Annotated in this window: 48 protein-coding genes and 1 tRNA gene (2 of these 49 only partly in view); 26 read left to right on the forward strand and 23 right to left on the reverse strand. The window is 63.5% G+C overall.

Translation table 11 applies throughout. The annotated features are described in order from the left end of the window. A protein-coding gene (locus ABWW33_RS09645; RefSeq protein ID WP_176652343.1) for a MoaD/ThiS family protein crosses the window boundary here: on the reverse strand, nt 1-71 show its beginning. The gene continues 316 nt to the left of window position 1, outside the view; only the first 71 of its 387 coding nucleotides appear in the window; it begins with the start codon at nt 69-71; its stop codon lies off the left edge, out of view. Nucleotides 72-494: 423 nt separating this feature from the next. On the opposite strand from ABWW33_RS09645, the gene ABWW33_RS09650 reads away from it, so the two are divergent. After that, nucleotides 495-2,396: an AAA family ATPase gene (locus tag ABWW33_RS09650; protein ID WP_353401114.1), complete on the forward strand. Its 1,902-nt coding sequence runs from the start codon at nt 495-497 to the stop codon at nt 2,394-2,396. A gap of 298 nt (nt 2,397-2,694) precedes the next feature. Here ABWW33_RS09650 and ABWW33_RS09655 read toward each other — a convergent pair whose 3' ends face one another. Beyond that, nucleotides 2,695-4,656, reverse strand: coding sequence for an amino acid permease (locus ABWW33_RS09655; protein WP_176652341.1), 1,962 nt, complete (start codon nt 4,654-4,656; stop codon nt 2,695-2,697). 148 nt (nt 4,657-4,804) lie between these two features. Between ABWW33_RS09655 and ABWW33_RS09660 the strand changes: the two genes are divergently transcribed. The 5 genes from ABWW33_RS09660 (at nt 4,805) to ABWW33_RS09680 (ending at nt 11,477) form a co-directional block, all read left to right on the forward strand. Then, nucleotides 4,805-4,889, forward strand: a tRNA-Leu gene (locus tag ABWW33_RS09660). A 178-nt stretch (nt 4,890-5,067) separates the two neighbouring features. Continuing rightward, nucleotides 5,068-6,264 carry a tyrosine-type recombinase/integrase gene (locus ABWW33_RS09665; RefSeq protein ID WP_353401117.1) on the forward strand — a complete coding sequence of 399 codons (1,197 nt, stop codon included), beginning with the start codon at nt 5,068-5,070 and terminating at the stop codon, nt 6,262-6,264. A 208-nt stretch (nt 6,265-6,472) separates the two neighbouring features. Next, nucleotides 6,473-8,353 carry an ATP-dependent nuclease gene (locus tag ABWW33_RS09670; RefSeq protein ID WP_353401119.1) on the forward strand — a complete coding sequence of 627 codons (1,881 nt, stop codon included), beginning with the start codon at nt 6,473-6,475 and terminating at the stop codon, nt 8,351-8,353. Nucleotides 8,354-8,435: 82 nt separating this feature from the next. Next, nucleotides 8,436-9,623 carry an Ea47 family protein gene (locus ABWW33_RS09675; protein WP_510182389.1) on the forward strand — a complete coding sequence of 396 codons (1,188 nt, stop codon included), beginning with the start codon at nt 8,436-8,438 and terminating at the stop codon, nt 9,621-9,623. 207 nt (nt 9,624-9,830) lie between these two features. Next, entirely contained in the window at nt 9,831-11,477 is a 1,647-nt protein-coding gene (locus ABWW33_RS09680) for a DUF4435 domain-containing protein (RefSeq protein WP_353401123.1), read from the forward strand. A gap of 132 nt (nt 11,478-11,609) precedes the next feature. Here the strand turns inward: ABWW33_RS09680 and ABWW33_RS09685 are convergent, their stop codons facing one another. After that, entirely contained in the window at nt 11,610-12,185 is a 576-nt protein-coding gene (locus ABWW33_RS09685; protein WP_353401427.1) for a DNA-primase RepB domain-containing protein, read from the reverse strand. A 5-nt stretch (nt 12,186-12,190) separates the two neighbouring features. Beyond that, entirely contained in the window at nt 12,191-12,628 is a 438-nt protein-coding gene (locus tag ABWW33_RS09690) for an IncQ-type mobilization protein MobB (RefSeq protein WP_353401125.1), read from the reverse strand. 92 nt (nt 12,629-12,720) lie between these two features. On the opposite strand from ABWW33_RS09690, the gene istA reads away from it, so the two are divergent. Beyond that, on the forward strand, nt 12,721-14,061 hold the full coding sequence (gene istA, locus ABWW33_RS09695; RefSeq protein WP_353401127.1) for an IS21 family transposase: 1,341 nt from the start codon (nt 12,721-12,723) through the stop codon (nt 14,059-14,061). Further along, entirely contained in the window at nt 14,058-14,834 is a 777-nt protein-coding gene (gene istB / locus ABWW33_RS09700; RefSeq protein WP_353401129.1) for an IS21-like element helper ATPase IstB, read from the forward strand. The genes istA and istB overlap by 4 nt, the downstream gene beginning before the upstream one ends. On the opposite strand, the gene ABWW33_RS09705 is transcribed toward istB, so the two are convergent. Both ABWW33_RS09705 and ABWW33_RS09710 read right to left on the reverse strand, forming a co-directional pair. Beyond that, the gene (locus ABWW33_RS09705) at nt 14,749-15,681 is read right to left on the reverse strand and encodes a relaxase/mobilization nuclease domain-containing protein (protein WP_353401131.1); all 933 of its coding nucleotides are present in this window, start codon (nt 15,679-15,681) and stop codon (nt 14,749-14,751) included. The two genes, istB and ABWW33_RS09705, sit on opposite strands and share 86 nt — an antisense overlap. After that, nucleotides 15,671-16,063 (reverse strand): plasmid mobilization protein, encoded by a 393-nt coding sequence (locus ABWW33_RS09710; RefSeq protein ID WP_353401133.1) that lies wholly within the window; start codon nt 16,061-16,063, stop codon nt 15,671-15,673. The genes ABWW33_RS09705 and ABWW33_RS09710 overlap by 11 nt, the downstream gene beginning before the upstream one ends. Before the next feature lie 528 nt (nt 16,064-16,591). On the opposite strand from ABWW33_RS09710, the gene ABWW33_RS09715 reads away from it, so the two are divergent. After that, nucleotides 16,592-16,816 carry a helix-turn-helix transcriptional regulator gene (locus tag ABWW33_RS09715; protein ID WP_353401135.1) on the forward strand — a complete coding sequence of 75 codons (225 nt, stop codon included), beginning with the start codon at nt 16,592-16,594 and terminating at the stop codon, nt 16,814-16,816. A 389-nt stretch (nt 16,817-17,205) separates the two neighbouring features. Further along, nucleotides 17,206-18,996 (forward strand): tetratricopeptide repeat protein, encoded by a 1,791-nt coding sequence (locus tag ABWW33_RS09720; protein ID WP_353401137.1) that lies wholly within the window; start codon nt 17,206-17,208, stop codon nt 18,994-18,996. Nucleotides 18,997-19,008: 12 nt separating this feature from the next. Here the strand turns inward: ABWW33_RS09720 and ABWW33_RS09725 are convergent, their stop codons facing one another. After that, entirely contained in the window at nt 19,009-21,966 is a 2,958-nt protein-coding gene (locus ABWW33_RS09725) for a sensor histidine kinase (protein ID WP_353401139.1), read from the reverse strand. Nucleotides 21,967-22,013: 47 nt separating this feature from the next. Here ABWW33_RS09725 and ABWW33_RS09730 point away from each other — a divergent pair, with 47 nt between their 5' ends. The 3 genes from ABWW33_RS09730 to ABWW33_RS09740 all read left to right on the forward strand — a co-directional run bounded on the left by ABWW33_RS09730 (nt 22,014) and on the right by ABWW33_RS09740 (nt 23,462). Continuing rightward, nucleotides 22,014-22,331: a hypothetical protein gene (locus ABWW33_RS09730; RefSeq protein ID WP_353401141.1), complete on the forward strand. Its 318-nt coding sequence runs from the start codon at nt 22,014-22,016 to the stop codon at nt 22,329-22,331. A 99-nt stretch (nt 22,332-22,430) separates the two neighbouring features. Continuing rightward, entirely contained in the window at nt 22,431-22,910 is a 480-nt protein-coding gene (locus ABWW33_RS09735) for a glycine zipper 2TM domain-containing protein (RefSeq protein WP_353401143.1), read from the forward strand. Nucleotides 22,911-22,988: 78 nt separating this feature from the next. Further along, a complete protein-coding gene (locus ABWW33_RS09740) occupies nt 22,989-23,462 on the forward strand; it encodes a hypothetical protein (RefSeq protein WP_353401144.1) in 474 nt (157 codons plus the stop codon). Nucleotide 23,463: 1 nt separating this feature from the next. Here the strand turns inward: ABWW33_RS09740 and ABWW33_RS09745 are convergent, their stop codons facing one another. Genes ABWW33_RS09745 through ABWW33_RS09755 form a run of 3 tightly spaced genes read right to left on the reverse strand, consistent with a single transcriptional unit; the run spans nt 23,464 to nt 26,716 of the window. Next, nucleotides 23,464-24,648, reverse strand: a complete 1,185-nt coding sequence (locus ABWW33_RS09745) for an ABC transporter permease (protein ID WP_176652336.1) — start codon at nt 24,646-24,648, stop codon at nt 23,464-23,466. 44 nt (nt 24,649-24,692) lie between these two features. Beyond that, nucleotides 24,693-25,433: an ABC transporter ATP-binding protein gene (locus tag ABWW33_RS09750; RefSeq protein WP_176652335.1), complete on the reverse strand. Its 741-nt coding sequence runs from the start codon at nt 25,431-25,433 to the stop codon at nt 24,693-24,695. Between the two features lie 11 nt (nt 25,434-25,444). Then, complete coding sequence (locus ABWW33_RS09755) at nt 25,445-26,716, reverse strand: efflux RND transporter periplasmic adaptor subunit (protein WP_353401146.1); 1,272 nt, start codon at nt 26,714-26,716, stop codon at nt 25,445-25,447. Nucleotides 26,717-26,901: 185 nt separating this feature from the next. Here ABWW33_RS09755 and ABWW33_RS09760 point away from each other — a divergent pair, with 185 nt between their 5' ends. From ABWW33_RS09760 to ABWW33_RS09770, 3 genes are all read left to right on the forward strand, one after another. After that, nucleotides 26,902-27,885 carry an alpha/beta fold hydrolase gene (locus ABWW33_RS09760; protein WP_176652334.1) on the forward strand — a complete coding sequence of 328 codons (984 nt, stop codon included), beginning with the start codon at nt 26,902-26,904 and terminating at the stop codon, nt 27,883-27,885. A 103-nt stretch (nt 27,886-27,988) separates the two neighbouring features. Next, nucleotides 27,989-31,408, forward strand: a complete 3,420-nt coding sequence (locus ABWW33_RS09765) for an MHYT domain-containing protein (protein ID WP_353401148.1) — start codon at nt 27,989-27,991, stop codon at nt 31,406-31,408. Next, nucleotides 31,405-32,424 carry an HD domain-containing phosphohydrolase gene (locus ABWW33_RS09770; protein ID WP_353401150.1) on the forward strand — a complete coding sequence of 340 codons (1,020 nt, stop codon included), beginning with the start codon at nt 31,405-31,407 and terminating at the stop codon, nt 32,422-32,424. Before ABWW33_RS09765 ends, ABWW33_RS09770 begins: the two co-directional genes overlap by 4 nt. 3 nt (nt 32,425-32,427) lie before the next feature. Here ABWW33_RS09770 and ABWW33_RS09775 read toward each other — a convergent pair whose 3' ends face one another. From ABWW33_RS09775 to ABWW33_RS09810, 8 genes are all read right to left on the reverse strand, one after another. Further along, nucleotides 32,428-33,648, reverse strand: coding sequence for an aminotransferase class I/II-fold pyridoxal phosphate-dependent enzyme (locus ABWW33_RS09775; protein ID WP_176652331.1), 1,221 nt, complete (start codon nt 33,646-33,648; stop codon nt 32,428-32,430). 94 nt (nt 33,649-33,742) lie between these two features. Continuing rightward, a complete protein-coding gene (locus ABWW33_RS09780; protein ID WP_353401152.1) occupies nt 33,743-35,131 on the reverse strand; it encodes a sensor histidine kinase in 1,389 nt (462 codons plus the stop codon). Next, entirely contained in the window at nt 35,124-35,834 is a 711-nt protein-coding gene (locus tag ABWW33_RS09785; protein WP_176652330.1) for a winged helix-turn-helix domain-containing protein, read from the reverse strand. The genes ABWW33_RS09780 and ABWW33_RS09785 overlap by 8 nt, the downstream gene beginning before the upstream one ends. 207 nt (nt 35,835-36,041) lie before the next feature. After that, a complete protein-coding gene (locus ABWW33_RS09790; RefSeq protein WP_353401154.1) occupies nt 36,042-37,181 on the reverse strand; it encodes a glycosyltransferase family 4 protein in 1,140 nt (379 codons plus the stop codon). Between the two features lie 7 nt (nt 37,182-37,188). Continuing rightward, a complete protein-coding gene (locus tag ABWW33_RS09795) occupies nt 37,189-38,364 on the reverse strand; it encodes a glycosyltransferase family 4 protein (RefSeq protein WP_353401155.1) in 1,176 nt (391 codons plus the stop codon). Continuing rightward, on the reverse strand, nt 38,361-39,269 hold the full coding sequence (locus ABWW33_RS09800; protein WP_353401157.1) for a GDP-mannose 4,6-dehydratase: 909 nt from the start codon (nt 39,267-39,269) through the stop codon (nt 38,361-38,363). The genes ABWW33_RS09795 and ABWW33_RS09800 overlap by 4 nt, the downstream gene beginning before the upstream one ends. A 10-nt stretch (nt 39,270-39,279) precedes the next feature. Continuing rightward, nucleotides 39,280-40,323: a GDP-mannose 4,6-dehydratase gene (gene gmd, locus ABWW33_RS09805; protein ID WP_176652326.1), complete on the reverse strand. Its 1,044-nt coding sequence runs from the start codon at nt 40,321-40,323 to the stop codon at nt 39,280-39,282. 177 nt (nt 40,324-40,500) lie between these two features. Beyond that, a complete protein-coding gene (locus ABWW33_RS09810) occupies nt 40,501-42,819 on the reverse strand; it encodes an NADP-dependent malic enzyme (RefSeq protein ID WP_353401159.1) in 2,319 nt (772 codons plus the stop codon). Between the two features lie 292 nt (nt 42,820-43,111). Here ABWW33_RS09810 and thiL point away from each other — a divergent pair, with 292 nt between their 5' ends. Further along, entirely contained in the window at nt 43,112-44,086 is a 975-nt protein-coding gene (gene thiL / locus ABWW33_RS09815; protein WP_353401161.1) for a thiamine-phosphate kinase, read from the forward strand. On the opposite strand, the gene ABWW33_RS09820 is transcribed toward thiL, so the two are convergent. Next, nucleotides 44,071-46,689 carry an EAL domain-containing protein gene (locus tag ABWW33_RS09820; protein ID WP_353401163.1) on the reverse strand — a complete coding sequence of 873 codons (2,619 nt, stop codon included), beginning with the start codon at nt 46,687-46,689 and terminating at the stop codon, nt 44,071-44,073. The two genes, thiL and ABWW33_RS09820, sit on opposite strands and share 16 nt — an antisense overlap. Before the next feature lie 225 nt (nt 46,690-46,914). Here ABWW33_RS09820 and ABWW33_RS09825 point away from each other — a divergent pair, with 225 nt between their 5' ends. The 4 genes from ABWW33_RS09825 to ABWW33_RS09840 all read left to right on the forward strand — a co-directional run bounded on the left by ABWW33_RS09825 (nt 46,915) and on the right by ABWW33_RS09840 (nt 49,484). Further along, nucleotides 46,915-47,403: a CinA family protein gene (locus ABWW33_RS09825; RefSeq protein WP_176652322.1), complete on the forward strand. Its 489-nt coding sequence runs from the start codon at nt 46,915-46,917 to the stop codon at nt 47,401-47,403. 80 nt (nt 47,404-47,483) lie between these two features. Further along, nucleotides 47,484-48,224, forward strand: coding sequence for a P-loop NTPase family protein (locus tag ABWW33_RS09830; protein WP_176652321.1), 741 nt, complete (start codon nt 47,484-47,486; stop codon nt 48,222-48,224). 6 nt (nt 48,225-48,230) lie between these two features. Beyond that, nucleotides 48,231-48,815: a hypothetical protein gene (locus tag ABWW33_RS09835; protein ID WP_353401166.1), complete on the forward strand. Its 585-nt coding sequence runs from the start codon at nt 48,231-48,233 to the stop codon at nt 48,813-48,815. Between the two features lie 9 nt (nt 48,816-48,824). Then, nucleotides 48,825-49,484, forward strand: coding sequence for a hypothetical protein (locus tag ABWW33_RS09840; protein WP_353401167.1), 660 nt, complete (start codon nt 48,825-48,827; stop codon nt 49,482-49,484). Between the two features lie 12 nt (nt 49,485-49,496). On the opposite strand, the gene ABWW33_RS09845 is transcribed toward ABWW33_RS09840, so the two are convergent. Next, entirely contained in the window at nt 49,497-50,390 is an 894-nt protein-coding gene (locus tag ABWW33_RS09845) for a LysR family transcriptional regulator (RefSeq protein ID WP_353401169.1), read from the reverse strand. 89 nt (nt 50,391-50,479) lie between these two features. Between ABWW33_RS09845 and ABWW33_RS09850 the strand changes: the two genes are divergently transcribed. The 3 genes from ABWW33_RS09850 to ABWW33_RS09860 are packed head-to-tail and all read left to right on the forward strand — an operon-like array spanning nt 50,480 to nt 52,843. After that, nucleotides 50,480-51,466 (forward strand): zinc-binding dehydrogenase, encoded by a 987-nt coding sequence (locus ABWW33_RS09850; RefSeq protein ID WP_353401171.1) that lies wholly within the window; start codon nt 50,480-50,482, stop codon nt 51,464-51,466. Between the two features lie 49 nt (nt 51,467-51,515). After that, the gene (locus tag ABWW33_RS09855) at nt 51,516-51,842 is read left to right on the forward strand and encodes an ArsR/SmtB family transcription factor (RefSeq protein WP_176652316.1); all 327 of its coding nucleotides are present in this window, start codon (nt 51,516-51,518) and stop codon (nt 51,840-51,842) included. After that, nucleotides 51,839-52,843: a cation diffusion facilitator family transporter gene (locus ABWW33_RS09860; protein ID WP_353401173.1), complete on the forward strand. Its 1,005-nt coding sequence runs from the start codon at nt 51,839-51,841 to the stop codon at nt 52,841-52,843. The genes ABWW33_RS09855 and ABWW33_RS09860 overlap by 4 nt, the downstream gene beginning before the upstream one ends. 9 nt (nt 52,844-52,852) lie before the next feature. Here the strand turns inward: ABWW33_RS09860 and cysK are convergent, their stop codons facing one another. The 3 genes from cysK to tcdA form a co-directional block, all read right to left on the reverse strand. Continuing rightward, on the reverse strand, nt 52,853-53,785 hold the full coding sequence (cysK, locus tag ABWW33_RS09865) for a cysteine synthase A (protein ID WP_353401175.1): 933 nt from the start codon (nt 53,783-53,785) through the stop codon (nt 52,853-52,855). 40 nt (nt 53,786-53,825) lie between these two features. Next, nucleotides 53,826-54,320, reverse strand: coding sequence for an FKBP-type peptidyl-prolyl cis-trans isomerase (locus tag ABWW33_RS09870; RefSeq protein WP_176652313.1), 495 nt, complete (start codon nt 54,318-54,320; stop codon nt 53,826-53,828). 70 nt (nt 54,321-54,390) lie between these two features. Beyond that, on the reverse strand, nt 54,391-55,233 hold the full coding sequence (tcdA, locus tag ABWW33_RS09875; RefSeq protein ID WP_353401177.1) for a tRNA cyclic N6-threonylcarbamoyladenosine(37) synthase TcdA: 843 nt from the start codon (nt 55,231-55,233) through the stop codon (nt 54,391-54,393). A gap of 75 nt (nt 55,234-55,308) precedes the next feature. On the opposite strand from tcdA, the gene pdxH reads away from it, so the two are divergent. Continuing rightward, complete coding sequence (gene pdxH / locus ABWW33_RS09880; protein ID WP_353401179.1) at nt 55,309-56,541, forward strand: pyridoxamine 5'-phosphate oxidase; 1,233 nt, start codon at nt 55,309-55,311, stop codon at nt 56,539-56,541. Between the two features lie 72 nt (nt 56,542-56,613). Next, a protein-coding gene (locus tag ABWW33_RS09885) for a class I SAM-dependent methyltransferase (RefSeq protein ID WP_353401181.1) crosses the window boundary here: on the forward strand, nt 56,614-57,671 show its 5' portion. The gene runs 292 nt beyond the window's last position; 1,058 of the gene's 1,350 nt are visible here — the first part of the coding sequence; its start codon is at nt 56,614-56,616; its stop codon lies off the right edge, out of view.

The raw sequence follows: 57,671 nt of genomic DNA on the forward strand, positions 1-57,671 counted from the left end.
TCGGCGGCGTGGGCAAGCGACATCGAGCTCAGGACAAGGGCGGCGGCGATGCTGGACAGGGTGGTTTTCATGGTGTGCTCCGTAAGATTGTGAAGTGATAAATACTGCCGGGGAGCCACCGCTGTATTCATGGATCAGCGGTAGACAGGTGCAGATTAACAAACACCCTCGCGCCGGATCGGGCGTATGCGACGGGCGGTCGAACCGCGTGCGCCAATGGCAAAAAAGCGCGACAAGCGGTGCGCGCGGCAAGCAGAAAACAGCAGTCCCTGTTGCGCCGCGAAGTTTTTTTTCGGCAGGGCCGTCACAAACTCCCGCAGGCCAGCTATAGTCCCTATATGAGTTGCCTTACAGCATGTTTGTTTCGCAATATTGATTGCAACACCCCGGCAGCGCCCCACCTCGCGCGCCGGCCATAGCGGCCTCGGCTGCTGCGCCCCATCCCCGCGCTTCAGCCCGACATCAGCCGCACAGCCTCAGGTTGGACAGCGTCTATGTTTACTCTTCACAAACTTCAATCCGCGTTGCGTAACAATTACGTGCGCGCCGGACTGGCCGTGCTGGCCGTCGCGATCGCCGTGCTGCTCAGCTGGCGCATCGAGGTGCCGCAGGACGCCAGCCCGATGCTGCGCTCGCAGGACATCTCGCAGATCACCGCGCTGCCGGCCGAGCGCGAGCGCCTGGAATACCTGATGATCGCGGCGCCGCTGTCGGAAGCGCCGCGCTACGTGTTCAAGCTGCGCGACGATCCGCTGCTGTACGTGGTCAAGGTGCCGGCCAACACGCACCAGAGCCTGGAACGCGAAGTCCTGCTGCGCAACAACATCCCCTACGCCATCGCGCGCGACGACTACCTGGCGTCGCACAAGGCGGTGCTGCAGGACGAGGACGACAGCACGCTGTCGCGCGTGGGCGTATTCCTGCGCCGCCACGCGGTCGACATCCTGCTGGTCGGCCTGGCGCTGTTCGTGGTGCGCCACGGCTTGCCCGGCATGGGCGTGTCGGCCACCGTGCTCAACCCCCAGCAGCTGGCCGGCAGCATGGACGACCTGATCGGCATGGAAGACATCAAGCAGGAAGTGCTGCACCTGGAAGACATGATCCGCAACCGCGCGGTGTACCGCGAACACGATATCGACAAGCCGTTCAACGTCATGCTGACCGGCCCGGCCGGCACCGGCAAGACCAAGCTGGCCGGCTACCTGGCCAAGCGCCTGAACGTGCCGCTGATCCAGGCCTCGGCCTCGGCGCTGGAGTCGGGCTATATCGGCGGCGGCTCCAAGGCGCTGCACGCGCTGCACCGCAAGGCTTGCGCGCGCGGCAGCTGCATCATCTTCCTTGACGAGGCGCAGACGCTGTTCGCGCCGCGCGGCCGCGGCGAAAAGAAATGGGAGGACGACACCGCCAACACACTGCTGGGCCTGCTCGACGGCGTGCGCAGCGACAAGGGCGCCGGCGTCATCTGGATAGTCGCCTCCAACTTCGACGACGCCTCGTCGCAGATGGACGAGGCGATGCTGCGCCGTTTCTCGGTCAAGATCAATTTCCGCCTGCCGAACAAGAGCGAGCGGCGCGAGCTGCTGCGCAGCTTCCTGTCGCGCAAGGCCGACGGCTGCGTGGCCTGGGACCGGCTCAACCTCGACCACGTGGCCGAGATCACCGCCAACCTCAGCCCGGCGGTGCTGCAGACGGTGGTCGAGCGCGCCAGCATGATCGCGATCCAGGAGCACACGGTCATCGACACCGACCTGATGTTCCGCGCCTTCGAGCGCGCCACCATCGGCCTGACCGACCGCGCCACCACCGCCGAGAAGACCCGCCAGCGCGAGCGCGTGGCCCTGCACGAGCTGGGCCACTTCTTCATGCAGATCGACCCGTGGCTGCGCCAGGGCATGCCGCTGGCGCAGGTCAAGGAACGCTCGCCGCTGCTGAAGATCAGCACCGAGTCGGTGTCCAAGCTGGGCGCGCTGGGCTACGTGCTGTCGGCGTCGGACGACGTCGCGCTGCGCACGCTGGAGGAGCTGGAGCGCGACGTCATCCAGCTGTATGGCGGCGTGGCGGCGGAGGAACTGTTCTACGGCGCGCGCGGCATCTCGGTCGGCAGCCAGAACGATATCCAGAAGGCCACCTCGATGCTGGACATGATGGTCAACCAGCTGTCGATGTATTCGCGTTCGAAACTGGATTACCGTCAGTTCAAGAACCAGGAGCGCGACCTCGACCAGGTGCAGGCCAAGGCCGATGAGCTGTACACCTACACGCTGCAGGCTATCGCCGACTACCGCGTGCAGATCGGCGAGCTGAAGGAGGTGCTGATGGAGCAGTACGTTCTATCGAAAGACGCCATCTTCGCGCTGCTGGAACGGCAGAACCTGGACCTCGCACACCCTGCCTAGAAGCCGGGGCAGCCTGCGTGCAAGCGCAATGTCGGCGGATGCACCGGCGGATGCGCCGGCGCGATTGCAGCTGCGGCTTCAAGGCGGCTAGCCGCAGTTCCAGCGCGTCCAGCCGCTGCTGCACGGCGTCGAGCCGTTGCTCCAAGGCGCAGAGCTGACGCTCAACAACGTCGAGACGTGCAGCACAGCCAACCAGTTCGATGCGCATTTCCATGCCGCCTCCCCGACCATCAGGAAGCAATTATCTGTCCGCGGCAGGCAGGCGCCGATTGATCTGCATCCAGGTGCGCTCAAAAACCTAGACCTTCATCGGCAGGATCACCATCTGCAAACCTTCCAGGTGTAGCCGGCGCTGGGCGGCCAGCGCCGCCTGGTTGTGCAGCAGCCGCGTGAACCAGTTGTCCGACGAGAAGATCAGCTTGCTGGTAAAGAAGATCGCATGCGGGAACTCGCGGCTGATTTCCTCGCACATGCGGGTCACCTCGTCGACCGCGTCGGTGCCGAAGCCCAGATAGGACGAGGCCGCCATACCGTGGCTGTGGCAGAAGTCGACGAAGAACTCCAGCGTCTCGGCCGCCTCCTCGCGCATCTGCTCCAGCGCGCCCTCGCCGCCGTAGGCATGCGAATCGACGGTGCGCGCATTGACGAACAGGAAATTCTTGAAGTGGTTGGGGAACATGCGCTGCACCCACAGCAGCGCGTGCAGGCCGCCGCCGCGCGAGGTGCCGACGATGAACACGGCGGTCTGCGCCTCCGGATCCGGTTCGATCTCTTCCGTGTTGGGACCGAACGGCTGGCTGGCGAACACCTCATCGACAGAGTGGATCGCCTGCTTGGTGGCGCGGTAATGCTTGCGGATCAACACGCACAGGCCGGCGATGGCGCCGATGATCAGCGCGGTCGCCCAGCCGCCCTCGGTAAAGCGCTTGACCAGCAGGATGGCCAGGATGCCGGCGCAGATGACGAAGCCGATGGCCGACAGCAGCAGCCGGCGCTTCCACTGCGTACCCTTGCTGCGGTTGCGCGACCAGTACAGCACCAGGCCGAACAGCGAGATGGCGAAGGTCAGGAACACGGAAATCGAATACAGCACCACCAGCAAGGTCACGCTGCCGCCGGTGCCCCACAGCACGGCCAGCGCCGCGATGCCCATCACCAGGATGCCGTTCTGCGTCACCAGCCGCGTCGACAGGTAGCGGAACTTGTGCGGCACCCACGAATCGGCCGCCATGTTCGACAGCACCGACGGCCCGCCGAGGAAGCCGGTATTGGCCGCCACGAACAGCAGGCCGGCCTCGAACGCCAGCACGATCACCAGCAGCATCTGGTTGACCACCTCGCCGCCCAGTCCCATGCTGGCGATGATGGTCTTGAAGGTGGACGCGTTGAGCGTCTCGCCGGGCATCGGATGGGCATCCCACAGCAGGTACAGCAGGATGATGCCGCCGGCCGTGAACGCCAGCGACAGCGCCATGTACAGCATCGTCATCTTGCCGGTGCGCACGCGCGGCTCGGCCAGCAGGTTGACGTTGTTCGACACCGCCTCCAGGCCGGTGTAGGTGCCGCCGCCCTGCGAGTACGCCAGCAGCAACATGCCGGCCACGCCGACCCAGCCGATCTCGCCGGCCAGCTTGCCGGTGTCGGCCATGGTGTTCGGTATCAGCGCCGGCAGGTGGGACGCATGGGCGAAAATGCCGTAGACGATTAACACCAGATGGGTGGCGACGAAGCCGAGGAAGATCGGCAGCAGGATCTGGATCGCCTCCTTCAGGCCGCGCAGGTTCATCACGATCAGCAGGCCGATGAAGAACACCTCGGCCCACAGCTTGTAGGGCTGGAATCCCAGCGGCAGGAACGACGCCAGCGCGTCGACGCCGGAGGCGATCGAGATGGCGATGGTCAGCACGTAGTCGAGTATCAGCGCGCAGCCGGAGATCAGGCCCAGGTAGGGGCCGACCAGCTTGGTGGCGACGCGGTAGCCGCCGCCGCCGGTGGGAAACAGTTCGATCACCTGGTTGTAGGCCAGCGCGATGATGAAGACGGTCACGGCGGTGGCGATGGCCATGTAGAGGCCGAGATGGGTGTGCGTGCCCAGCGCGCGGAAGGTTTCCTCGGGGCCGTAGGCGGAGGAGGACAGGCCGTCGGCGCCCAGTCCGACCCAGGCCAGGAAGGCCACCAGCGCCATCGAGTGGCGGGTTTCGCTCTTCATCGGATCGAGCGGTTTCCCCAGGATAATCTCGCGTATCTTATTGTTTTTCATGCATCTGCTGCCGGCGCGGAACCGGCGAAAGCTGGTGGTAGCCGAGATGATACTCGCTTCGCGGCGGCAGAAATACTTATCGAAATATAAAAATTCCGTAGCATGGGTTGCGGCGGGGGGGCAAATCGGGGATAATGCGGGTCGCGTTGCCTCGGTGGTGGAACTGGTAGACGCAGCGGACTCAAAATCCGCCGCCGCAAGGCGTGCCGGTTCGATTCCGGCCCGAGGCACCAATCGTTACAATCCATGTAACCCAGTATCAGTCAAGAACCCGCCCCTCTCCTATGACGGCGGGTTTTTTATTGGCTAAGCCCGTCTCTCCCTGAATCCCACAAACTTTGATTTTTGACGGTATTTCTTACGGTAGGTTTGCTAGGCTAAATCCGTATACCGTCACAGAGCGAGGCAGCGATGGCTTTGACAGACACATTCGTGAAAACGGTCAAACCGACCAAGGCGACCGGAGAGAAATACACTGACGGCGAAGGCATGTACCTCCTCGTCACGCCGGCCGGGAAATACTGGCGGCTGGACTACCGGTACCTCGGCAAGCGCAAGACATTGGCCTTGGGCGTCTATCCCACAACCACTCTCACCAAGGCGCGCCTCAAGCGCGCCAACGCCAAAACCCAGCTTGCAGATGGCATCGACCCCGGCATAGCCAGGCGCGAGGACAAGCTCAGGCGCAGCGAAATCGCCAACCAGACGTTCGGCAAGGTAGCGCTCTCCTGGCTCAGCAAAACGGAAGCTGACCGCGCGGCCAGTACACAAGAGAAAATCAGCGGCTGGATACACAAGAACCTGCTGCCCTATCTCGGCGCGTTGCCAATTTCGTCTCTCAGACCCCGCGATATCCTCGTCACCGTCCAGCGCATGGAAGCGCGCGGTGCGGTCGAATCTGCCCATCGGGTTCGGCAGGTATGCGGACAGATCTTTCGATTCGCCGTCGCTAGCGGCATCGTCGAGCGCGACGTTAGCGCGGATCTCAAGGGAGCCCTTGCCGCCCCCAAGAAGACCAACTACGCAGCAATCACCGATCCGAAGCGCGCAGGTGATCTTATGCGCGCGATTTACGGCTATCGGGGGCATCCCTATGCCGTGGCAGCGCTGAAGCTATCAGCGCTGCTCTTTGTCAGGCCAGGTGAATTGCGTACAGCAGAATGGGATGAGATCGATTTCGACGCTGCTGAGTGGCGCATTCCGGCCTCCAAGATGAAAATGAAAGCCGAGCACATCGTTCCGCTGTCAACACAGGCCCTCCAGATCCTGCAGGAACTGGAACCGATGACCGGACACGCGCAATACGTCCTACCGAGCATCCGCACGGACGACCGCTGCATGAGCGAGAACACTGTCAATGCAGCGCTGCGCAGCATGGGCTACTCCAAAGACGATATGACCGCACATGGGTTCCGGGCAATGGCGCGGACTATTCTTGACGAGGTGCTGGGAGAACGGGTTGACCTGATCGAGCATCAACTCGCTCACGCCGTCATCGATCCGAATGGCCGAGCGTACAACCGCACGGCTCACCTACCGGCTAGAAAGCAAATGATGCAACGCTGGGCCGATTATCTAGACAACATCCGCCTTTCCAAGAAAGAGTGAGATTGTGCGCATCTTTCGTTTAGACAAGATGCTATGCTGCCACCAAAGGCCGGATACGGCCAGGAACCGACGTTCAGCAATGTCTCTCCTTCATGTTGAAAAGGCAGCGGCTGATGAAATCAATAAAGTTGTAGGTGTTAAAGATCTTTTCGGTATCGCCGGTTTTTTATTAAAAAAATAAAGCAAGAAACTAGGGAGGAGCGCTGAGATGAGGATTAATTCAGTTCAAATCAAGAATTTCAGGACATTGAAAGATGTAACGATTAGCTTTGAGTCCGTTACGACCTTTATTGGCCCAAACGGTGCCGGGAAATCTACGGTTCTTCGAGCATTGGATTGGTTCTTTAACGGCAAACCTGGATCATTGACAGAGAAGGATTGCTCGTTTGGTGCAAATACTGAAAACATAGAAATTCAAGTCACGTTCAGTGACCTCACAGATAAGGATAAGGAAGCGCTTGGCAAGTACGCTCCTGAAGGCGCTGCTACCTTTACTGCTTGGAAGCGCCGAGCTCCCGATGGATCAGAGATCCTGTCCGCGAATGCAAAGAGCTTCGCGAGCTTTAATGCAATTAAAGCTGCTGGAACTGCGGGTGAGAAGAGGGAACTGTATTCGAGCCTGCGAAACGAAAAGCAGGAATTGGATCTTCCGAGCGCCTCGACGGCAGCGGCGATTGAGCAGGCAATGACGGCCTGGGAGGCTGCGCACACAGATCAACTAACGGATGCGCCTGAAGCACTTCAGACAAATTTCTTTGGGTTCAACAGTAGTGGGAAGATGAGTGGACTCTTCGACTTTGTTTTAGTCACCGCTGATCTTCGTGCAAGTGAAGAATCCACTGATGGCAAGTCGAGTATCATAGGGCGAATTTTGGAGCGCTCAGTAGATCGCACTGCGGCAGATGAAGAGATTGCCAAAATTGTCGAAGAATCGCGGGCACTACAGCAAAAAGTGTATGAGGATAAGTTTAAGTCCCAGCTCGAGACTATGACGACGAAGCTGAATGCAGTCGTCAATTCTTATTCCCCAGGTCGGGCGGTCGCTGTGTCACCAGCTAATATCGAACTTAAAGCAGCTAAGACGACGTTTGAAGTTGCGGTTTTGGATGGTTCCACACAAACATCTGTTGAGCGCCAAGGACATGGTTTTCAGCGCACGCTATTGATCTCGGCCCTGCAATTGCTTGCGCAAGCAGGTGCAGCTTCAGAGGTCGGGGTGATCTGCCTAGCGATTGAAGAGCCTGAACTCTTCCAGCATCCTATTCAAGCACAGACTTTTGCGAAAGTTTTGCGATCGCTTGCCGAGGACGCTGGCAAGCGCATTCAGGTGACCTATGCGACGCATAGCCCTTACTTCCTCGAAGCGCGACATTTTAACCAGGTTAGAAGACTGACTAGGTCGACAGAAGATATGCCTGTTGTTTCAATTCACTCGGCCACTGTCGAGCACGTGAAGGAAAAATTAGATGGGGTTGTCAGTGCTGAGACTGTCGAACGTCAGCTTGACGGCATCATCGCTAGTCAATTGTCTGTAGCGCTATTTGCGCACCGTGCTTTGCTTGTCGAAGGAACGACCGAAGCCTCGATCTTCCACGGTATCGGTGATAAATCGGCTACTGGCGCGTTAGAAGCTGCTGGCATCGCAATCGTTCCAGTTGGGGGGAAGACTTCGATTCCTTTGGCGCACGCGATACTAACTTCGATCGGAATCCCTTCGTATGCACTTTTCGATGCTGATGCTGGGTTCGAGGCTCGAGCTAAAGAAAAAGGCAAGAAGCAGGAAAAAATAGACGAAGAACGCAACAACAATGCAAAACAGAACCGTGCAATCCTGAGATATTTTGGTCTGGAGGAAGCCGATTTCCCTCCTGCGATTGTTTCTGATCAAGTTGCGAACTTTGAAGACCATCTTGAGGATTTTCTCATAACGAATTGGCCAGAATGGGATAGCGCCTGCAAGGAGGTCGAAGCTGCTGCGGGTATTACCTTGGCGAAGAATCAACTTGCTTATCGGACTGCGACGCTGAAAGCGGCAGGTAATGTGCCGCTTATGCTTGCACAAATAATGTCGAAAGCAATGGGCAGCTAGTAGATGGGGATATTCGTTACAAGCCGGTGGCCACTACCAGCATCGGCTTACTTTAAAAGCTAAACTTAAGATTGGTTTCACCATGCATAGATGGGAACGTCGCCTTGAGGACGCCGCGCACGCGCTAGAGAATTGTAGGAAGACTTACTTCGAACCAGAATTGTTTCGCCGAAATGTGAATCACTTTTTAACCCTAATTCGCACGGTTACATTTCTGATCGCAAAAGATAAGGCAAGCATACCGAACTATGACCAATGGCTCTCAAAGTCAATAGGGAAATATTGGTCCGGGGACGAGGTCATGCTTTGGGCAAAAGAGTCTCGGAACGTCATCGAAAAGGAAGGCGACCTTGCAATGTTCAGCTCGCTTTCAGTCGCTTTGGTTTATTCCTATTTCGCCAACAATGATGTGTTAGTTCAAATAACTCGGGAAGAATTACTTGGCGCGGGCATCGCGAAGCTCATGGTTCTGGCAGGAGAAATGCTGCCCCGCGGCGTGAGAGCCGCAGCCGCAGTTAAGATAGAACGGCGTTGGGTAGCGAACACCTTGCCGAATCACGAGCTGCTACAGAGCATGATTTACGTTTATAGCCGTTACCGCCAAGCCTGCATCGACCTCGCCCAATATTTGGGAGCTACACCCTCTCCAACCGTCCCTTCAGCTGAAGACATTGGAGAGGGGGAGGTCCATGAGCGAAGGGTGAGCTATGTCAAATTTAGCGATAAGGAATCCTATTCGACGTCGACCAAGCGCGTTAATTATGATCGCACCATTACTCCGCCCGCTTGGCTGAAGAACATTGATAGAACTCGACCGGCATTTGAGCTTTATTGCGAGCTTGCGGAACGAACATTCCTTCAGTTCGGAGATCACTTGGCGATGGTTTTCCTATTTGCGAAAGATGGAACGGTTATTCAACACTTGGCCTTTACTCCGTTCGACCAAGTAGATAAATTTATTTTTTGGCGAGACTTATCTGAGCGAATTGTGTACATGCGGGCAGAGTCACTTATATTTATCTCGGAGTCCTGGACACGACGAAATCCAGGTTTATCGACTCCAATCGCAGAGGCCGAAATTATCGGGGAGCGCCTGCACGTTCATGAGATTAGACGCACTGGAGAAACACGAATCAGGTCTTGGGATATCAAGCGCGCCGGCGAGAAGGTCAGCTTGGTGATTGATAGGAAAGATACTTCCGATAACGACACTATCCCCAATTTCCTAGTCCCTGTCCAAGATGCGTTTGCTCGCATACATGCTCTGTAACAGAATCGATATTGTTTCACTAAACCCCGTAATCAGACCTGTATCATCACTCCCAAGGGCCGAATCTTGCGAATCAGCTCAGCGCATTTCGGTGAACAGAAAAACCTGTTCCACAGTGTCGTGTTTAAGCATATGGTCGCTATCGGCCAGAAGCTGACGTAGAAAAGCGTAAAGAATTTATAATTTCACGAGTAAAAACACATCCCTATGACTATTAATTTTGAAGATCAATCAATAGTTTTCCCTCAGTCCAATATTGATACTGAAGCCGATTGCAATATCACCTACCAAAAAAGCATCACAATTATTGGAGCAAATGGTGCGGGAAAAAGTCGTCTGGGTACTTGGCTGGAAAACGAAGGACCTCAGAAAGATAAAGTTCATCGCGTTAATGCGCAAAGAATGATATTTTTTCCAAATAACACCGGGCCCATTGCTTTGGAAACTGCTCGTCAGGAACTAAGATGGGGAGAGCGCCCTGTTGGGTGGAATGATAAGATTTGGGAAAGCAATAAGGAAGATCGACGCATGCAGTCTCGTTACGGCAATGATCTAACGCATTGGGAAAACAGACCTCTTAATGATTTCGATAAAATATTGAAATTCTTGCTATCGGAAAATTATGCAAAATTATTAGAGCATGATGCAGCTCAACGCCAAAGTTCAGTACTTCTCCCGATGCCAGACTCGGTATTAAGAAAAGTGAAAAGCCTTTGGGAATCTTTGCTTCCTCATCGAAATTTAGACTTAACCGGAGGAGATGTTCAAGTTCGAGTTACCGGTCAGGATGAAGAAAAATATCATGCGGCGGCCTTAAGTGACGGTGAACGAGTAATTTTTTATTTGATATCTCAATGTTTAAGCGCTCAAGAAAATTCCATAATAGTAATTGACGAACCCGAGCTCCATTTGCATAAGGCAATTCAATCCGATCTATGGAATACTCTGGAAGAAGCTAGATCGGATTGTGTTTTCATATATCTTACTCATGATTTGGACTTTGCCGCTGACAGGCCCGAGACAGTAAAAATTTGGTTGCGGGAATTTACAAAAACGGGGTTTTCATGGAGCCGAATACCCAACCAACAGGATATCCCGGAAGACACTTACCTTGAAATATTGGGGAGCCGTAAGCCTGTAATTTTTGTTGAGGGCTCTGTGGGCTCTTTGGATTTAGCTATTTATCAAATTGCTTACCCTGGTTTTACTATAAAGCCTATGGGGGGCTGTAATTCGGTTGCCCAAGCGACCAAAGGATTCCGAGAAGCGAATGCATTTCATCATCTTAAATGTACGGGCATAGTTGATCGCGATTATTTAGAGGCGGGCCAAATCCAATCGCTTGAAAAATCAGGAGTATATGCAATAAAAGTGGCCGAAGTGGAAAATATACTGCTTTTGCCAGAAGTTTTAATAGCAATGGCAGATCAATTGCTACTAAATTCCAGTGATGTTTTGAAGAATGTCAAAAAATGGATTATTGATGAATTTTCCAGAAATAAAGAATCTTACGCGCTTGAATTTACCCAGTATCAAGTTAACTTAATGTTAGGGAGATTTGGACCGGCAGCGTCAACTGCTTCTGATTATAAAAATCTCTTTAAATCGCATGTTGAAAATATTGACCCAGAGAAAATTTATTCTGATGCGCTATCTGCTGCTAATTTGCTTGTAGATGAAGAAAATTACATGGGAATCCTTGAGGTTTTTAACAAAAAAAACTTAGTGAATACAATAGACAGATTTTTTGACATAAAGAAACCATCTACATATGTTCACCGAGTTAAACAAATGTGCCAGAATAATACTGGTGGTATTGTGGACGTAATCCGGGCTGCGTTACCGAATTTGTGAGGTGGCTACGAATACGTCGTACGCAAGTCTGCAATGGAGCGGGCTCAATAATAAACGCGAATGTCCGATGGGGCGGAACCCGCCAGTCTCGATATGAGTCTCAGAAAAATTCTGCTACGACGTAAGAATTTTTTACCGTTGAGGGCCACGCGATTGTCTATGCTGTTTATCGCGATGGAGTTCCTGAACCTTGGTCCGTTCGCGCTGAAAGCACGCTAGGTAAGCTGGGGCAGCTGGCGCCAGCTTACCTTCGTCATCCGTCAACAGCACATAAGGGTGCCGCCCATCTGTCCGCAGCACTTGCTGGTTAGTGAAGCCTGCCAGTCGACCGTCGGCACGACTGATAGCATTGGCCCCTGAGAACCCAAGCCCCTTTACAAGTCCGGCCGTTGCCTGACTTCGCAACGACTCGTCCAGGCCCATCGCCGACAATTTCACCCACGCCTGGTACTGCTCTCGACCAGTCTCTACTACCACTGCCGGCGTAAATCCCCGCTCACGCAACGTATGCAGGTCGCGCTTCCTCAACCCGCCAAGCAGCGCCATGCCATGCTCACCATCCGGCCGTATCCAGACGTCGTATCCACGCGCGTTCATACGTTTGAGCCATGCCATGCTTTGGGATACGTCGGCTTTGCCCCAACGGCGCTCCTCCTGCCTACCCTGCTTCGTATCCACCAGCGTCACCACGAAACGATCAACGCCCATCGCATTCACTTGCCTCTGTGCGGCTTCTGCGCTGCGATCTCGGGCCGCAGCAGTTCTGCTACCGCCTTCGCGTCGAGCACGTTCTGGACCGTCGGCGCTGGCGCCAGCCAAAGCCAGAATGCGCTCGCGAGCAGCCCCGTCATCACTCCGGTCAGAATGGTCAGCAGGTATTGGCTCAACTCCACTCTCCGCCCTGCTTCGTCCAGCCGCTCGGCCGCTTGCTGCGCCGCTTTCGCCGCCTGGTTCCACGATACGATCGCCGTCTCCGTCTGGCTCCGCAACTGCTCGCCCTGCTCCCGGCTGCGCTGTTCGATCTGCTCCAGGCTCGTGCGCGTCTCGTCCGTCAGCGCGGCCATCGCCTGCGCCAGCGGTTCCAGTACTGACGCCAGTTCCTCCGCGCTCGTCAGCTTCGCCTGGCGCAAGCCCTCGATCTGCCGGTTCAACGCCTCTACCCGCGCTGCGTGTCAGTGGGAACCCAATAATCCCCACCTGTGGGAATTGAATTTTCCCCACCCATTTTTGAAGGAGCGCAAAAATGGAAGGGTTGGATCTGAAAGGAAGTAAGGCAATCGAGCCGGTGGCCGCCAGCGGCTGCGCTAACTTATCCGTGTCGAGGACTGACACGGAGGCTCAAGTGCTTAACAAGGAGCGGTGGGAGGAAATTCGCCGTCTGCACGCCGGCGGCAGTACGGTATCGGCGATGGCGCGACTGCTGGAGTTGGATCGCAAGACGGTCCGGTACTGGATGCGGCAGGAGACATGGGTGCCGTACCAGCGTCCAGCGGCCGCCAACACCGTTCTCGACGCGCACCACGACTGGCTGGTGACGCGTGCCGGGCAGGTCAATTTTTCGGCCCGCATCCTGTTTCAGGAACTCAAGGCCACGCGTGGCTACCAAGGCGGCTATGACACCGTGAAGTTGGCCGTGCGGCCGCTGCGCGCCGAGGCTTCCTTGGCCGCGTTGACACAGCGCCGGTTCGAAACCGCGCCTGGACAGCAGGCGCAAATTGACTGGGGCCAGACCAAGGTGAAGCTGGGCGACGCCGCAACGACGATCCACTTCTTCGTCATGACTCTGGGCTACTCGCGGCGCGCCTATGTGGAAGCATTCGCCGACGAACAACTGGCGTCGCTGCTGGCGGCCCATGAGCACGCCTTTGCCCATTTCGGTGGCCACTGCGCCGAGCTGCTGTACGACCGCATGCGCACGGTGGTGCTGGGAACCGAGGATGGCAAGCCGAAGTGGAATGCCAAGTTCGACGCGTTCGCTAAATACTGGGGCTTCGAGCCGCGTCTGTGCAAACCCTACCGCGCACAAACCAAGGGCAAGGTCGAATCTGGCGTGAAGTACGTCAAGCGCAACTTCATGCCCGGCCGCGTCTTTCGCGATCTGGCCGACGTCAACGATCAGCTGCTGAGCTGGAGCGTCGAGGTGGCCGACCTGCGCACGCATGGAACGACCCACCAGCGGCCTATCGATCGCTTCGCGGACGAAGCGCCATGTCTGGTACCAACGACCCGCCAGGCCAGCTTTCTCGACGCCGTGGTGCGCGAACGGGTCGTCGCCGAGGACTGGCTGGTGACCATCGACACCAACCGTTATTCGGTGCCGTGCCGGCTGGTCGGCAGAACGGTGCAGATCGTGCGTGTCGGCGGTGTTTGGCAAGTTCAGCACGGCGGCAAGGTCGTGGCCGAGCACGCCATCCTGAACGGCAGGGATCAACTCAGCGTTCAGTCCGAACATGGGCCTGGCGCAGCGGCCCGCAATGCCCGCCAGCGTTATCCGGAACCAAGTGCGGCGTCCACGGCGCCGGTTGTTGAGCAAGTGGAAGTGCGCGATCTGCAAGTCTATGAACAGTTGCTGGAGGTCGTATGAATCCCGCGCAACTTGAACGTCTCGCCGAGTACCTGCACAAGCTGCGTCTGTTCAAGAGTCGCGAGCGGCTGGAAGCCTTGCTGCAACAGGCGGCATCCCAGGAACTGGCCTATGCCGATTTCCTCGAACTGGTGCTGGCGGAGGAAGTGGCGGCCAAGACGAGCAAGAACGTCGCCATGCGCACGGCCATGGCGCGCTTCCCTTTCGTCAAGCCGATCGAGACCTTCGACTTCACCTATCAGCCATCGATCGACAAGAAACAGGTTCAGACGCTGACGAGCTGTCATTACATCGAACACGGCGACAACGTGCTGGTGCTCGGTCCGCCGGGCGTTGGCAAAACCCATCTTGCCGTGGCGCTTGGGCTGAAGGCAATCGAGGCCGGCTACCGCGTCTTGTTCACAACGGCGGCCAATCTGATCGCGGCGCTCAGCCGCGCGCATGGCGAGGGGCGCCTCGACGAGAAGCTGAAGGTCTACACCACGCCGCGTTTGCTGATCATTGACGAGATTGGATATTTACCGATCGACAGGTTGGGCGCCAACTTGTTTTTCCAGCTGATTAGCAAACGCTACGAGCGCGGTCCCATGGTCCTCACCAGCAACCAGAGCTTTGCGGCATGGGGAGAGGTCTTCGGCGACCGCGTGATAGCGACTGCAATCCTCGACCGCTTATTGCACCACGCTGTCACATTGAATATCCGGGGTAATTCGTATCGCCTGAAGGAGAAGCTAAAGGCTGGCCTCGTTCGTCCGGAAGAGGCTGAAGCATGAACGGGGTGGGGAATTTTCGATTCCCACAACTGGGGAAAATTGGGTTCCCCTTGACACTGCGTTCGAGGCAGCGGCCAACTGCCGCATAGTCTCTGTCTTTTTCATAGCCCACCCCGCGTTTCGCCAGCCCCATCGGGCTGTATCCCCTACCCAGGTCGCTGCCCTTCATCATCACGCCGTCCAGCCGGTAGGACAGGCCGGACATCTTCGTTCCATCCAGCTGTATCACCGGCACCAGCTCGACGCCAATCGCCTCCAGGCGCTCCGCGTACTCGGTAAAGCTCACGCAACGTTCGGCCGCGCCATCGCACAACTGCTGCAGGCGTTGGCGCGTCGAGGGGATTCCAGTGCGCAGTCCCTCCTCAATCTCACCTTTGGTCGGCGCATGGCGCTCCACGTCGATCGAGGAGCGAACGCGCTGCAGGTCGAAGTCACGCTCGATCTCGCGCATCAACACCTCGTGGCGCCGGTAGTCATGGCTGTCCGATGTGACGCTGCCGTCGAAGCGGATGCGGTTCACCAGCAGGTGCACGTGTTCGTGTTCGGTGTCCATGTGGCGCGTCACCAGGTACTGGTTGTTCTCCAGCCCCATGCCGTGCAGGTAGCGCTCGGCGATCCGCTTCCACTGCTCGTCGCTCAGATGCTCGCCTGGCGCTGCCGACAGCGAGGCATGCAGCACGGCCCTGCCCAGCTTGGGGCGCAGCTTGCGGATCTCGCCGAATTCCTTCGCCAGTTCGCGTACCGTGGTCCCGCTCATGTTGGTGTCGATGACGCGGCCCTTTTCCTTGTCCAGGTCATAGGCCAGCGCACCGCGGAAGCCGCGCCCCTTGATGGCCTTAGCGATCATCGTCGTCCCCTCTTACGCCAAGGAGGGCCTGGCGCAGGCGCTGCGTCTCGGCCAGCAGGCGCGCCAGCAAGGCATCGGCGACAGTCACCTTGCGGCCCTCATTGGCCAGGCGCGTGAGCTGGTTCAGGTTCGCAGCCAGGCGGGCCAGTTCGACATACTGCTCGCGGTTGATCGCGGCCACTGGCGGCGATGGGAGGCGTCGCGATAGCGCGGCCTCACGTAGCCATTGGGCGGGTTTCATCTGCATGTAGGCGGCACGCTGGCACAGCAGCGCGTCCTCGGCCGGCGATACGCGCACGCCGATGGTGATCGTGCGCACGTCGGCGGGATCGCCCTTCGGACGGCCACCTTTGGATTTGCGAGCAGTGAGATCGGCATTCATCACGCGGCCCCGGACGGGTTTTGGCGAGCGTAGCGAGCGCCATTGGGCGAGCGCAGCGAGATCGGCCCCGCAGGGCAAGCCACGTTTGAGCGAAGCGAAAACATGGCTTGCTCCTAACCGACGGCACTTCGTCTACCACTGTAATCAGACTGTGCCGACACGCGCTGTGCTGCGTCAAGCGGCGCCGATATTCCACTTGAGCACGCTCACCACGGACAACGGTGATACGCCGTCGTCGCGGTCCGCTAGCCGGAGGCGTCAATGCGAACACAGCCGCTGAAGCGTGCTCAGAGATGACACGCTCCACACTCGGCCAGCGACCTGGCCGAGCATTCTTTCCTACTAATGCTTCACTGACTCGCCGTGCACAGCACCGAATACGATTGCGCGGCAATGATCACGCGCAGAAAATAATGACGTACTGCGGCTAGATCACGCGGAGACTGCTTTCCCTCAATTCGCGATCAAATGGGCAGATCAAAATGACAAGATCACAGCAGAACAACATTCATTTCCCCGGAGCCAGAAATGACGAACTCTCCGAAAAAACCAACCCCCATCCCCAGGCAAGAACGCACACCCATGTTGTACAAGATCAGCAGTGTGATGGCGTTGCTGGAAGTTTCCCATGCAACCGTCTATCGCATGGTCGCTAGCGGCCAGCTAGAGTTAATCAAACTCAGCGCCAGAGCGAGCAGAATCACGTCCGCCAGCGTCGCGCGATTTCTTGAAGATCGAGCGCACAAGGACTAAACTTCCTAGCTGGAGCAACGGATTCTCGACCTGGAAAAGGATTGGGATTAAGCACAAAAAAGACGTGACGGTATTTTTCACGGCATTTTTGACGGTATGCCATAGGGATCCAGTAACGGCGGGCGCGGTTTCAAAATGCGCTTCCGGCCCGAGCACCATGAATACGCGTGACACAGTGTTACCCAACATCAAACCCGCTTCTCTCATCGAGATCGCGGGTTTTTTTGTTGCCCTCTGTTTCAGGGCGCGTTACCGGGCTGATCTTATGTTTTTTAACAAACCCATCAGAATAATGCGCAAACTCCCTGGGAAGCTTGACACGAATAAAGATGCAAAATAGTCTACTTATTTAGAGCATCGCCCTGGCGATCATAATTTAAGAGACGGCAATGAGAAACAGCTTCCAAAAGAAGACGCTGCTTGCGGCGGCTTTGTTCTATTCCACCCTCAGCGCCCACGCTCAGCAAACCACGGCACCGGAGACAGCACAGCGCGTGGTCGTCACCGGCCAGAAAAACGCATCCGGTTGGTTCAAGGCCGTCAGCCAGCACTTCATTGTTTTCTCCAACACCAGCAACGACGACGTCCGGCAGCTGCTGGACAATATGGAAAAGCTGGACTACGTGCTGCGGATTTATACCCACGACTTCATCAGCGCCAGCCCCTCGCGGCAAAAAATGACGCTGTATTACCACGACGGCATGGTGGGCTTCAACGCGGCCGTCCGCGACGAGCCGGAAGAGGCCGTCGGCCTCTACAACAGCTGCGGCGGGGGCGTACAGGGCTACGGCGTCCAGCTGGAGCGCGTGGCGAGTTTGAGCAATCAGCAACTGGCGAAGCATGCGCTCAACAACACCCTGTCCTACGCTTTCGAGGCGTATGCGCGCCACTTCCTTTATCGCTATACCGATATCCGCTCGCCGTCCTCTTACATTGATGGCTTTGCCCAATACTTTTCGGCGCTGCGCTTCACCGACAATCAAATGTCACTCGGCCGGGTGCCGCGCGGCGTGTCGCGCTATATCTATTTCATCGACAGCGGCCACAGCTACCGCCTGAAATATCAGGACATACTCGACCAGGCCGAGACCAAGGACCCGCTGCCGGCCGAGCGCCTCGAATTCCTGGCCAAGTCCTGGGTGCTGACCCATTACATGATGTCGTCCATCGACAACCAGTCGAAGCGGAACAAGTACCTCAACCTCGTGCACCAGGACGTCCCCGCCGGCAAAGCCTTCGAGGAGGCCTTCGGTGTGAAGGTGACCGACCTTGACACCGCGATGTGGCGTTACCGGCTCAAGGGGGTGGAGGTGAATCAGGTGGAGATACCCGAACTTCCGGTCGCCTCGATCGAGTTCACCAGCCTGCCTGAAGCGGTCACCGACTTCGTGCTGGCCGAGGCCGCCCTGGCGTCGTGCCCGGATAAAAAAGCCGGCCTGGCCTTGCTGCGGACAGTGACCCAGCATCCGGGCGGCATACCGAATAACGACGCGGCCAGGCTTACCGTGAGCCGGGCGCAGATCAACTGGGGCAATGCCGGGGACGCGCTGCCCTATCTGACCGAAGCCACGCGCAAGGACGCCGGCAATGCCGAGGCGCTTACGTTGCTCGGCCTGGCGAATCTGCGACTGGCCGAGCAGCACAAGGATGCTGAGCGCGCAGCGTATCTTCAAGCCGCGGGCGCACATCTGTCGCGCGCCCGCAGCCTGGCCCCAAAATCGGCCGAGGCGGCGTTCGCGTTTTACCAGGTGCAGATGCGCGCGGACGCTCAACCGAGCCAGCAGGCATTGGACGCGGCGATCTCCGCCTGGCACAACGCGCACGAGGTCAACCAGTATGCGCGCTCGGCTGCGCTGGCGCTGGCCTATCTTGGACGTGGGCCCGAAGCGGACAACGCCTTGACGCTGCTGGCGCACAATGCGCGCGATCCCGACATGGCCGGTTGGGCGAAAACCTGGCAAGCCAGGCTGTCCACCAGCGTCGCCCGCGCCGATCTGGTGGCGGAAATGCGCAACGAAACCTCCGGCGCGTTCAAGGAATGGACCGTCGCCAGCGAAGACCTGATGCGGATTGTGGAATACAACGCGGGGATTGAAGACAGCCGCAAATATCTCGACGCGCTGCGCATGTCCAGCCCGATATCGGAGAAAAGCCAGCTTATTACTCCGAACAGGAGATAGCAGGCTCCACAATCAATCCGCCGCGTAAGCCAGCTTGGCCGGCAGCACCAGGTGCCATTGGGTGCCGTCGGCGCCACTGGTCAAGGTCAGCGCGGCGCCGATACGTGCAGCGCGTTCGCGCATGCCTATCATGCCGAAGTGGCCGCTCAGGTGGCCAGCTTGCTGCACTTCCGCGGCGATGCCATGGCCGTTGTCGCAGATCGTCATCGTGAATTCATCCTTGCCATAAGCGACGCCGAACGTGACTTCCGTCGCGCCGGCATGGCGCGCCGCGTTCAGCAAGGCTTCGCGCGCGATCGCGAACAGCTCTTCAAACACCACCGGATGGAAGCGCAGCGCCTTGCCGCCGCATTGCGTCACCAGCATCGTGCCCTCGCCGTACTCGCCGCGCACGGCCACGCTCACCGCCGCCACCAGCTCGGGCTGGCGCAACGTGCTCAGGCGTAGCCCCTGCACGCGGTCGCGCCCCTCGGCCAGCGCCTGTTCCGCCAGTTGCAGGGAGCGCTCCATCTCTTCCTTGGCCGGCTCGTCCGCGGGCAGGCGCTGGAACGCCATGTGGATTTTCAGGATCAAGCCGTGCACCGTCTGCAGGAAGGTGTCGTGCAGCTCGCGCGAGATGCGTTCGCGTTCGTCGAGCCGCTCCTCGAAGCGCGCGCGGATCTGCCGGTCCACCTGCGCCAGCCGCAGTTTGTACAGTCCCCACAGCGCCATGCCGAACAAGGTGACGCACAGCGCGCGGAACCATTCGGTCTGGTACGGCGCCGGCTCGACGACGAATTGCGCCGTCGTCTCGCCAGTGCTCCACACGCCGTCGTTATTGGCGGCGCGCACCTTGAAGCGGTACTCGCCCGGCGGCAGGTCGGTGTAGGTGGTGCTGCGGCTGGTGCCGGCCTCCTGCCAGTCGCCGTCGACGCCGTCGAGCCGATAGCGGAACCGCATCCGCTCCGGCATCGTCAGGCTCAGCGCGGTGTAGTCGATCTGCACGCGCGACGGATGGGGCGGCAGCCTGGCGATCGCGCCATCGTCCAGCGGGTAGACCACGCCGCCCGACGTGATGCGGCGTATGAGCACCGGTGGCGGCAAGGTGTTCTTGTGCGCCCGGGCCGGGTCCAGCCAGAACACGCCGGCGGTGGTGGTGAACCACAGCCTGGCGTCGCTGCCGGCCACGGCGGACGGCAGCGGCGCGCTTTGCGTGGCCGCGCCGCGCAGGCCGTCCTTGTGATCGAGGCGCTGGAAGCGCACGCGATAGCCGGGATCGCGCGCCGCACGCTCCAGTTCCGCGTCGTCGATGGCGGTAATGCCGGCGATGCCGTTCATCCACAGCGTGCCCCGCGCATGGAACATGCCGGATACGCCGTACAAGCCATCCCCGCCCACGCCGGTCACGCGCTGGAACTTCGCGCCGTCGAAGCGGAACAAGCCGTTCTCGCCGCTGACCAGCATGTCCTTGCCGACTTGCAGCATCTGCAGCGCGACGCCAACCTGCAGGCCGTCTGCCTCGCCGAACACGCGCAGCCTGCCCTGGTCCAGCACCGCAACGCCCTTTGTGCCCAGGCCCAGCCACATGCGTCCCTCATTGTCGCGGTACAGCAGGTTGGCGAGAGTCGGCTCGGGCACGCCGGCGGGCCGCAGCCACGCGCCGTCGTGCAACTGGTAGACGCCGCGGCTGCGCACCGCGACCCACACATCGCCGGCGCGGTCGCGCGCGATGCTGTAGATATTCAGTCGCGGCGGCAGATTGTCCGGCAAGGGCAGGCGCTCGCGCTTGCCGTCCTGTTCATGCCACAGGCCGCTGCGCGTCGCGGTCCACAGGCTGTCCGGCGTTTCGCGCCACAGCACGGTCACCTCGTCCAGGTCGGATTCGCTTTCCGGCGGCAGCGTGGCGAAAGCGGCGCGCTGCGGCGCGGCCAGCAGCGTCTTGCCGACCCACAGTCCGCCGTCCGGGGCCGAGGCGATGGCGGCGCTGTCGCCATGCACCTGCGGCAGCGCGACGCCCGACAACAGCTGCGGCCGGAAGCGGTCCAGTCCGTTCTCGGTGCCGATCCAGACATTGCCCTCGCGGTCCTGCAGGATGAAGTTGGGCATTGCGCCGCTCAGGCCCTGCGCCATACCGAAGTTTGCGCTGGCGCCTTCCGGGCCGACCCGCGCCACGCCGCTGTCGCCGACCACCCACAGATGCCGGCCATCGCGTTCGAACAACATGGTGCCGCCGGCGTAGCGCGGCGCCGGCCAGCCGGGCGCTGGCCGGCCCACGCCGGGCCCGGCCAGCGCCGTGACCTCGGCCTTGGGCCCGCCCACGCTCCACACGGTGCCGTCCGGTCCCTGCGTCAGCCGGCCTATGCCGGCAGGACCGGCGAGCTTGGCGAATCCGGATGCCCCCGCCGCCAGCTCGTAGGCGCCGCTCTCGCACTGCGCCCACAGGTTGCGCTGGCGGTCGCGCAACAGGGTGCACATGGTTTCCGGCGCCTTGAACTGCGGCCCGGCCTTTGCCCAGCGCTTGCCATCGAACAGCCACAAGCCGCGCGCCGTGGCCAGCCACAGGCGACCGGCGGCGTCCTCCTCGAAATCCACCGAGCTGCTGGGCGGCAAACCGTCTTCCTGGCCGTAGTTGCGGACCTTGCCGTTCTGCCAGACGCTGGCGCCGCCGTGCCGGTAGCCTATCCACAGAGCGCCGGATTCGAGCAGACGCATGCCCCATAAATTGTTGGAACGGAAGCGCTCGCCCTTGCCTTCGAAGCGCTCGAAGGTCACGCCGTCAAAACGGTACAGGCCGCTCGACGCGGCCAGCCACAGCCAGCCGTCCGGCGTCTGCGTCATCGCGATGATGTAGGGCGGCGCGCCGTCCTTGGCGGTCCAGCTGGTATGGTGGGCGTCGATGGGCAGCGCCGGCGTTGCCAGCGCGTGGGCCTGCATGCAGCAGGCCAGCAGCAGCGCGCAGGCCGCGCGGAATATGACAGTCGGTGGTTTCATGGCGCCATTCTATCTGTGAGACATCCGCGCTCGGCTAGAATAGAGCGATGCCTCCAGCCAAACTTCCCAAATTCCCCGGCCCGCTGACCGCGCGCGGCGCCGTACTGGCCATACTGATTTCCGATGAAGACCAGACCGGCGCGCCGCCGCTGCAAGGCCGCACGTCGCTGGCCGCCATCGTCAAGACGCTGAAACGCAAATACAACTGGCCGATCGAGATCAGCAGCTTCCCCTCCAACAGCGGCGACGGCCGCGCCACCTGGGCCACCGTCTACAGCCTGCCGCCGGCCGTGATCGCCAAAGCACTCGACAGCGGCGGGCGCGAATGGCTGGAACGGCGCGATGCGGCCAGGGCCGCGCCGTAACAATTGCTTACTCTGGAAACACTTTCTGCGTCACCGCCGGTTCTCCCCGGCTCGTTATAGGAGCAAGCGCCACCGAGGCGTATCACAGGAGAGAACAACATGACCACCACCACCACCCGTATCCACCCAATGATGGCTGTTGCCGCCGTCTCGCTGACCCTGGTCAGCCTGGTCGGCGCCGCTTCGATCGCCGGCCTGCTGCCGAATTCGCACGCATCGGTCGACACCGCCCCGACGGCCGCGACCACCATGCCGCCAGCCACGCAGCAACTGGCCGCCCAGCCTGCGGCTCCGGCAGCTCCGGCGGTGGTGCAGCATCGCACCGTGGTGCATCACACCTACGCCCCCAAGCCTGTCAGCCAGAACGACGGCTATGCCCAATCGTCGCCAGCCCCGGCTCCGGCACCAGCTCCGGCGCCGGCCGCCCAGAACAGCCCGCTCGGCATGGGTCTCGGCGCGGTGGTCGGCGGCTTGATCGGCAACCAGGTCGGCGGCGGCAAGGGCCGTACCGTGGCGACCATCGCCGGTGCAGTCGGCGGCGCCTACGTCGGCAACGAAATCGCCAAGAAAAACCCGTAACAGTCCGGCGGATCCGCTCCGGCCTTGAGCAGGTTCAAGGCCGGAATTTATTTCCCGGTGGAAAATATGACATAATATATGCCGCATCATCCACCGGACAATATTGTCGTCATGACCACGCCCATCGAACAACACGAAGACCCCCGGCAATTTTGGGAGCAGCGCGTCAAGGCCAGCCGCTGGCTGATCATGAAGACGTCCATGCTGGGCGCGCTGGCGGCCGTCCTCGGCGTGCTGGGCCAGGGCTGGCTGGAAGACGCCAGTCCGATCTTCCCCTTCATCAGCCAGAACTACGGCATCTGGCAGGGCGGCTACCTGCTGGCCCTGCTGGTGATCTTCCTGATCTGGGCGGCGGCCATGCTGCAAAAGATGAGCCTGCTGCAGAACAGCAAGCAGGGCCGCGCCATGCAGCAGCGCATCGACGAACAGAACGAGCGCATCGCGCAAAAGAAGCTGGAAGCGAAAGAACGCCGTGAACAGGAACTGAAGGAAAGGGAAACCTCCCCTTCCTTCTTCAAGAGTTCCGCCCGCAGCACCAAGTTCGACTACTAACTCACTCGTAGCGCAGGCAGTCCACCGGCAGCAGCTTCGACGCCCGGCGCGCCGGATAGAAGCCGAAGAACACCCCCACCAGGCTGGAAAATCCGCAAGCCACCACCACCGCCTGCAGCGTGATGAAGACGTCGAACTTGCCGGTCGACGTGATCGCCGCCGCCGCGCCGGTGGCCAGCAGTATGCCGAAGATGCCGCCCACCAGGCAGATCACCACCGCCTCCGTCAGGAACTGCAGCAGCACGTCGCGCGGCTTGGCGCCGATCGCCATGCGGATGCCGATCTCGCGCGTGCGCTCCGTCACCGACACCAGCATGATGTTCATGATGCCGATGCCGCCGACGATCAGCGAGATGGCGCCGATCAATCCCAGCAGGGCCGCCAGGCCGGCGCTGATCTTCTGCGCCGTCTCGGCGAACGAGGCCAGGTTGTCGATGCGGAAGTCGTCCGGCTGCTCGTACTTGATGTGGTGGCGGTCGCGCAGCGTTTCGTTGATGTCCTGGATCGCATCCTGCAGATTGCCGCCGGACTTGCCCTGCGCGACCACGTAGTGCACGTTGCCGGGGAACGGCAGCCGCACCAGGTTGGCCGCCGACGCCGTGATCGGCACCAGCACGTAGTCGGACAGGTCGCCGCCGTCCACCTGCTTGCCCTCCCCGTACAGCACGCCCACCACCTGGAACGACACGTTCTCGATGCGGATGTACTTGCCCAGCGGGTCGACCTTGTAGAAGAACTGGTCGGCGATCTTTTTGCCGATGACCACCATGCGCGAGGCCGCGCGCACATCGGCCTCGCTGAAGGCGCTGCCCTTGTCGACTTTCCAGCCGCGTATCTTGAACATGGCCGGCGTCACGCCATGCACCGTCTTCGACGCGTTCTCGTTGCCCACCGCGAGGTTGAAGCCGCCCTGCAGCACCGGAGCCGCGCCGGCCAGCGACGGCAGCGCGTTCAATGCCGCCGCATCGGCCATCGTCAACGCAGGCGCAGCGCCGCTGCGCATGCGCTGCTGCTGCGCGCGGTCGCCGCCCGGCGAGACGAACAGCATGTTGGTGCCCAGCTGCTCCAGCTCCTTGGCGATGAAACGCTTCATGCTGTCGCCCACCGCCAGCAGCAGCACCACCGACGTGATGCCGATGATGATGCCCAGCATGGTCAGCAGCGTACGCAGGCGGTTCGCCATCATCGAGCGAAACGCCTCCACCACTATCTGTAAAGGATTCATATGATTTATATAGTTATCGGTTCGTGGCGGGTCACCGACTCCGCCCCCAGCAGTTTCAAGCCTTCGGCGGCGGGACCGTCGTACAGCACATGGCCGTCCTTGAGCCGCATCAGCCGCTTGGCGTAGGCCGCGATATCCGGTTCGTGCGTCACCAGCAGGATGGTGATGCCGCGTTCCTCGTTCAGCTGCTGGAACGAGCGCATGATCTCCTCGCTGGTCTGCGTATCGAGGTTGCCGGTCGGTTCGTCGGCCAGGATCAGCGGCGGATCGCCGACCAGCGCGCGGGCGATCGCCACGCGCTGCTGCTGGCCGCCGGACAGCTGGTTCGGCGTGCGCTTCGCATACTCCTTCAGGCCCACGCGTTCCAGCTCCACCAGCGCCTTGGCGTGCGCCTTCGAGCGCGACACGCCGGCATAGATCAGCGGCAGCGCCACGTTCTCCGCCACGCTCATGCGCTTGATCAGGTTAAAGCTCTGGAACACGAAGCCGATGGTGCGGTTGCGGATGGTGGCCAGTTCGGCGCGCGACAGGGTCAGCGTGTCGACACCGTTCAGATGGTAGCTGCCGCCGGTAGCCTGGTCCAGGCAGCCGAAGATGTTCATCAGCGTCGACTTGCCCGAGCCGGACTGCCCCATCACGGCGAGGAAGTCGCCGCGCGGCACGGCCAGGTCGATGCCGAACAGCACCTGCGTTTCCACGTTGCCGGAGAAGTAGCTCTTGGTGACCTTGCGGATATCGATCAGCATTTCCGGCGCCGTCACATGTCACCCTGCTTGTCGTTGATCGCGCGGGTGATGACCTTGTCGCCCTTTTTCAATTCGCCGCCCAGCACCTCGGTGTAGCGGAAATTCGACAGGCCGATACGGATGTCCCGGGACACCGGCTGGTTCTTGGCGTCCAGCGTGTAGATCTTGAACGAGCGCGCCAGCTCGCTCTTGCTGCGGAAGGCGGCGTCGTCCTCCGGCGGCTGCGCTTCGGCGACGGCGGCGGCCGATGCGGAGGCGCTGGCCGAAGCCGAAGCCGATCCTCCTGCGGATCCTGCGGCGGCCTTGGCCAGCTTGGCCTGCTTCTCCACTTCCTCGTCGCTGAGGCGGAAGCGCAGCGCGGCCGTCGGGATGCGCAGCACCTGCTGGCGGTTGCCGACCAGCAGCCGCACCTGCGCCGTCATGCCCGGCTTGAGCAGCTCTTCCTTGTTGTCCACGTCCAGCACCACGTTGTAGGTGACCACGTTCTGCACCACGTTGGCGGCGAGGCGGAACTGGCGCATGCGCGCGGAAAATTCCTTGTCAGGATAGGCGTCGACGACAAAGCGCGCCTCCTGCCCTTCCTTCAGCGAACCGACATCCGCCTCCGACACGCTGGTGTCGATCTGCATCTTGGTCAGGTCGCGCGCGATCTGGAACAGGGTCGGCGTGGTGAACGAGGCCGCCACCGTCTGCCCCAGGTCCACCGTGCGCTTGATGATGACGCCGTCGATCGGCGAGCGGATCACGCTGTTGTCGAGGTCCGCCTGCGCGCGCGCCAGCTGCGCCTGCGCCAGCTGGATGTTGGCCTGCGCCACGTCGACTTCGCGCTTGGACTGGTCCAGCGCCAGCGGCGAGATGAAGCTCTGCGTCACCAGCGTCTGGTTGCGCTGGTGCGTGGCCTGCGCCAGCCGCAGGTTGGCCCGCGCCGACGCCAGTTGCGCCTCGCCCTGGCGGATCTGCGCGTTGAAGATGGTCGGGTCGAGCTTGAGCAGCACCTGGCCCTTTTTCACGTGATCGTTGAAATCCGCCTTCAATTCGCTCACCGTGCCCGACACCTGCGAGCCGATGTTGATCAGCGCGACCGGGTTGATGGTGCCGGTGGCCGTCACCGTCTGCGTGATGTTGCCGGTATCGGCGGCGGCGACGCGGAAGCGCGGCGGCTCGACCACCGGAGTCTTGCTTTTGGAATACCAGGCGGCGCTGGCGCCGCAGATGATGAGCAGGCCGACGGCCAGCACGATTTTCTTCTTGGTCAGGAAAGCCATCGTTTCTGTAAGTCCCATAGGTGAAATCCGGCGATATGCGGATCAGCACGGCAAGTATTATTGAGTTTTGCAAAATATGCAATCAGGCCGGCGCAAGGCCATCCCTCCCTCAGGGGAGAGGCAACCACTACCAATGGGCGTACCCGCGGCCGCGATTCGATCCTACGATGGTTCACCTCTTCCACTTCAAAAGGCAGGACATCATGAACAATAACGATAAAGAGCAGGTCAATCCATCGCGCCGCTCCGCCATGGTCGGCAGCGCGGTTGCCGCAGCCGCCGCAGTCGCCACCGCGCTGCCGCTGGCGGCTGTCAGCACCGACAGCCAGGCCGCCACCGGCAAAGTGGCCAAGACCGCCAGCACCATCACCACCCGCGACGGCGTCGAGATCTATTACAAGGACTGGGGTCCGAAGACCGGCCAGCCGGTGGTGCTGAGCCACGGCTGGCCGCTGAACGCCGATAGCTGGGAATCGGCGGCCTTCCATCTGGCCAACAACGGCTTCCGCGTCGTCACCCATGACCGCCGCGGCCATGGCCGCTCCAGCCAGCCCTGGGACGGCAACGACATGGACCACTACGCCGACGACCTGGCGCAGCTGATCGAGGCGCTGGACCTGAAGAACATCATCCTGGCCGGCTTCTCCACCGGCGGCGGCGAGGTGGCGCGCTACGTGGGCCGCCACGGCACCAAGCGCATCGCCAAGCTGGGCCTGATCTCGGCCGTGCCGCCGCTGATGCTGAAAACCGCGACCAACCCGGGCGGCCTGCCGATCGAAGTGTTCGACGGCATCCGCGCCGCCTCGGTCGCCAACCGCGGGCAGCTGTACCTGGACCTGGCGTCCGGCCCGTTCTACAACTACAACCGCCCGGGCGCCAAGCCGTCGCAGGGCATCATCCAGGCGTGGTACGCGCAGGGCATGCAGGCCGGCCACAAGAACACCTACGACTCGATCAAGGCGTTCTCGGAAACCGACTTCCGCGACGACCTGAAAAAATTCGACAAGCCGACGCTGATCATCCACGGCGAGGACGACCAGATCGTGCCGATCGACGCCGCAGGCCGCGCCTCGGCCGCCATCGTCAAGCATGCCAAGTTGATCACCTACCCGGGCGCGCCGCACGGCCTGACCGACACCCACAAGGACAAGTTCAACGCCGACTTCCTGGCCTTCGCCAAGTCCTGATTTGGCGCCATAACCACACTCTCCCAAAAACCCGCCGGCACTGAACGCGATCTTGAATGCGTTCGGGCCGGCGGGTTTTTTTTGTGCTATGGTTTCTTCTACCATGATGCAACTGTTCTCTCCTCCCGACAACTCGGCGCTGATCCACTACGGAACCTACACGCCATCGCTGGTGCTGCTGTCGATAATGGTTGCCATCTTCTCATCATGGATGGGATTACAAGTCGCCGCGCAGGCGCAATCGGCCGGCACGCGCGGACTGCGCACCATCATGCTGTGCACCGGCAGCCTGGCGCTCGGCTGCGGCGTGTGGTCGATGCACTTCATCGGCATGCTGGCCTTCGACCTGTGCACCGCCGTCGACTACGACCAGGGCGTGACCATGCTGTCGGTACTGCCCAGCCTTGGCGCGTCCTACATCGCACTTTCCATCATCAGCCGCCAGCGCATCAACGCCGCGTCGCTGATCGTCGGCGGCATCCTGGTGGGCGCGGGCATCGGCGCCATGCACTACACCGGCATGGCCGCCATGCGCACGGCGCTGGACCTGCGCTACGATCCGCTGATGTTCGGCCTGTCCATCGTGGTGGCCGTGGTGCTGGCCACGCTGGCCCTGTGGATACGCTTCGGCCTGCGCACGCTGCGCGCCCGTGTGAGCGGCAGGACGCTGGGTCTGATCAGCGCCAGCGTCATGGGCTGCGCCATCGCCGGCATGCACTACACCGGCATGGCGGCGGCACGCTTCGTCGGCCAGCTGCCGCCCGGCAGCGCCGCACCCCAGCATGGCAGCACCTTCCTGGCGCTGGCGATCACCCTGATCACGGTCGCCATCACCATCTTCATCATGTCGGCCAACGGCTTGCTGCGCTACCGTGAACTGTTCCGCCAAAAAAGCGAGAGCGAAAGCTGGATGCGCGCCCTGCTCACCACCACCGTCGACGGCGTGGTGACGGTCGACCGCGACGGCGTGATCCATGAGTTCAACGCGTCGGCCGAGCGCATCTTCGGCTGGACGCGCGGCGAAATCGTAGGCCGCAATATCCGCATACTGATGGCCGACGTCCAGCGCTCCGAACACGACGGCCTGCTCAACTACCTGCGCACCGGCGAGGCCGGCGCGCCGGGCAAAGGCAGCGAAGTGATCGCCCTGCGCAAGGACGGCAGCACGCTGCCTATCCGCCGCGCGCTGGGCCATGCCCGGCTGGCCCAGCGCGACCTGTTCGTCCTCTTCATCACCGACATCAGCGAGCGGCGCGCCATCATGCAGGCGCTGCGCGACAGCGAGCTGCAATTCCGCTCGCTGATCAGCAACATCCCCGGCATTTCCTTCCGCAGCAGCATGCGCTTCGACGCGCCGCCCGTGTTCGTCAGCGACGGCATCGAGCGCGTGGCCGGCTATCCCGCCAGCGATTTCGTCGGTGAGCATCGCACCCGCACCCTCGGCTCGCTGATCTGCGAGGAAGACCGCGCGCGCGTGGCCGAGGAGATCGCCCGCAGCGTGGCCGCGCTGTCGCCCTACCAGGTCGAGTACCGCCTGCGGCACGCCGACGGCAGCGTGCGCGCGATGTGGGAGCACGGCGCCGTCACCCAGGACGAGAGCGATCCGACGATACGCTGGATCGACGGCGTGATCCTCGACATCAGCGAGCGGCGCGAGATGGAGCAGCAACTGCGCAAGGCCAAGGAGACGGCCGAACAGGCGGCGGCGGCCCGCGCCAGCTTTGTCGCCAACATGAGCCATGAAATCCGCACGCCGATGAACGCTATCCTCGGCTTCACCGACGTGCTGCTCGACACCGAACTCGATGACAGCCAGCGCCGCCACCTCGACACCGTGCGCAAGGAAGGCCGTTCGCTGCTACGCCTGCTCAACGAGATCCTCGACACCGCCAAGCTGGACAAGGGCGCGATGGAACTGGAGCCGGACGACTACAGCCTGCTCGGGCTGATCGACGAACTGGCCTCCACCTTCGGCAGCAACGCCCGCGGCAAGGGTCTGACGATCGACATCGTCTACGATCCTGCGCTGCCGGCCTGGCTGCACGGCGACGAGCTGCGCATGCGCCAGATCCTGGGCAACCTGCTGGACAACGCCATCAAGTTCACCGCGGCCGGCAAGGTCGGCCTGCACGCCGGCGTGCGGCAGGGGCAGCTGCACATCGCCGTGCAGGACACCGGCATCGGCATCGCGCCGGAGCGGCTCGATGCGATCTTCGATCCGTTCACCCAGGCCGACGTCTCGATGACGCGGCGCTTCGGCGGCACCGGCCTGGGCACCACCATCAGCCGCCAGCTGGTGGCGCTCATGGGCGGCAAGATCTGGGCCGAGAGCGCGCCCGGCGAGGGCACCACCTTCCACGTCACGCTGCCGCTGGAGCCGGCCCGCAACGATGTGGCGCAAGGCGGCGAACGCGTCGACTATCCGCTGCCGCCGCTGCACATCCTGGCGGCCGACGACGTGCCGCAGAACCTGGAGCTGCTGTCGCTGCTGCTGGCCAAACGTGGCCACACGCTCGATACCGCCTGCGACGGCGCCCAGGCGGTGCGCCTGACGGCCGAACGGCGCTACGACGTGGTGCTGATGGACGTGCAGATGCCGCAGATGGACGGCCTGGCCGCGACCCGCGCGATCCGCGAGCGCGAACGCGCAACGCAGGCGCCGGCACTGCCAGTCGTGGCGATGACGGCCAGCGTGCTGGCGGCGCACCGCGAAGCGAGCAGCGCGGCGGGCATGCAGGGTTTCGCGTCCAAGCCGGTGGACTGGCACGCGCTGTCGCACGAGATCGCGCGGGTGATGAAGCTGCCGGCGCTGGAGCCGGCCGCGCCCGCGCCCGATGCGCCGGTGCGCCAGCGGGTATTGAACCAGAAGGCAGGCCTGCAGCGGTGGTCCGGTCAGCTGCCGGTGTACCAGCAGGCGCTGAAACGCTTTGCCGCCGACTACACCAGCGCCGCCACCACGCTGGGCAAGCTGCTCGCATCCACCAGCGATGTGCGCCTGGACGACGCGCAGGCGTGGTGCCACAAGATACGCGGCGTGGCCGCCAACCTGGGCCTGGAGCAGCTGACCGCCACCCTGGGACAGATTGAAAAACTATGCGGCTCGCCGCACGACGGCGGCACCCTGAACACCGAACTGACGCGGGCCCAGCGCACGCTGACGGCACAGCTGGACGCCGCGCTCAGCGCCATCCACGCCGCCGTGGCGGCGGGCGGCACGGCCGCCGCAGATGCTGGCGCTGGGGCCGGTGTGAGCGCAGGCGCCGGCGGCGCGGCGGTTGGCGACGTCAAGACTTACGACCCTGCAGCCACGCGCCAGAAAGCGTCGGCCCTGCTGCCGTCGCTGCAACGCGGCGCGCTCGATGACTCCAAGCTGACGGAACTCGCATCCAGCCTGGCCGGAGCGCCCGCCACGCAAACGCAGCAGCTGGCCGAGCTGCAAAACGCCCTGAACGATTTCGACTTTCCGCTGGCGCAAGGCGCGCTGCAGGAGTTGCTGGCCAGCCTGGCCACGGAGAACCCATGATCACCATCCACCAACCCAACCAGCCACTGATCCTCGCGGTCGACGACGAAGCCAGCAACCTGCAACTGCTGCGCCACATCCTGCAAGACCAATACCGCCTGCTGTTCGCCAAGGACGGCCCACGCGCGCTGGAGCTGGCGCGTCAGGAAAAGCCGCAACTGATTCTGCTCGACGTGATGATGCCGGGGATGACCGGCTACGAAGCTTGCGTCAAAATGAAGGCCGATCCGGCCACCGCCGCCATCCCCGTCATCTTCGTCACCGCCCTCAGCGACCCCGACGACGAAGTGGTCGGCTTCGAGGCCGGCGCGGTCGACTACATCACCAAGCCGGTCAGCCCGCCCATCGTGCGTGCGCGCGTGCGCACCCACCTGTCGCTGGTGCACACCGACGAACTGAAACAGACGCGGCTCGAAATCGTCCAGCGCCTGGGCCTGGCCGCCGAGTACAAGGACAACGAAACGGGCCTGCACGTGATCCGCATGAGCCACTACTCGCGCATTCTCGGCCGCGCGGCCGGCATGAGCGAGGCCGAGGCCGACGACCTGCTGCACGCGGCGCCGATGCACGATGTCGGCAAGATCGGCATCCCGGACAGCATCCTGCGCAAGCCCGGCGCGCTCGATCCGGACGAATGGAAGGTGATGCAATCGCACGCCACCATCGGCGGCGACATCATCGGCCGGCACGCGCAGGGCATGCTGGCTATGGCGCACGCGGTCGCCATGACGCACCATGAAAAGTGGGACGGCAGCGGCTATCCGAACGGCCTGGCGGGCGAACAGATACCGCTGGTGGGGCGCATCGTCGCCATCGCCGACGTGTTCGACGCGCTGACCTCGGCCCGCCCCTACAAGCCGGAGTGGCCGCTGGAAAAGGCTGTCGAGTATCTGGAACAGCAGCGCGGCAAGCACTTCGACGCACAGCTGGTCGACCTGTTCCTGGCGCAGATGCCGGCGCTGCTCGAAGTCAAGCAGCGCTGGGCGGAACAGACCGTCGCTCCGGCCCCGGCCTGAACTTCAGGCCACCAGTCGCGGTTGGCGCCCCGCCAGCTGGGCCATCACGCTGACCAGGTGGTCGATCTGCGCCCTGGTATGGCCGGCGTTCATCATGAAGCGCAGGCGCGCCTGGCCGACCGGCGCCGCCGGGAACTGGATCGCATCGACATGGATGCCTTCCTTGCGCAGCGCGATCGCATAGCGCTGGCAGGTTTCCGCATCGCCGATCAGCACCGGCACGATAGGCGTGGCGGTGGACATGATGGTGTAGCCCAGCGGCGCCATCCGTTCGATGAAGTAGCGCTGGTTGTCCCACAGGCGCTGGCGGCGCTGCGGTTCTTCCTCCAGCAGATCCAGCGCCGCCAGCAGCGCGGCCGCCTGGTCCGGCGGCGGCGGGCAGGTGAAGCCGTAGGCGGAGCTGGTCAGCCGGATCACGTCCGCCACGTCGCGCTCGACGGCGACGAAACCGCCGATCGAACCGAGCGCCTTGCTCAAGGTCCCCATCTGCATGATGCACGGGCTGTAGCAATTGAAGTGCTCCGACGTGCCGCCGCCGTTGGCGCCCAGGATGCCGGTGGCGTGGGCGTCGTCGATGTACAGCAGCGCGCCGTAGCGCTCGGCCAGCGCCACCAGCTCCGGCAGCGGCGCGATGGTGCCTTCCATGCTGAACACGCCGTCGCTGACGATGATGGGCGTGGTGCCCTCGCCTGCGCCGGCCTGCAGCAGCGACTCCAGGTGGTTCATGTCGCAGTGGCGGTAGTTGTAGCGCAGCGCGCCGGACATCTGTATCCCCTCGCGGATGCTGATGTGATTGAACTCGTCCGAATAGTAGGCGTACTTGTGGCGCCGCTTCGCGCGGAAGCCGTGCAGGCGCGCCAGCGTGGCTGCCTTGACGATCGACGACAGCACGCCGATGTTGGCCATGTAGCCGGTCACGAACAGCACCGCGTCGCTCTTGTGCTTCAAGGCGCCGAGCCGCGCTTCCAGCGTGCGGTACACCTCCAGGTCACCGCCCAGCAGGCGCGATTCGCAATTGCCCACGCCGTAGCGGTCCAGGCCCTGCTTGGCCGCATCCACCAGGCGCGGATGATTGGCCAGCGCCAGGTAGTTGTTGGTGCTGAAGGACACCACGCTCTCGCCGCGCGTGACGAAGACGGGGTCGGGCAAGGTGCTGTGCACCGACGAGTTGTGATAGATGGGATGATGCTGCAGCCAGTCGGCGATATCGCTTAAATCGTGCATGATGGGATGATCCTGTGAAGATCGCCCCATGTTAGCTGCCCCCGGCTTGCCGCAAGATTGCAGCCGCATTACCGATAGGAGAGCTACAGGAAAACTACAGCGCGACCGGCAGCAGGATGCGCGCCACCAGTCCCGGCGCGCCGTCCTCCAGCACCAGCGAGCCGCCGTGCGACATGGCGGTGGCGCTGACGATGGCCAGTCCCAGGCCGTTGCCGGGCATATGCCGGCTGTCGTCGAGGCGGTAGAAGCGCTGCGTGACCTTGCCGCGCTCCGTCTCCGGGATGCCGGGGCCGTTGTCGTGCACGGCGATCGAGGCCTGGCCGTGATACAGGCCGGCGCGCACGCGGATCGCGGCACCCTGCCCCGCATACTTGATGGCGTTGTCCAGCAGGCTGGCGACGGCGCTGGCCAGCAGGTTGCGGTCGCCGTCGACATACAGGTGCTCGGGCGCATCCACCGTCAGCGTCACGCCGCTGTCCTCGGCGCTGGCTTCGTACATCTCGCCGATGTCGGCGGCGATGTGGCCAAGGTCGAGCCGCTCGAACAGGCGCGCGCGCATGCCCGATTCAGCCTCGGCGATCTGCAGCAGGCGCTCGAACAGGCGTATCAGGTCGTCGATATCGTCGATGGCGGCGTGCGCGGCGCCGCTCAGGCCCGGCACCGTGGCCTGGTGGCGCAAGGCGTCATCGAGCTTGCTGCGCACGCGGCTCAGCGGCGTGCGCAGGTCGTGGGCGATGGCGTTCGACACGTGGCGCACGCCTTCCATCAGCAGTTCGATCCGGTCCAGCATGCGGTTGATGTCGCGGTTGAGCAGCGCGAATTCGTCGTTGCCGCTGACCGGCACGCGCGGACTGAGGTCGCCCGTCTCGATCTGCGCCGCCGTGCGGCGGATCGCCCCCAGGCGGCTCTCGATGGTGCGCCGGAACAGCAGGGCGCCGGCCACCGTCAGCAGCAGCGACACGCCGGCGCCGGCCAGCAGCGCGCGCCAGATCACGTCGCGCACTTCCTCCTGTTCGCTCAGGTCGCGGCCGACGATCAGCACGCCGCCGCCGTCCAGCGGCCGCAGGTACAGGCGCGCCGTGGTGGGACGACCGTTGCGCGTGACCACGGCGCTGACCAGCGGCGGAGTGTCCGCATCGGCGGCGGCGACGGCGTCGACCGCAGGCCACGTGCCCAGGTTGCCGGCCACCGGCGCGCCGGCGGCGTCCAGCAGCTGGAAGATTTCACGGTCGCTGTCGATGCCGTCGTCCAGCTGGCGCCGCACTTCGGCCAGCAGCACGCCGCGATGGCGCCTGCCCGCATGTTCGATCAGGCGGTCCGATTGGGCGACGATCTTGCCGTCGATGTCGCGATCGAGCACGCCGACGGTGCCGGTGTAGAACACCGCCGACACCAGCACGATGGAGGCCGTGCCCAGCAGTCCGTAGCCCAGCACCAGCTTGGCCGCGATCGATGATGCAGGCAACGATGGCAGCTTAAGCAAGCCCGCGCTCCGTGCCGTCTTCCGGCGGCGCCGCCCCCATGCGGTAGCCGACACCGCGCAGCGTATGGATCAGCATGACGGGGAAATCCTTGTCGACCTTGGCCCGCAGGCGGCTGATCTGCACGTCGATGACATTGGTCTGCGGGTCGAAGTGATAGTCCCACACCGATTCCAGCAGCATGGTGCGGGTCACCACCTGGTTTACATTGCGCATCAGGTATTCGAGCAGCCGGTATTCGCGCGGCTGCAGCGTGATGACCTTGCTGCCGCGGGTGACGCGCAAGGTGCGCAAGTCCAGCTTCAGGTCCGCCACCTGCAGCTGCGAGCTGTCGGCGCCGGGGGCGCTGCGGCGCAGCAGCGCCTCCACCCGCGCCAGCAGCTCGGAGAAGGCGAAAGGCTTGGACAGGTAGTCGTCGGCGCCGCCGCGCAGGCCGGAGACGCGGGCGTCGATGGTGGTCATGGCGCTGACGATGATGACGGGCGTGGCCTTGCCCAGCGCGCGCAGCTTGTCGACGATGGTCAGGCCGTCCACGCGGCCGGGCAGCATGCGGTCGAGGATGATGACGTCCCAGTCGTCGCCGACGGCCAGGTCCAGTCCTTCGGGCCCGTTGTCGCGGGACGTAACCAGATAGCCCGCCTCGCGCAGTCCCTTGCAGATGTAATTGGAGGTTTCGGCTTCGTCTTCGATGACCAGGCAGCGCACGCGGTACTCCGTAATTCAGGATGGTGGCAGGTATTGTAACCTGCGTATAACCCGCGGAGCACGGTGGTGAACTCCCGCCCGGACGACGTCGTTGCGTCGCACAGCGGTTGGCGCCATCATGGTAGCGTCATCTCTGGGGACCGTGGCCAGAGCGCGGAGTTCGACTGCCATGGTAGCCGCGCGTGCCTGTTCAACCCTTGCGCCAGATCAAACAGCGCGCTTGCGGCCCGCTTCCCGGCCATCGGCCAGCTCATGGTACAGCGCGGCATAGCTCTCGGCCATTTTCCGCGCCGTGAACAGCTCCCAGTAGCGCGCTTCGGCGCGGCGCCCCATTTCGGCGGCGCGTTCGGGCTGCTCCCACAGGGTGCGCATCGCCTCGCCGAAGGCTTGCGGATCGTCCGGCGGCACCACCAGCCCGGTCTCGTTGTCGATGTTGATGTAGGTGGTGCCGGTGCCGATCTCGCTGGAGATCATCGGCTTGCCGTACATCGCGCCTTCCAGCAGCGAGATGCCGAACGCCTCCGAGCGCAGGTGCGACGGGAAAGCCAACGCGTAGCACAGCTCCAGCAGCGCGACCTTGTCTTCCTCCTCCACCGCGCCGACGAACATCACGTGCGCCAGGCCCAGGCGCTGCGCATGCTCCTTCAGCTCCTGCTCGATCGGGCCGGCGCCGACGATCACCACCGGATAGTCGAGGTTGGCCATCGCGTCGAGCAGGATGTGCAGGCCCTTGTAGTAGCGCAGCACGCCGACGAACAGGAAGAAGCGCTCGCCGCAGAGGGCGCGCCATTTGTCCTTGACCGCCTCGGAAGGCTTGGGATAAATGGTCTTGTCCAGGCCATAGGTGATGGTGCGGGTCTTGTGTTCGAAGCGCTTGAGCACCGGCGACGAGGCCAGGTAGTTGGGCGAGGTGGCGACGATGGTGCCGACGCTGCGCAGGAACTGCCGCTTGAGCGGGCCATATACGCGCAGCAGGTTCTTCTGCCGCACGATGTCCGAGTGGTAGGTGACCACGCTCGGCTTGTCGATGCGCGCCATGAAGTGCGCCAGGTCCATGAACGGCCACGGGAAGTGATAGTGGATCACGTCCGCCTCGCGCGCCAGGCGCGCCAGCTTGCGGATGGCCGCGAACGAAAAACCGGTCGAGGCGATTTCGAAATCCAGCGGCGCGCGGTGCACGGTGTGGCCTTCGAACTCGATCTGCGCCGGACCGCTGTCGCGCGTCAGCGTCAGCACTTCGTTGGTCACGCCGAGGCGGCCGGTGCCCACGCACAGCTGGCGTATCACCTGCTCGATGCCGCCCCATGTATCGGGATAGTAGGTCTTGTAGAAATGGAGGACGCGCATAAGGGATTTAGTGGGATAAGACTTGACGATACACGGCGACGGTACGGCGCGCCGCTTCATCCCATGTCAGTTCCAGCGCGCGGCGGCGGCCGGCGGCGATACAACGGTTGCGGACGGCGTCGTCGCGCACCAGCGTGGTCATGGCGGCGGTCATTTCCGGCACCGACAGCGGATCGAATTCCAGCGCCGCGCCCTGCGCCACTTCCGGCAGCGAGGTGGCGTTGGAGGTGGCCACCGCCACTCCGCTGGCGAAAGCCTCCACCAGTGGCAGGCCGAAGCCCTCGTGCAGCGACGGGAACACGAAGGCGCCCGCGCCCGCGTACAGGTGTTGCAACTGGGCGTCGTCGGTCAGCTTGTCGAGCCAGATGACGTTTTCGCCCTGCTGCTGCGCGGCCTTGATGCGCTTGACCAGTTCTTCGCTGCGCCAGCCCGGCGCACCGACGATGACCAGCTGGCGCGCGGAGCGCAGCACCGGCGGCAGCGCCAGATAGGCTTGCAGCAGGCGCTCGACGTTCTTGCGCGGCTGCAGCGTGCCGATAAACAGGAAGTAGCCGGCGTTCAGGCCGTACTGCGCCAGCGTGGCGTCGCGCGCTTCGACGGGCGGCGCGTCGAACCACTCGGCGCGCACGCCGTGGTGCACCACGCTGATCCTGCGTTCGTCGACGCCGAAGCATTCGACCAGCTCGTGGATCGAGTAATGCGAGCCGGTGATCACATGCTGTGCCTTGCGCGCGGCCTTGGCCTGCAGCCAGTTCTTCACGCCGCGCATTTTCGGGCTGCACCACTCGGGATGCGAAATCGGCAGCGCATCGTGCAAGGTCGCCACCACCGGGCAATCCATGCGCACGATGCGGTAGTCGGTGGCGTGGAACAGGTCCAGCGGCGGCGCGTTCCTGCCCATCGCGCGACTCACGTTCAGATGCACCGAGGACGGCAGCAGCAAATCGCCCAGCGTCGCCAGCGGGAACGACAGCGGCAGCGCGCGGCCGACCGTCAGCCGCCGCGCATCGCCCGGCGGGGCAAAGGAAAACGGCAGCACTTCGACGCCGGCATGAGGCAGGTGTTCGAGCAGGGCGCGGCTGTAGACGCCGATGCCGTCCAGGCGGCCGCCGGTCAGCGCCGGTTCGGCCGTGGTGGTGGAAAGGCCGATGCGCAAGGCCTCGCCGGATACGGCGGCGCTCACGCCGAATACATCCAGCGCAGCGTGTCGGCCAGCGGTACGCGCGCCAACGGGCCGGTGGCGGCCACCAGGCGGCTGTTGTCGCCGACCAGGCGCACCACTTCATTGGCGCGCACGAAGGCCGGATTGACGTGGACGTTGATCTTGTAGCCGGCGATGTCGGCCATCATGTCCAGCGCCTCGCCCAGCGAATACGCGTGGCCGGAGCAGATATTGAAGGCTAGTCCCGAGGTCGCGGGGCGGGCTGCCAGCAGCTTGCGGTAGCTGGCAGCGACCATGCGCACGTCGGAAAAGTCGCGCCACACGTGCAGGTTGCCCAGCTCGATGTCGGCGGCCTTGCGGCGGAAGTGGCCAACGATTTTCGGCAGCAGGAAATTCTCGTGCTGGCCGACGCCGGTGTAGTTGAATGGACGGACCACGATCAACGGCAGCTTATCCTGCCACAGCCTGGCCATGTATTCCATGGCCAGCTTGCTGACCGCGTAGTCGTTGGCCGGCGCGGCCGGCACGTCCTCGTGGATCACGCCGACGTCGGTGTTGCCGTAGATGTTGGCGCTCGACGCCAGCAGCACGGCCGACGGTTTCTGCTCCAGCGCGGCCAGCGCCTCCAGCAGGTTGCGGGTGCCGGCCACGTTGACGCGGTAGATTTGTTCGACATCGCCATGGCCGACGAAGGCGATGGCGGCCAGGTGGGCCACCACGTCCGGCCGCACCTCCTGCACCATGGCCGCCATGGCGGCGCGGTCGTTGAGATCGATGGCGAACTGACGCTCGCCGGGGACATGACCGGGGGTGATGGTGCCGTACACCTCGTAGCCGGCGGCCTGCAGTTCCTGTTCGACGTAGCGGCCGGTGAAGCCCGCCAGGCCGGTGATCAGCGCGCGCTTGCCTGCACCTTCGGCGGCCATCGTCGCCGCCTTAGAAGGAGAAGCCGGCTTTGTTGCGGCGCAGGTCGGCCTCGACCATCATCTGGCACAGCTGCTCCAGCGTGGTCTTCGGCTTCCAGCCCAGGTCCGCCAGGGCCTTGGCCGGATCGCCGATCAGCAGCTCCACTTCGGCCGGACGGTAGAATTTGGGATTGACGCGCACCAGCACCTTGCCGGTCTTCTTGCAGGTGCCGATTTCATGGTCGGCCGCGCCGCTCCACTCGATGGCGACATCGACGGCCTTGAACGCCATGGTCACGAAGTCGCGCACGGTCTCGGTGCGGTTGGTAGCCAGCACGTAGGTGTCCGGATGGTCGGCCTGCAGGATGCGCCACATGCCTTCGACGTATTCCTTGGCGTAGCCCCAGTCGCGCTTGGCGTCCATATTGCCCAGTTCGAGCACGTCGAGCTGGCCCAGGTGGATCTTGGCCACCGAGTCGGTGATCTTGCGGGTGACGAATTCACGGCCGCGCAGCGGCGACTCGTGGTTGAACAGGATGCCGGAGCAGCCGAAGATGCCATACGATTCGCGGTAGTTCACGGTCATCCAGTGGGCATACAGCTTGGCCACGCCATACGGGCTGCGCGGGTAGAACGGGGTATCTTCCTTCTGCGGCACGGCCTGCACCTTGCCGAACATTTCCGAGGTCGACGCCTGGTAGAAGCGGATCTTCGGATTGACGATGCGGATTGCTTCCAGCAGGTTGACCGGGCCGACGCCAGTGATTTCCGCCGTGGTCACCGGCTGCTCGAACGAGACGCCGACAAAGCTTTGCGCCGCCAGGTTGTACACTTCGTCCGGCTGCGCGTTCTGCAGCAGGCGGATGCTCGAGCCGAGATCGGTCAAATCGTATTCCACCAGGTTCAGGTTCGGGTGCGACTGGATGCCCAGTTCCTCGATACGCCAGAAATTGACCGAGCTGGTACGGCGATAGGTACCGGTGACTTCGTAACCCTTTTCCAGCAGCAGTTCCGCCAGATATGCGCCGTCCTGGCCGGTGATCCCCGTCACCAGGGCTTTTTTTATTTTCTGCATGGTGAATACAATCCAAATTCGTTAAAGACTCGACAAGCCGCGTATTGTAACAGAGCGCATGTGGCGCACTTCTCACCAAATGTCTCAATTACATCCCTTACATCTTGTTACAGATCAACAAAAAAGGGCCGGACCGGTGTCGGTCCGGCCCTCCTCGGCCGCACTGGCGGGAAACGCTTAAGCCTTGCGCTGGGCCACCGCGTCGACCACGCACAGCGCGGTCATGTTGACGATGCGGCGCACCGTCGCCGACGGCGTCAGGATGTGCACCGGCTTGGCGCAGCCGAGCAGGATGGGGCCGACCGCGATGCCGTTGCCGGCCGCCGTCTTGACCAGGTTGTAGGCGATGTTGGCGGCGTCGATGTTCGGCATCACCAGCAGGTTGGCGTCGCCCGTCAGGGTCGAGCCCGGCATGATGGAATTGCGCAGCTTCGAGTCCAGCGCCGTGTCGCCGTGCATTTCGCCATCCACTTCCAAGGTCGGGTCGCGCAGCTTGACCAGCTCCAGCGCGGCGCGCATCTTCTGCGCCGACTCGCTGTTGGACGAGCCGAAGTTCGAGTGCGACAGCAGCGCCGCGCGCGGCGACAGGCCGAAGCGGCGCATTTCCTCGGCCGCCATCACGGTGATGGCCGCCAGTTCGTTGGCGTCCGGGTTTTCGTTGACGTGGGTGTCGACCATCACCAGCTGGCGCTCGGGCATGATCAGCACGTTCATCGCGGCGTAGACGCAGGCGCCCTCGCGGCGGCCCAGCACCTGGTCGATGTAGTGCAGGTGCAGCTGGGTGGTGCCGAAGGTGCCGCAGATCATGCCGTCGGCGTCGCCCTTCTTGATCATCATGGCGCCGATCAGCGAGTGGCGGCGGCGCATTTCCAGCTTGGCGTACTCCTGGGTGACGCCCTTGCGGCTGGTCAGCTCGTAGTAGGCCTGCCAGTATTCGCGGTAGCGCTCGTCGTGGTCCGGGTTGATGACGTCGAAGTCCACGCCCTGCTTCAGGCGCAGGCCGAACTTGGCGATGCGCGTCTCCAGCACGGCCGGACGGCCGACCAGGATAGGACGGGCCAGCTTCTCGTCGACGATGACCTGCACCGCGCGCAGCACGCGCTCCTCCTCGCCCTCGGCGTAGACGATGCGCTTGAGCTCGGCGGCGGTCTTCTTCGCCACCTGGAACAGCGGCTTCATGAAGGTGCCGCTGCGGTAGACGAACTGCTGCAGGCTGTCCGCGTACGCCTGCAGGTCCTTGATCGGACGGGTGGCGACGCCGGAATCCTCGGCCGCCTTGGCCACGGCCGGGGCGATCTTGATCAGCAGGCGCGGATCGAACGGCATCGGGATCAGGTATTCCGGGCCGAACGACAGGTTGCTGAAGCCGTAGGTGGTGGCGACGATGTCGGACTGCTCGGCGTGGGCCAGCTCGGCGATCGCGTGCACCACGGCGATTTCCATTTCGCGCGTGATGGTGGTGGCGCCGCAGTCGAGCGCGCCACGGAAGATGTAGGGGAAGCACAGCACGTTGTTGACCTGGTTCGGATAGTCCGAGCGGCCGGTGCAGATGATGGCGTCGCCGCGCACGGCCTTGACGTCTTCCGGCAGGATTTCCGGATTCGGGTTGGCCAGCGCCAGGATCAGCGGGTTGGGCGCCATGGCCTTGACCATGTCCTGCTTGAGCACGCCGCCGGCCGACAGGCCGAGGAAGATGTCGGCGTCGTGTATCACTTCGGACAGCGTGCGGGCCGGGGTGTCGCGGGCGAAGCGTTCCTTGTCCGGATCCATCAGCTCGGTGCGGCCCTTGTAGACCACGCCGGCCAGGTCGGTCACGTAGATGTTTTCCAGCGGGAAGCCGAGGTCGACGATCAGGTCCAGGCAGGCCAGCGCGGCCGCGCCGGCGCCCGACACCACCAGCTTGCAGTTGGCGATGTCCTTGCCGACGTACTGGATGCCGTTCATGATGGCCGCGCCGACGATGATGGCGGTGCCGTGCTGGTCGTCGTGGAAGACCGGGATCTTCATCCGCTCGCGCAGCTGGCGCTCGATGTAGAAGCACTCGGGCGCCTTGATGTCTTCCAGGTTGACGCCGCCGAAGGTCGGCTCCAGCGAGGCGATGATGTCGACCAGCTTGTCCGGGTCCATCTCGTTGATCTCGATGTCGAACACGTCGATGCCGGCGAATTTCTTGAACAGCACACCCTTGCCTTCCATCACCGGCTTGGCCGCCAGCGGGCCGATATTGCCCAGGCCCAGCACGGCGGTGCCGTTGGTGATGACCGCCACCAGGTTGCCGCGCGCCGTATATTTATAGGCGTTGGCCGGGTCGATGACGATTTCCTCGCACGGCGCGGCCACGCCCGGCGAGTAGGCCAGCGCCAGGTCGCGCTGGTTGGTCAGTTGCTTGGTCGGCGTGACGCTGATCTTGCCGGGCGTCGGGCACTCGTGGTATTCGAGCGCCGCGAGGCGCAATTGTTGGCGAAGTTCTTCTTTTTTCTCAAGTGACGAATCCATGCTGTGCGGCCTTCCTGTTTTGTGCTGTCGGATAGCTTGCGATTTTATCAGACCAATTCTTTCATTTAAGTAGGTATTTTCACCAACAGCTATGACCGGTATCAGCATTATTTATGATTGCAGGGCGCCGATGACCGAATTTTTGTCGTTTTAACCTATCAATCGCCACAACATAATCAATTTTCCTAACTAATTACATTTTACTATTAAAATTATTAAATTGATTGAAATTGACAATATTGCGCCAAAGTCCGGCCCCGGCGCGCCGGCCGCGGCGGCGGTACAATGCCGCATGCTCTCCGAATTCGACCTCATCAAGGAATACTTCCAGCGCCCCCACCATCCGGCCCGCGCCACGCTCGGCATCGGTGACGACTGCGCGCTGCTCACCCCCACGCCCGGCATGCAGACGGCGATCTCGTCGGACATGCTGGTCGAAGGCCGCCACTTCTTTGCCGGCGAGGATGCGCAGCGCCTCGGCCATAAGTCGCTGGCGGTCAACCTGTCGGACCTGGCGGCGATGGGCGCGCGCCCCGTCGGCTTCACGTTGGCGCTGGCGCTGCCGTCGGCCGAGCCCGACTGGCTGGCCGGCTACGCCAGGGGCTTGTTCGCGCTGGCCGACGCCTTCAACATCGAACTGATAGGCGGCGACACCACCAAAGGCCCGCTGACCATCTGCATCACCGTGTTCGGCGAACTGCGGCCGGGCCGGGCCCTGCGCCGCGACGCCGCCCGCGCCGGCGACGATATCTGGATCTCCGGCACGCTGGGCGACGCCCGCCTGGCGCTGGCCGGCTACCGGCTGGAACTGGCGCAGCCGCTGGACGCGGCCAGCCTGCAGGCGGCCTCGGTGCGCATGCACACGCCGGTGCCGCGCGTCGAGCTGGGCATGCTGCTGGCCGAACAGGGCCTGGCCCACGCCGCCATCGACATCTCGGACGGCCTGGTGGGCGATCTCGGCCACATCCTGACACGGTCGCAGGTGGGCGCCACGCTGGATGTGGACGCGCTGCCGGCCGGCGCCGTGCTGGCCACGCGCGAGACGGCGCTGCGGCGCGCCTACACCGCCGCCGGCGGCGACGACTACGAGCTGTGCTTCACCGCGCCGGCCTCGGCGCGCGCGGCCATCCTGGCGGCGGCGGCCAGCGTGGCGACGCCGGTCACCCGCGTCGGCAGCATCGACGCGCAGGCCGGCCTGCGCCTGGTGGACGCCGCCGGCGCCGCGCTCGACCTGCCACTACACGGCTTCGATCACTTCGCTTCCTGAAGCGAGGTCACGTCCTCGTCCGGCTGGCCGGCGCGCCGGCCGCTGCCGTGCATCAGCCAGTAATGGTGGAAGGCCAGGCGGATGTTGTCGCGCAGCTGGGTGTCATCCCACGGCTTGGTGTAGAAGCGGTAGATGGCGCCGCGGTTGATCGAATCAAGCACCGCCTCCAGCCCCGTGTAGCCGGACAGCACGATGCGTATCGTCTCCGGATACATCTCCTTGACCTTGCCGAGGAACTCGGTGCCGCTCATGCCCGGCATGCGCTGGTCGCAGACGATCACCTGCACCGCGTGCAGCGCCAGCAACTCGAAACCCTCGCCCGGCGTGGCCGCCGTCAGGATCTGGTAGCCGTCGCGGCGGAACAGCCGGTGCAGCGAGGCCAGCACGTTGACGTCGTCGTCGACGATCAGCAGGGTCTGCGCCGGCTGGGCCGCATCGCCCGGCGGCGGCGGCAGGCTGCGGCCGGCGACCATCATGGCGGCCATCTCGGCCGCCGGCACCGGCCGGCTGAAGAAATAGCCCTGGATCTCGTCGCAGCGGCTGCGCCGCAGATACTCCAGCTGGGCGCGCGTCTCCACCCCTTCGGCGATCACCCGCAGCTTCAGGCTGTGCGCCATGCTGATGATGGCCTGCGCGATGGCCGCGTCGTTGGGGTTGGTGGTGATGTCGCGCACGAAGGCGATATCGATCTTCAGCTTGTCGATCGGGAAGCGCTGCAGATAGGCCAGCGACGAATAGCCGGTGCCGAAATCGTCGATCGCCACCTTGATGCCGAGCGCCTTCAGGTTGCCCAGCACGGTGATGGTGCGCTCGGCGTTGGACATCAGCGCGGTCTCGGTCAGCTCCAGTTCCAGCAGCTCGGGCGCCACCTGGTGCCGCGCCAGCGCATCGCGCACCACCTGCTCCAGGTCGCCCTCGACGAACTGCCGGCTGGCGACGTTGACGGCCACCCGCACCGGCCCGATGCCGCCGCGGTTCCAGGCGCTGATCTGGCGGCAGGCGCTGTCGATGATCCAGGCGCCGACCCGCACGATCAGGCCGGTATCCTCGAGCACCGGCACGAAGTCGGCCGGGAACACCATGCCGAAGCCCGGCCGCTGCCAGCGCAGCAGCGCCTCGGCGCCGGCGATGGCGCCGGTGTTCAGGTTGACCTTGGGCTGGTAATGCAGCAGCAGCTCGTTGTTGTCGAGCGCCCGGCGCAGCGCCTGCTCCATGTCCAGCCGCGCCAGCACCTGCACGTTCATGCCGGCGGTGAAGAAGCGGTAGCCGTCGCGGCCGGCCTGCTTGGCGCGCTCCATCGCGGTGTCGGCATATTTGATCAGCGTCTCGGGATCGGTGGCGTCGTCCGGATACATGGCGATGCCGATGCTGGCGCTGAGCACGGCCGGATGGCCGTCCAGGTCGAACGGCAGGCGCAGCGCCTCGCGCACTTCGTTGGCGGTGTGGACGGCGTCCTGCTGGTCGCGCGTCATGGTCAGGATCAGCGCGAACTCGTCGCCGCCCATGCGGCCGACGGTGTCGCGCAGGCGCACGCACTGCACCAGCCGGTTGCTGAACTGGCGCAGCAGCTCGTCGCCCTGCAGCGGCCCCAGCGAATCGTTGACGTTCTTGAAGCGGTCCAGCGCGATGAACAGCACCACGACGCGCCAGTTCTTGTCGCGCGCCAGGGCGATGGCGTCGGCCAGCGTCTGGAAAAACAGCGTGCGGTTGGGCAGGCCGGTCAGGCTGTCGTAATGCGCCATGTGCAGCAGCAGTTCCTCGGCCTGGCGCCGCTCGCTGATGTCGCGCGCCACGCCCAGCAACACGGCCGGCTGCTCGGGCCGCTGCAGCAGCTGCCAGTAGAGTTCCACCGGCACCGCGACCAGGTCGCGCCGCATCAGCTCCAGCTCGATCAGCTCGGGCGCGCGCGGCGGGCCGCCGGCGGCCGTGGCATTGACCAGTTGCGCGGCCAACTGCGCGGCCCGCTCGCGGATCACGGACGGCGTGCCCAGGCCGAGGCGGCTGACGCTCTGGCCCAGCAGTTCGGAGCGCGGATAGGCCAGCATGCGGCTGGCGCCGTCGTTGGCGTCGACCACCTCGGCGCTGGCCGGGTCGAGCAGGAAAATGGCGTCGGCGGTGGCGTCCATCGCGCTGCGGAAGCGCTGCAGCTCGGCGGTGCGTTCGCGCACGGTCTGCTCCAGCCGGACGCTGTAGTTGCGCGACTCGCCGTGCAGCAGCCGCACCTCCAGCATGTTGCGGATGCGGGTGAGCACCTCGACCGGATCGAAGGGCTTGCTGATGAAATCGCGCGCACCCGCCTCGAGCGCCTTGAGCTTGTGATCGGGCTGGGCCGTGACCACCAGCACCGGCAGCCAGGAGCCCGCCTCCAGCGGCTTGAGCGCCTCCATCACGTCGAAGCCGTTCATGCCGGGCATCTGCATGTCGAGGATGATCAGGTCGTATCGGTGTTCGGCGTGCCAGTCGGCGACGACGTGCGGATCGGTGGTCGAGCTGACGGCCGTGTAGCCGGTCGAGTGCAGCAGGAATTCCAGTAATTCCACGTTCACGGGCTGATCGTCGACGATCAGGATGCGGGCGTGAAAGATGTCGGTCTGGCTGATCATGGGATGCGCCTCCGTGTGGTCGGCGCACATCTGCGTTGTTTGGGCAGAGGCTACCGCACAATCATTTGAGTGTACGCAACTTCAATTCGCCGGTCTAATGTTTTCTGGGATGTTGCGATTCCGGCAAACCGTTGATAAACCTCCAGTACGCCACTGGCAACGATTGCGAACTGCATGGTACAGTGGCAGCACGCCCCCAGATTGCCGCATCAGAAGGAGAATTCCATGGATTCCACGAACACCATACTCGAGCTGGCCGCGCAGGTCGGCAAGGCCCTGCAGCAGAAGGGCCTGATCCTGGCCACCGCCGAATCGTGCACCGGCGGCGGGGTGGCGCAGGCCATCACCGAAATCGCCGGCTCGACCGCCTGGTTCGATTGCGGCTTCATCGCCTATTCCAACGCCTCCAAGACCGAACTGCTGGACGTGTCGGCCGCGCTGATCGCGCAGATGGGCAGCGTGTCCGAGGAAGTGGCGGCCGCCATGGCCAGCGGCGCGCTCGGCTCCAGCAACGCCCACCTGGCGGTCTCGACCACCGGCATCGCAGGCCCGACCGGCGCCGTGCCGGGCAAGCCGGTCGGCACCGTCTGCTTCGGCTGGGCCAACGCCGACACCGTGCACACGGAGCGGCTGGTGTTCAGCGGCGACCGCAAGGCGGTGCGCGAGCAAACCGTGATCCACGCGCTGCAGGGACTGCTCCGCTTCATCAACTGAGTCCGGAAGTCAGCGTGGCGGTTGCCATCCCGCCACAAAACAATTACTCTCGACGCATTCAAGCGTTTCAGGAGTAATTGATGCAAAACACGGTACATTTTATTCTCCAGGGCAAAGGCGGCATCGGCAAGACGCTGGTCTCGACCATCCTCGCGCAATGGATCGCCAGCAAGGATGTCGGCGAAGGCGACCAGCCGCTGCGCTGCTACGACACCGACCAGGAGAACGCGACCTTCTCGCGCTACAAGGCGATGGACGTCAAGCATGTGCCGGTGATGACGGACAGCCGCAACATCGACCCCAAGCGTTTCGACGCGCTGATGATCGACATCCTGGAAGAGGACGGCAACTGCGTCATCGACAACGGCGCCAACACCTTCTCCCCGCTGATGGGCTACCTGATCGAGAACGACTGCTTCTCGCTGCTGCAGGAGTCCGGGCGCAAGGTCTACATCCACACCATCGTCGGCGGCGGCGACACCCTGCACGACACGGCGATGGGCTTCGTGTCGACGGCCAAGTCGACCAATGTGCCGCTGGTGCTGTGGGAAAACGAGCACTTCGGCCTGCTGCAGTCGGCCTCCGGCAAGCAGTTCACCGAATCGCAGACCTACGCCGACAACTCGTCGCGCGTCAAGGGCCGCATCGTGCTGTCGGCGCGCAACGCCGACACCTTCGGCGCCGACATCAAGAAGATGAACACGGCGCGCCTGACCGCCAACGAGGTCAAGGAAAGCGACAAGTTCAACGTCATGGAAAAGCAGCGCATCAAGGTGGTGTTCCGCGACCTGTTCGAGCAACTCGACAAAGTGGAGTGGTAAGCCGCCATGGATCAGCAGAAGCTGCGCAGTCTGGTCTTTGAAAAAACCGGCGTCAGGATCGACATCGACGATCCGGTGTTCGCGCTGGTGGCCTTGAACGAAGCGGTACTGGAGGAAGCGGTCGAGCGCCACGTCGCGCTGATCGACGCCGCCTCGCTGGAGCTGGCGCAGCAGGCGCGCCTGGCCGGCGGGCTGGCGCCGCTGCAGGCCGGCAGCCACAAGGCGGCGGTGCTGGACGCCACCAACGAGCCGGCCGCCGCCACGGAGCCGCCCGCCACGCCGTCGGCCTACGCGCCGGCGCCCGCCGCCGGCGCGGTACGCCCGATCGCCACCCAGTCGCCGGCCATCACCCCGCGCGAACTGCGCCTGCTGGCGGCCGCCGCCGGCGTCTCGGTGCTGAGCGCGCTGCTGGTGCTGGGCGGCCAGGCCGCCTTCTTCAAGCCCGCGCCGCCGCCGGCCGCCGTCATCCAGGCGCAGGCGCTGACGCCGGAACAAACCCTGGCCCTGCAAAACGCCGACAGGCTGAACAAGGCGATCCAGAAACTGGACCCGAAAGTCCGCACCCAGCTCCAGGCCGAGCTGCAAAAATAAGGAAGACACATGCACTTTGAAGTCCCCAAGGCCAGCTCTTTCAAGGAATTCGGCGGCGAGTACCTGATGATCGTCATCAGCATCATCACCGCGCTGGCGCTGGAGCATGGCGTGCAAACCCTGCACCACCGCCACCTGGCGCATGAAGCCGGCACCCGCATCGACGCCGAGATCCAGGCCAATGTCCACGAACTCGACCAGGTACTGACCCACAATACCGCCGAGCTGACCAAGCTGCAGGCGCTGCGCGCGCAGCTGCTGGCCGGCATCCAGGACAAGGGCGGCAGCCAGGCGCTGATCGACAAGCTGGAGTTGAAGAACAAGCTGGGCCTGAGCGTGCTGACCCCGGCGCTGCGGCGCGAGGCATGGGAAGTGGCGGTCGCCAGCCAGGCGGTCAGCTGGATGTCGCAGCAGGAGCTGGAACGGTATTCGGGCCTGTATGCCGGCATGCGCGACGTGCAGATGATCAATGCCAGCGGCGGCAACAATTTCCTCAACGGCCCGGGCATGATGGACACGATCAGCGATGTGCGCATGGGCGACGGCGATCCGAAGGCGATTTTCCGCATGCTGAGCCAGATGATCACCGCCTACAGCAGCCTGGACGGCAACCTGCAGGCGCTGCGCAACGACCTGGCCAAATCCGTGCCGCCCGCCCCGCATTCCTGACGCACTCCTGATCTACGGCAGATGCGCCACCAGGTGCTCCCACAGCCGGGTGGCGACCGGACCGTGGGCGACATCGCGGCGGCGCGCGATGACCAGTTCCAGCTCGCTTTCGCGGAAATGGTCGCCGGCCATCGACAGCAGCCGCCCCTGCGCCAGATCCTCTTCCACCAGGTACAGCGGCATATGCCCCCATCCCATCCCTTGCAGGATCACCTCGCGCTTCATGAACTGATCGGCGACGGTGCAGCGGCGGGCGCCGTCCACCACGAAGTAGTCGCGCGGGGCGCCGTTGCGCGCGCTGTCGCGTATCACGCATTGCACGTAGGGCCGCATCATTTCCGGCGTGATGCCGGCGTGCACCGGAAAATCCAGGAAATCGGGCGCCACCACCGGCACCAGCCGGACGCGCTGCCATCCCCTGGCGTCGAAGCGCATCTCCGCCTGCTCGAGGTGATGGAAGATCAAGTCCGCCTCGCCGCTTTGCAGGCGCTCCCACGGGCCTGACAGGGCCTCGAAATGCAGGTCCAGCCTGGTCCCCGGGCACTGCGCAAAAAAACGCCGCAGCAAATGCAAGGTCGCCGGCAGCGGGCACAGGTCGCCGATCACCACCGCCAGCCTGACTTCCTCCCCCATGGCGATCTGCCGAGCCTGCGTTTCCATCTGCCTGGCGCTGTCCAGCATCTGCCTGGCCCGGTCCAGGAAGGCCTCGCCGGCGGCGGAGACGGCGACCCGGTAGCCGCTGCGGTCGAACAGCGCCAGCCCCAGTTGGCGCTCGAGGCTGGCGACGGCGGCAAACACGCTGGGATGGGAGCGGTGCAGCCGGGTCGCGGCCTTTTGAAAGCTGCCCAGTTCGGCGACCGCCAGGAAGCATGCCAGTTCATGCAGGGTGAATCCAACAGAGTTCATAAATCCTACAGAGATTGACAAGATTTTCCAATTTTATCCGAATATGTTTTCCCATACAGTCGTGGCTCGACCACTTTCAGGAGAACCTCATGCGTGCCATACAAATCGCCCAGTTCGGCGGTCCCGACCAGTTGCAGCCGGTGCAGCTGCCCACACCGGTGCCCGCTCCCGGCCAGGTGCTGATCCGCGTCCAGGCGTTCGGCCTGAACCGCGCGGAAACCTATATGCGCCAGGGCTTGTGGGGCGAAGTCGCCAGGGTGCCGGGCATCGAGTGCGTCGGCATCGTGGCCGCGGCGCCGGGAACCGGGCTGCGTGAAGGCGACACCGTGGCCGCCATCATGGGCGGCATGGGGCGCACCATCAACGGCAGCTATGCGGAATATGCGTGCGTCCCGGCCGGCAATGTGGTGCCGCTGCGCTCGTCGCTGCCGTGGGCCGATCTGGCCGCGATACCGGAATCGTATGCAACCGCCTGGGCCTGCTTGCACGACAACCTGGAATTGCGTCCCGGGCAAACGCTGCTGGTACGCGGCGCCAGCTCCGCGCTGGGCCAGGCCGCGACCAATATCGCGGCCCACGCGGGCGCGCAGGTGATCGCCACCACGCGCCGTCCGGCTGCGCTCGAGACCCTGTTGAAAGACAACGGCGCCCGCCACGTCATCGAGGAACAGCCCAGCCTGGCCGCCGCCGTGCGCGCCATCGCTCCCGGCGGCGTCGACGCGGTGCTGGACCTGGTGGGCAACACCACGCTGCTCGATTCGCTGGCCCTCGCGGCCCGGCCCGGCCGCGTCTGCCAGGCAGGCTTCCTCGGCGGCCTCGGGCCGCTGGCCGGCTTCCTGCCGCTGCAACATCTGCCGCCGCGGGTGCAGCTGAGCTTTTTCGGCAGCTTCGCGTTCGGCTCGCCGGGATTCGAGCTGGACCGGGTGCCCCTGCAGCAAATCGTCGAGCGGGTGGAACAGGGCCACTACCGGGCAAGGCCGGCGCGGGTATTTTCCTTCGAAGACATCGTCGGCGCCCATGAATACCTGGAGTCCGGCACGGGAACGGGCAAGGCTGTTGTGACCGTACTACCCTGACGCCGGCATTTTCTGCTAACATGTGAATACCTATTCACTTGTTAGTATTATGAGTTGCCAACACGACTATACCGTCTGCGATCCCGCGATTGCCCAGCTGGCCGATCTGTTCCACCTGCTGGGCGATCCGACGCGCCTGCGCATCGTGCTTGCCTGCGTGGCGGCGCCGATCGCCGTCAGCGACATCGCCTCCTCCCTTGAACTGAGCAGCTCCCTGGTCAGCCACCACTTGCGCCTGCTGCGCGCGGCGCGCATCGTCAAGTCCGAGCGCCAGGGCAAGCAGGTTTTCTACTCCGCAGCCGACGCCCATATCAGCGGCGTCCTCAACGATATGCTCGAACATATCGCCGAACCTTCCAACGGGAACGAAGCATGAGCCAGCACCACGACCATCACGACCACGATCATCATGACCACGACCATGGCCACGCGCCGGCCAAGGCCAAGGCGCACAGCCACGATCATGGGCACGACCACAGCCACGGCCACCACCACGGCGACCCGAACACCATGGGCCGCGCCTTCGCCATCGCCATCGTGCTCAACACCGTGTTCGTGGCGATCGAGTTCTTCTACGGCTTCCTGGCCAACTCCACCGCGCTGATGGCCGACGCCGGCCACAACCTGTCGGACGTGCTGGGCCTGATGCTGGCCTGGGGCGCCGCCATCCTGGCCCGGCGCACGCCGAACGGCCGCTATACCTACGGCCTGCGCAGCACCTCGATGCTGGCCGCGCTGTTCAATTCGATGCTGCTGATGGCGGCCTGCGGCGGCATCGCCTGGGAAGCCGTGCAGCAGCTGGTGCATCCGGAACCGGTGGCCGGCCTGACGGTGTCGGTGGTGGCCGGCGTCGGCATCCTGGTCAACGGTTTCTCGGCCTGGCTGTTCATGTCCGGCAGCAAGGACGACATCAACATCCGCGGCGCCTACCTGCACATGGCCGCCGACGCCGCCATCTCGCTGGGCGTGCTGGTGGCCGGCGTCATCGTCCGCTATTCCGGCTGGAACTGGCTGGACCCGCTGGTCAGCATGGCCATCGTCGCCTTCATCGCCTACAGCACCTGGTCGCTGTTGAAGCAGGCCATGCGCATGATGCTGGCCGCCGTGCCGGACAATGTGGACCGCGCCGAGATCGAAGCCTTCCTGCGCAGCCAGCCCGAGGTGAGCGAGGTGTGCGACGTGCACATCTGGGCCATGAGCACCACCGAGACGGCGCTGACGGCGCAACTGGTCACGCCGGCCGGCCACCCCGGCGACGGCGCCATCGACGCCATCAGCCGCCAGCTGCGCGAGGAATTCTCGATCCAGCACAGCACGCTGCAGATCCGCCTCGGCACCGGCGCGCAGGAATGCTGCCTGCAGCCGGCGCCGCACTAAGCTAAGCGGTTAGTCCGCCAGGTTGGCGTACAGCGGCGTGCTCAGATAGCGCTCGCCAAAGGACGGGATGATCACCACGATGATCTTGCCCGCGCTCTCCGGCCGCCGCGCCACCTGCAGCGCGGCCCACAGCGCGGCGCCGGAAGAGATCCCCACCAGCAGCCCTTCCTGGCTGGCCGCCAGGCGCGCGGTCTCGAACGCATCCTCGTTTTTCACGCCGATGATTTCATCGTAGACCTTGGTGTTCAGCACCGCCGGCACGAAGCCGGCGCCTATGCCCTGGATCGGGTGCGGACCCTTGGTGCCCTTGGCCAGCATCGGCGACGCCTCCGGTTCCACCGCGATGCAGCGGAATTCCGGCTTGCGCGCCTTGATCACCTCGCCCACGCCGGTGATCGTGCCGCCGGTGCCGACGCCGGCCACCAGGATGTCGGCGCGGCCGTCGGTATCGGCCCAGATTTCCTCGGCCGTCGTGCGGCGATGCACGTCGGGATTGGCGGGATTGTTGAACTGCTGCGGCATCAGGTAGCGGCGGTCGCCCTCGGCCAGCTCCTCGGCCTTGCGGATCGCGCCCAGCATGCCTTCGCTGCCCGGCGTCAGTATCAGTTCAGCGCCGTAGGCGCGCAGCAGCAAGCGCCGTTCGCGGCTCATGGTGTCCGGCATGACCAAGGTGCAGCGGTAGCCGCGCGCGGCGCAGACCATCGCCAGCGCGATGCCGGTGTTGCCGCTGGTCGGTTCGAGGATGATGGTGTCGGGACGGATCTGGCCGGCCGCTTCGGCCGCTTCGATCATGGACAGGCCGATGCGGTCTTTCACGCTGTGGGCCGGGTTGCAGTATTCCAGCTTGGCCAGTACCTGGGCGGTGCTGCCCTTGGCCAGCCGGTTCAGCCGTACCAGCGGGGTACGGCCGATCAATTCGGTTACGTCGTTGGCTATCTTCATCAGAACCTCCGGGGTGGGACGGAGGTTCCAGTCTACGCCTTTATTTGACGTCCATCAGCTCCACGTCGAAGATCAGCGCGGAATTCGGCGGGATGCCGCTGCCCGGCGACGGGCGCGAGCCGTAGGCCAGTTCCGACGGGATGATCAAGGTGCGCTTGCCGCCCACCTTCATGCCCTGGATGCCCTGGTCCCAGCCCTTGATGACGCGGCCGGCGCCCAGCACGAAGTCCAGCGGCTCGCCGCGCGGGATCGACGAGTCGAACAGCTTGCCGTGCATGCCTTTCGCCAGCGGACGATACAGCCAGCCCGAGTAGTGCATGTAGACGGTGGCGCCGGTGGTCGCTTCCTTGCCGGTGCCGACCTTGGTGTCGGTGACGATCAGCTGCTCGGCGGCCGGGCCCGGCGTGGCCGAGCCGACCACCAGCGGCGGCGGTGGCGGCGCATCGGCGGCGGTGGCCGGCGCGGCCGGGGTTTGCGCCTGGGCCACGGAGGCCGCCAGCGCGCACAGTGCAACGAATACGGAACTACGCATCATATGGTTTTCTTTCGATGGGTCTGGGACAGCGGGCTATGATAGCAAACCTGTATCGCGAACTGGATAAAACTTACATCGTCGCGGCGGCCGGTACCGCCGGTTGCGCGCTCTCGGCCAGCTTGAGCAGCACCTGGCTGGCGGCCACCATGCCGAAGGTGGCGGTGACCACCATCGCCGAGCCGAAGCCGGCGCAGTTCAGGCCGGTGACCCCGCCGGCGCGCTCGTCGCCGTCCACCGCGCACGCTTCGCCCGTTTCCGGGAACTTCAGCGGCTCCATCGAGAACACCGCGTCGACGTGGAACTTGGTCTTTTCGCCGCGCGGATAGCCGTACTGGCTGCGCAGCACCTTGCGCACTTTTTTCAGCAGCGGTTCCTGCTCGGTGCGCGCCAGGTCGCGCACGGCGATCTGGGTCGGATCGGTCTGGCCGCCGGCGCTGCCGATGATGATCATCGGCAGCGCGTGCTGACGGCACCAGGCGATCATCGCCGCCTTGGCCTTGACGCTGTCGATGGCGTCGACCACGTAGTCGTACCTGCCGGCGCCCAGCATCTGCTCCAGGTTGTCCGGCGTGACGAAGTCCTCGATCTGGTTGACCACGCAGAAAGGATTGATCTGGGCGATGCGTTCGGCCAGCGCGCCGATCTTGGCCTGGCCGACGGTGCCGCTCAGGGCCTGGATCTGGCGGTTGATGTTGGACTCGGCGACGTTGTCCAGATCAATCAAGGTCAGCTGGCCGATGGCGCTGCGCGCCAGCGCCTCGACGATCCAGGAGCCGACGCCGCCGGTGCCGACCACGCACACGTGGGCGCCGCGGAAGCGCGCCAGCGCGCGCTCGCCATAGAGGCGGGCGATGCCGCCGAAGCGGCGCTCGAAGTCGATATCGTCGAATTGGGTGGGGGCGATGGAGTTCATAGCCGACATTTTAACGGACGCTGCCGCAAAAATTATTTTAGAATGACTTTCTACCTTAGCCAGAGCGCCCATCCCATGAGTACCTTGTTTGACACCGCCCCCGATTTCAGCCAGCCGATAGCAGTCTTGAAACATTGCCACGACAAGATACGCCAGCAGCTGGAAACGCTGCAGAAGCTGCTGGCGCATTTGCCCAAGCACGGCGCCGACGCCGAGGCGCAAAAGGCCGCGCAAGCGGTGCAGAAATATTTCAACAAGGCGGCCCACCTGCACCACGACGACGAGGAGCAAAACCTGGTGCCGATGCTGCAGGCCACCGCGCGCGGCGCCGACGCCGTGCTGCTGGCCGAACTGGTGCCCGGCATTTTGGCCGACCACCAGCAAATGGACCAAGACTGGCATATAATTAATTCACAACTTGATCAAATTGCAAATGGGCAAAGTACCGCCTTGTCGGCGCAGGATGTCCAGCGTTTCTGCGACGCCTACGCGGCCCATATGACCAAGGAAGAAACGCACGTCGCGCCGATGGCCAAGCGCCTGTTCAGCCCGGAGCAGATGGCCCAGCTGGGCAGCGCGATGCAGGTGCGGCGCGGCATCGCCCCGGCCCTGCCGCAAAGCCAGGTGCCGGAGCAGCAACAGGTGGCGGTGGCCAACACGGTGGCCGACGGCGTGGTGCTGGCGGACCTGCGCCTCGATTACGGCCGCGCCAGTTTGACGGAACACGATGTGCTGGACGATCCGATCGCCCAGTTCGGCAAGTGGTTTGAAGAAGCCCTGCGCGCCCAGGTCAATGAACCGAACGCGATGAGCGTGGCGACGGTGGATGCGGACGGCAAGCCCAGTTCGCGCATTGTGCTGATCAAGCAGTACGACCAGCGCGGCTTCACTTGGTACACCAATTACGAGAGCCAGAAAGGCCGGCAACTGCGCGCCAACCCGCACGCCGCGCTGTTATTCTTTTGGAGCGAGTTGGAACGCCAGGTGCGGATAGAAGGCAAGGTGGAGCACACCTCCGCCGAAGAGAGCGACAAGTATTTTTACAGCCGGCCGGTGAAAAGCCAGATCGCCGCGATCGCATCGCAGCAGAGCGCGCGGATCGCCAACCGGGAACAGATGGAAGCCAATTACGATGCCGCCGCCGCGGTCGGCGGCGAACATCCGGTGCGGCCGGAACACTGGGGCGGCTACCGCCTCGATCCGGTGCGCATCGAGTTCTGGCAGGGACGCCGTTCGCGTTTCCATGACCGGATCGTGTACGTCAAACAGGCAGATGGAAGCTGGGTGAAGGAACGCTTGCAGCCGTAGCACCGGCGCGCCGGGCGGGACACCAGGCCATCGCTTGCGATGGTCTTTTTGTTTCTGAACTCGGAGGTTATCTTGTTTGTACAGAACCGACTCAGCACCTGGATCTCGGGCATCCGCCAGCAAATCGCGCTGCCGCTGCGCATCGAACTGTGGAACGGCCAGCATGTCGATTTCTCCGACCAGCCGCCGCGCGTGACCATACGGCTGCCCAATGTGTCGGCGGCGCGCTACCTGCTGACGCCGTCGCTGTCCAACCTCGGCGCCGCCTATGTCGAAGGCGCGATCGAGGTCAAGGGCCGCGCGCACGACATGATCGCCATCGTCAACGCGCTGGCGCGCACCACGCTCAAGGCCGAGGGCAAGTTCGCCCGCATCGTGCGCGGCATGGCGCACAGCAAGCAGAAGGACGCGGAGGCGATCCGCTACCACTACGACGTGTCCAACGAGTTCTACGCGCAGTTCCTCGATCCCAACATGGTGTATTCCTGCGCCTATTTCGAGAACGGCGACGAGGACCTGGCCGTGGCCCAGGTCAAGAAGATCGACCATATCCTGCGCAAGATCGAGCTCAAGCCCAACCAGACGCTGCTCGACATCGGCTGCGGCTGGGGCGCGCTGGTGATACGCGCGGCGCAGCAGTACAAGGCGCGCTGCGTCGGCGTCACGCTGTCCGAAAACCAGTTCGCGCTGGCCAAGGAGCGGGTGCGGCGCGCCGGGCTGGAACACCTGGTCGAGATCCGCCTGCAGGACTACCGCGACGTGCGCGGCCAGTTCGACCGCATCACCAGCGTCGGCATGTTCGAGCACGTCGGCGTCAAGCACCTGCCCGAGTATTTCGCGGCCATCAACAGGCTGCTGGCGCCGGACGGCGTGGTGATGAACCACGGCATCACCACCACCGATCCGGACAACGGCGAGACGCCGTACGGCGGCGGCGAGTTCATTGAAAAATACGTGTTCCCGCACGGCGAACTGGCGCACGTCGGCAACGTGCTCAAGACCATGCAGCAAGGGGGGCTGGAAGTGTTCGACGTGGAGAACCTGCGCCGCCACTACGCCCGCACCTGCGCGATCTGGACCGACAATTTCGAGGCCGGGGCCGAGCGCGCGCGGGCGCTGGCGGGCGACAA

Origin of the sequence: Duganella hordei (assembly GCF_040369125.1) — a bacterium.
In the GTDB taxonomy this organism is placed as follows: Bacteria; Pseudomonadota; Gammaproteobacteria; order Burkholderiales; family Burkholderiaceae_D; genus Rugamonas; species Rugamonas hordei.

Bases quoted from the DNA above. Each gene is read 5' to 3' on its own strand.
- ABWW33_RS09650 (WP_353401114.1), top strand. From the start codon at position 495: ATGTTTACTCTTCACAAACTTCAATCCGCGTTGCGTAACAATTACGTG.
- ABWW33_RS09655 (WP_176652341.1), bottom strand. From the start codon at position 4,656: ATGAAAAACAATAAGATACGCGAGATTATCCTGGGGAAACCGCTCGAT.
- ABWW33_RS09665 (WP_353401117.1), top strand. From the start codon at position 5,068: ATGGCTTTGACAGACACATTCGTGAAAACGGTCAAACCGACCAAGGCG.
- ABWW33_RS09670 (WP_353401119.1), top strand. From the start codon at position 6,473: ATGAGGATTAATTCAGTTCAAATCAAGAATTTCAGGACATTGAAAGAT.
- ABWW33_RS09675 (WP_510182389.1), top strand. From the start codon at position 8,436: ATGCATAGATGGGAACGTCGCCTTGAGGACGCCGCGCACGCGCTAGAG.
- ABWW33_RS09680 (WP_353401123.1), top strand. From the start codon at position 9,831: ATGACTATTAATTTTGAAGATCAATCAATAGTTTTCCCTCAGTCCAAT.
- ABWW33_RS09685 (WP_353401427.1), bottom strand. From the start codon at position 12,185: ATGGGCGTTGATCGTTTCGTGGTGACGCTGGTGGATACGAAGCAGGGT.
- istA (WP_353401127.1), top strand. From the start codon at position 12,721: ATGGAAGGGTTGGATCTGAAAGGAAGTAAGGCAATCGAGCCGGTGGCC.
- istB (WP_353401129.1), top strand. From the start codon at position 14,058: ATGAATCCCGCGCAACTTGAACGTCTCGCCGAGTACCTGCACAAGCTG.
- ABWW33_RS09705 (WP_353401131.1), bottom strand. From the start codon at position 15,681: ATGATCGCTAAGGCCATCAAGGGGCGCGGCTTCCGCGGTGCGCTGGCC.
- ABWW33_RS09710 (WP_353401133.1), bottom strand. From the start codon at position 16,063: ATGAATGCCGATCTCACTGCTCGCAAATCCAAAGGTGGCCGTCCGAAG.
- ABWW33_RS09715 (WP_353401135.1), top strand. From the start codon at position 16,592: ATGACGAACTCTCCGAAAAAACCAACCCCCATCCCCAGGCAAGAACGC.
- ABWW33_RS09720 (WP_353401137.1), top strand. From the start codon at position 17,206: ATGAGAAACAGCTTCCAAAAGAAGACGCTGCTTGCGGCGGCTTTGTTC.
- ABWW33_RS09725 (WP_353401139.1), bottom strand. From the start codon at position 21,966: ATGAAACCACCGACTGTCATATTCCGCGCGGCCTGCGCGCTGCTGCTG.
- ABWW33_RS09730 (WP_353401141.1), top strand. From the start codon at position 22,014: ATGCCTCCAGCCAAACTTCCCAAATTCCCCGGCCCGCTGACCGCGCGC.
- ABWW33_RS09735 (WP_353401143.1), top strand. From the start codon at position 22,431: ATGACCACCACCACCACCCGTATCCACCCAATGATGGCTGTTGCCGCC.
- ABWW33_RS09740 (WP_353401144.1), top strand. From the start codon at position 22,989: ATGCCGCATCATCCACCGGACAATATTGTCGTCATGACCACGCCCATC.
- ABWW33_RS09745 (WP_176652336.1), bottom strand. From the start codon at position 24,648: ATGATGGCGAACCGCCTGCGTACGCTGCTGACCATGCTGGGCATCATC.
- ABWW33_RS09750 (WP_176652335.1), bottom strand. From the start codon at position 25,433: ATGCTGATCGATATCCGCAAGGTCACCAAGAGCTACTTCTCCGGCAAC.
- ABWW33_RS09755 (WP_353401146.1), bottom strand. From the start codon at position 26,716: ATGGGACTTACAGAAACGATGGCTTTCCTGACCAAGAAGAAAATCGTG.
- ABWW33_RS09760 (WP_176652334.1), top strand. From the start codon at position 26,902: ATGAACAATAACGATAAAGAGCAGGTCAATCCATCGCGCCGCTCCGCC.
- ABWW33_RS09765 (WP_353401148.1), top strand. From the start codon at position 27,989: ATGATGCAACTGTTCTCTCCTCCCGACAACTCGGCGCTGATCCACTAC.
- ABWW33_RS09770 (WP_353401150.1), top strand. From the start codon at position 31,405: ATGATCACCATCCACCAACCCAACCAGCCACTGATCCTCGCGGTCGAC.
- ABWW33_RS09775 (WP_176652331.1), bottom strand. From the start codon at position 33,648: ATGCACGATTTAAGCGATATCGCCGACTGGCTGCAGCATCATCCCATC.
- ABWW33_RS09790 (WP_353401154.1), bottom strand. From the start codon at position 37,181: ATGCGCGTCCTCCATTTCTACAAGACCTACTATCCCGATACATGGGGC.
- ABWW33_RS09800 (WP_353401157.1), bottom strand. From the start codon at position 39,269: ATGGCCGCCGAAGGTGCAGGCAAGCGCGCGCTGATCACCGGCCTGGCG.
- gmd (WP_176652326.1), bottom strand. From the start codon at position 40,323: ATGCAGAAAATAAAAAAAGCCCTGGTGACGGGGATCACCGGCCAGGAC.
- ABWW33_RS09810 (WP_353401159.1), bottom strand. From the start codon at position 42,819: ATGGATTCGTCACTTGAGAAAAAAGAAGAACTTCGCCAACAATTGCGC.
- thiL (WP_353401161.1), top strand. From the start codon at position 43,112: ATGCTCTCCGAATTCGACCTCATCAAGGAATACTTCCAGCGCCCCCAC.
- ABWW33_RS09820 (WP_353401163.1), bottom strand. From the start codon at position 46,689: ATGATCAGCCAGACCGACATCTTTCACGCCCGCATCCTGATCGTCGAC.
- ABWW33_RS09825 (WP_176652322.1), top strand. From the start codon at position 46,915: ATGGATTCCACGAACACCATACTCGAGCTGGCCGCGCAGGTCGGCAAG.
- ABWW33_RS09830 (WP_176652321.1), top strand. From the start codon at position 47,484: ATGCAAAACACGGTACATTTTATTCTCCAGGGCAAAGGCGGCATCGGC.
- ABWW33_RS09835 (WP_353401166.1), top strand. From the start codon at position 48,231: ATGGATCAGCAGAAGCTGCGCAGTCTGGTCTTTGAAAAAACCGGCGTC.
- ABWW33_RS09840 (WP_353401167.1), top strand. From the start codon at position 48,825: ATGCACTTTGAAGTCCCCAAGGCCAGCTCTTTCAAGGAATTCGGCGGC.
- ABWW33_RS09845 (WP_353401169.1), bottom strand. From the start codon at position 50,390: ATGAACTCTGTTGGATTCACCCTGCATGAACTGGCATGCTTCCTGGCG.
- ABWW33_RS09850 (WP_353401171.1), top strand. From the start codon at position 50,480: ATGCGTGCCATACAAATCGCCCAGTTCGGCGGTCCCGACCAGTTGCAG.
- ABWW33_RS09855 (WP_176652316.1), top strand. From the start codon at position 51,516: ATGAGTTGCCAACACGACTATACCGTCTGCGATCCCGCGATTGCCCAG.
- ABWW33_RS09860 (WP_353401173.1), top strand. From the start codon at position 51,839: ATGAGCCAGCACCACGACCATCACGACCACGATCATCATGACCACGAC.
- cysK (WP_353401175.1), bottom strand. From the start codon at position 53,785: ATGAAGATAGCCAACGACGTAACCGAATTGATCGGCCGTACCCCGCTG.
- ABWW33_RS09870 (WP_176652313.1), bottom strand. From the start codon at position 54,320: ATGATGCGTAGTTCCGTATTCGTTGCACTGTGCGCGCTGGCGGCCTCC.
- tcdA (WP_353401177.1), bottom strand. From the start codon at position 55,233: ATGAACTCCATCGCCCCCACCCAATTCGACGATATCGACTTCGAGCGC.
- pdxH (WP_353401179.1), top strand. From the start codon at position 55,309: ATGAGTACCTTGTTTGACACCGCCCCCGATTTCAGCCAGCCGATAGCA.